The 51,875-nt window shown below is 60.4% G+C and carries 55 protein-coding genes and 5 pseudogenes; 29 read left to right on the forward strand and 31 right to left on the reverse strand.

The annotated features are described in order from the left end of the window. Nucleotides 1-1,288: 1,288 nt before the first annotated feature. The 3 genes from PU724_RS30735 to PU724_RS30745 form a co-directional block, all read right to left on the reverse strand. Entirely contained in the window at nt 1,289-1,471 is a 183-nt protein-coding gene (locus tag PU724_RS30735) for a hypothetical protein (protein ID WP_128271606.1), read from the reverse strand. 646 nt (nt 1,472-2,117) lie between these two features. After that, nucleotides 2,118-3,305, reverse strand: coding sequence for an acyltransferase family protein (locus PU724_RS30740; RefSeq protein WP_354422778.1), 1,188 nt, complete (start codon nt 3,303-3,305; stop codon nt 2,118-2,120). Between the two features lie 269 nt (nt 3,306-3,574). Beyond that, a complete protein-coding gene (locus PU724_RS30745; protein ID WP_426213744.1) occupies nt 3,575-3,799 on the reverse strand; it encodes a hypothetical protein in 225 nt (74 codons plus the stop codon). Between PU724_RS30745 and PU724_RS30750 the strand changes: the two genes are divergently transcribed. After that, nucleotides 3,789-4,241, forward strand: coding sequence for a nuclear transport factor 2 family protein (locus tag PU724_RS30750; RefSeq protein WP_245499868.1), 453 nt, complete (start codon nt 3,789-3,791; stop codon nt 4,239-4,241). The genes PU724_RS30745 and PU724_RS30750 overlap by 11 nt on opposite strands. Before the next feature lie 216 nt (nt 4,242-4,457). Here PU724_RS30750 and PU724_RS30755 read toward each other — a convergent pair whose 3' ends face one another. Next, the gene (locus tag PU724_RS30755) at nt 4,458-5,714 is read right to left on the reverse strand and encodes a GGDEF domain-containing protein (protein WP_354422776.1); all 1,257 of its coding nucleotides are present in this window, start codon (nt 5,712-5,714) and stop codon (nt 4,458-4,460) included. Nucleotides 5,715-6,255: 541 nt separating this feature from the next. Between PU724_RS30755 and PU724_RS30760 the strand changes: the two genes are divergently transcribed. The 4 genes from PU724_RS30760 to PU724_RS30775 all read left to right on the forward strand — a co-directional run bounded on the left by PU724_RS30760 (nt 6,256) and on the right by PU724_RS30775 (nt 11,651). Further along, nucleotides 6,256-6,504, forward strand: coding sequence for a hypothetical protein (locus PU724_RS30760; protein WP_189556366.1), 249 nt, complete (start codon nt 6,256-6,258; stop codon nt 6,502-6,504). 155 nt (nt 6,505-6,659) lie between these two features. Then, complete coding sequence (locus tag PU724_RS30765) at nt 6,660-7,706, forward strand: chemotaxis protein CheB (protein WP_245499869.1); 1,047 nt, start codon at nt 6,660-6,662, stop codon at nt 7,704-7,706. After that, entirely contained in the window at nt 7,660-11,268 is a 3,609-nt protein-coding gene (locus PU724_RS30770) for a CheR family methyltransferase (protein ID WP_292098776.1), read from the forward strand. The genes PU724_RS30765 and PU724_RS30770 overlap by 47 nt, the downstream gene beginning before the upstream one ends. After that, the gene (locus PU724_RS30775; protein ID WP_354422773.1) at nt 11,265-11,651 is read left to right on the forward strand and encodes a response regulator; all 387 of its coding nucleotides are present in this window, start codon (nt 11,265-11,267) and stop codon (nt 11,649-11,651) included. The genes PU724_RS30770 and PU724_RS30775 overlap by 4 nt, the downstream gene beginning before the upstream one ends. Nucleotides 11,652-12,249: 598 nt before the next feature. Here the strand turns inward: PU724_RS30775 and PU724_RS30780 are convergent. Then, complete coding sequence (locus tag PU724_RS30780) at nt 12,250-12,459, reverse strand: plasmid partitioning protein RepB C-terminal domain-containing protein (protein ID WP_127391137.1); 210 nt, start codon at nt 12,457-12,459, stop codon at nt 12,250-12,252. Between the two features lie 49 nt (nt 12,460-12,508). Continuing rightward, entirely contained in the window at nt 12,509-12,787 is a 279-nt protein-coding gene (locus PU724_RS30785) for a hypothetical protein (protein WP_354422771.1), read from the reverse strand. Nucleotides 12,788-12,837: 50 nt separating this feature from the next. On the opposite strand from PU724_RS30785, the gene PU724_RS30790 reads away from it, so the two are divergent. Then, nucleotides 12,838-13,107 carry a hypothetical protein gene (locus PU724_RS30790; RefSeq protein ID WP_426213745.1) on the forward strand — a complete coding sequence of 90 codons (270 nt, stop codon included), beginning with the start codon at nt 12,838-12,840 and terminating at the stop codon, nt 13,105-13,107. 2 nt (nt 13,108-13,109) lie between these two features. After that, a complete protein-coding gene (locus tag PU724_RS30795; protein ID WP_127282295.1) occupies nt 13,110-13,427 on the forward strand; it encodes a glycine zipper domain-containing protein in 318 nt (105 codons plus the stop codon). 673 nt (nt 13,428-14,100) lie between these two features. Here PU724_RS30795 and PU724_RS30800 read toward each other — a convergent pair. From PU724_RS30800 to katE, 5 genes are all read right to left on the reverse strand, one after another. Further along, nucleotides 14,101-14,298, reverse strand: coding sequence for a hypothetical protein (locus PU724_RS30800; protein WP_127282294.1), 198 nt, complete (start codon nt 14,296-14,298; stop codon nt 14,101-14,103). 351 nt (nt 14,299-14,649) lie between these two features. Further along, the gene (locus PU724_RS30805) at nt 14,650-15,534 is read right to left on the reverse strand and encodes a hypothetical protein (RefSeq protein ID WP_128272310.1); all 885 of its coding nucleotides are present in this window, start codon (nt 15,532-15,534) and stop codon (nt 14,650-14,652) included. Continuing rightward, complete coding sequence (locus PU724_RS30810) at nt 15,531-15,926, reverse strand: phage holin family protein (RefSeq protein WP_187331242.1); 396 nt, start codon at nt 15,924-15,926, stop codon at nt 15,531-15,533. The genes PU724_RS30805 and PU724_RS30810 overlap by 4 nt, the downstream gene beginning before the upstream one ends. Beyond that, nucleotides 15,923-16,498, reverse strand: coding sequence for a hypothetical protein (locus PU724_RS30815; protein ID WP_354422768.1), 576 nt, complete (start codon nt 16,496-16,498; stop codon nt 15,923-15,925). The genes PU724_RS30810 and PU724_RS30815 overlap by 4 nt, the downstream gene beginning before the upstream one ends. A gap of 326 nt (nt 16,499-16,824) precedes the next feature. Next, complete coding sequence (katE, locus tag PU724_RS30820; RefSeq protein ID WP_128272312.1) at nt 16,825-18,936, reverse strand: catalase; 2,112 nt, start codon at nt 18,934-18,936, stop codon at nt 16,825-16,827. 659 nt (nt 18,937-19,595) lie between these two features. On the opposite strand from katE, the gene PU724_RS30825 reads away from it, so the two are divergent. The 7 genes from PU724_RS30825 to PU724_RS30855 all read left to right on the forward strand — a co-directional run bounded on the left by PU724_RS30825 (nt 19,596) and on the right by PU724_RS30855 (nt 27,687). Next, the gene (locus PU724_RS30825) at nt 19,596-21,992 is read left to right on the forward strand and encodes an FdhF/YdeP family oxidoreductase (RefSeq protein WP_354422765.1); all 2,397 of its coding nucleotides are present in this window, start codon (nt 19,596-19,598) and stop codon (nt 21,990-21,992) included. Nucleotides 21,993-22,066: 74 nt separating this feature from the next. Next, on the forward strand, nt 22,067-22,615 hold the full coding sequence (locus tag PU724_RS30830; RefSeq protein ID WP_354422980.1) for a c-type cytochrome: 549 nt from the start codon (nt 22,067-22,069) through the stop codon (nt 22,613-22,615). A 29-nt stretch (nt 22,616-22,644) separates the two neighbouring features. Then, nucleotides 22,645-23,604 carry a cytochrome c oxidase subunit II gene (gene coxB, locus PU724_RS30835; protein WP_354422979.1) on the forward strand — a complete coding sequence of 320 codons (960 nt, stop codon included), beginning with the start codon at nt 22,645-22,647 and terminating at the stop codon, nt 23,602-23,604. Further along, nucleotides 23,601-25,511 carry a cytochrome c oxidase subunit I gene (ctaD, locus tag PU724_RS30840; protein WP_354422763.1) on the forward strand — a complete coding sequence of 637 codons (1,911 nt, stop codon included), beginning with the start codon at nt 23,601-23,603 and terminating at the stop codon, nt 25,509-25,511. Before coxB ends, ctaD begins: the two co-directional genes overlap by 4 nt. After that, entirely contained in the window at nt 25,508-26,110 is a 603-nt protein-coding gene (locus PU724_RS30845) for a cytochrome c oxidase subunit 3 (protein ID WP_127308761.1), read from the forward strand. Before ctaD ends, PU724_RS30845 begins: the two co-directional genes overlap by 4 nt. A gap of 289 nt (nt 26,111-26,399) precedes the next feature. Further along, entirely contained in the window at nt 26,400-27,278 is an 879-nt protein-coding gene (locus PU724_RS30850) for a cytochrome c oxidase assembly protein (RefSeq protein WP_426213746.1), read from the forward strand. Continuing rightward, nucleotides 27,271-27,687, forward strand: coding sequence for a c-type cytochrome (locus PU724_RS30855; RefSeq protein WP_292347434.1), 417 nt, complete (start codon nt 27,271-27,273; stop codon nt 27,685-27,687). Before PU724_RS30850 ends, PU724_RS30855 begins: the two co-directional genes overlap by 8 nt. A 40-nt stretch (nt 27,688-27,727) precedes the next feature. Here the strand turns inward: PU724_RS30855 and PU724_RS30860 are convergent, their stop codons facing one another. The 4 genes from PU724_RS30860 to PU724_RS30875 all read right to left on the reverse strand — a co-directional run bounded on the left by PU724_RS30860 (nt 27,728) and on the right by PU724_RS30875 (nt 31,045). After that, complete coding sequence (locus PU724_RS30860; RefSeq protein WP_426213751.1) at nt 27,728-28,648, reverse strand: c-type cytochrome; 921 nt, start codon at nt 28,646-28,648, stop codon at nt 27,728-27,730. Nucleotides 28,649-29,013: 365 nt separating this feature from the next. Continuing rightward, on the reverse strand, nt 29,014-29,373 hold the full coding sequence (locus PU724_RS30865) for a hypothetical protein (protein ID WP_354422761.1): 360 nt from the start codon (nt 29,371-29,373) through the stop codon (nt 29,014-29,016). Then, nucleotides 29,373-30,593: an Nramp family divalent metal transporter gene (locus tag PU724_RS30870; protein WP_354422759.1), complete on the reverse strand. Its 1,221-nt coding sequence runs from the start codon at nt 30,591-30,593 to the stop codon at nt 29,373-29,375. The genes PU724_RS30865 and PU724_RS30870 overlap by 1 nt, the downstream gene beginning before the upstream one ends. Continuing rightward, the gene (locus PU724_RS30875) at nt 30,590-31,045 is read right to left on the reverse strand and encodes a hypothetical protein (protein ID WP_354422757.1); all 456 of its coding nucleotides are present in this window, start codon (nt 31,043-31,045) and stop codon (nt 30,590-30,592) included. Before PU724_RS30875 ends, PU724_RS30870 begins: the two co-directional genes overlap by 4 nt. Nucleotides 31,046-31,830: 785 nt before the next feature. Between PU724_RS30875 and PU724_RS30880 the strand changes: the two genes are divergently transcribed. Together PU724_RS30880 and PU724_RS30885 are read left to right on the forward strand one after the other, a co-directional pair. Further along, the gene (locus tag PU724_RS30880) at nt 31,831-32,247 is read left to right on the forward strand and encodes a GFA family protein (protein WP_426213747.1); all 417 of its coding nucleotides are present in this window, start codon (nt 31,831-31,833) and stop codon (nt 32,245-32,247) included. Next, nucleotides 32,241-33,254 (forward strand): ATP-dependent DNA ligase, encoded by a 1,014-nt coding sequence (locus PU724_RS30885; protein WP_354422755.1) that lies wholly within the window; start codon nt 32,241-32,243, stop codon nt 33,252-33,254. Before PU724_RS30880 ends, PU724_RS30885 begins: the two co-directional genes overlap by 7 nt. 41 nt (nt 33,255-33,295) lie before the next feature. Here PU724_RS30885 and PU724_RS30890 read toward each other — a convergent pair whose 3' ends face one another. From PU724_RS30890 to PU724_RS30905, 4 genes are all read right to left on the reverse strand, one after another. Continuing rightward, nucleotides 33,296-33,901, reverse strand: coding sequence for an alpha-ketoglutarate-dependent dioxygenase AlkB (locus PU724_RS30890; RefSeq protein ID WP_354422971.1), 606 nt, complete (start codon nt 33,899-33,901; stop codon nt 33,296-33,298). 169 nt (nt 33,902-34,070) lie between these two features. After that, entirely contained in the window at nt 34,071-34,502 is a 432-nt protein-coding gene (locus PU724_RS30895) for a hypothetical protein (RefSeq protein WP_354422753.1), read from the reverse strand. Nucleotides 34,503-34,552: 50 nt separating this feature from the next. Next, nucleotides 34,553-35,467, reverse strand: a complete 915-nt coding sequence (locus PU724_RS30900; RefSeq protein ID WP_354422752.1) for a hypothetical protein — start codon at nt 35,465-35,467, stop codon at nt 34,553-34,555. A 164-nt stretch (nt 35,468-35,631) separates the two neighbouring features. Beyond that, entirely contained in the window at nt 35,632-36,162 is a 531-nt protein-coding gene (locus tag PU724_RS30905; protein ID WP_354422750.1) for an inorganic diphosphatase, read from the reverse strand. A 231-nt stretch (nt 36,163-36,393) separates the two neighbouring features. Between PU724_RS30905 and PU724_RS30910 the strand changes: the two genes are divergently transcribed. After that, nucleotides 36,394-37,557: a hypothetical protein gene (locus PU724_RS30910; protein ID WP_354422749.1), complete on the forward strand. Its 1,164-nt coding sequence runs from the start codon at nt 36,394-36,396 to the stop codon at nt 37,555-37,557. A gap of 64 nt (nt 37,558-37,621) precedes the next feature. Further along, on the forward strand, nt 37,622-38,167 hold the full coding sequence (locus PU724_RS30915) for a hypothetical protein (protein WP_354422747.1): 546 nt from the start codon (nt 37,622-37,624) through the stop codon (nt 38,165-38,167). Nucleotides 38,168-38,184: 17 nt separating this feature from the next. Here PU724_RS30915 and PU724_RS30920 read toward each other — a convergent pair whose 3' ends face one another. Genes PU724_RS30920 through PU724_RS30930 form a run of 3 tightly spaced genes read right to left on the reverse strand, consistent with a single transcriptional unit; the run spans nt 38,185 to nt 40,328 of the window. Further along, entirely contained in the window at nt 38,185-38,613 is a 429-nt protein-coding gene (locus PU724_RS30920; RefSeq protein ID WP_354422969.1) for a GtrA family protein, read from the reverse strand. Further along, a complete protein-coding gene (locus PU724_RS30925) occupies nt 38,606-39,298 on the reverse strand; it encodes a class I SAM-dependent methyltransferase (RefSeq protein ID WP_354422746.1) in 693 nt (230 codons plus the stop codon). The genes PU724_RS30920 and PU724_RS30925 overlap by 8 nt, the downstream gene beginning before the upstream one ends. After that, on the reverse strand, nt 39,273-40,328 hold the full coding sequence (locus PU724_RS30930; protein ID WP_354422744.1) for a glycosyltransferase family 2 protein: 1,056 nt from the start codon (nt 40,326-40,328) through the stop codon (nt 39,273-39,275). Before PU724_RS30930 ends, PU724_RS30925 begins: the two co-directional genes overlap by 26 nt. A 487-nt stretch (nt 40,329-40,815) precedes the next feature. On the opposite strand from PU724_RS30930, the gene PU724_RS30935 reads away from it, so the two are divergent. From PU724_RS30935 to PU724_RS30945, 3 genes are all read left to right on the forward strand, one after another. After that, complete coding sequence (locus tag PU724_RS30935; RefSeq protein ID WP_354422967.1) at nt 40,816-41,142, forward strand: low affinity iron permease family protein; 327 nt, start codon at nt 40,816-40,818, stop codon at nt 41,140-41,142. A gap of 73 nt (nt 41,143-41,215) precedes the next feature. Beyond that, a complete protein-coding gene (locus PU724_RS30940) occupies nt 41,216-42,487 on the forward strand; it encodes a phospholipase D-like domain-containing protein (RefSeq protein WP_354422742.1) in 1,272 nt (423 codons plus the stop codon). Nucleotides 42,488-42,696: 209 nt separating this feature from the next. Further along, on the forward strand, nt 42,697-42,990 hold the full coding sequence (locus tag PU724_RS30945) for a hypothetical protein (protein ID WP_354422740.1): 294 nt from the start codon (nt 42,697-42,699) through the stop codon (nt 42,988-42,990). Between the two features lie 23 nt (nt 42,991-43,013). Here the strand turns inward: PU724_RS30945 and PU724_RS30950 are convergent. Then, nucleotides 43,014-43,935 (reverse strand): annotated as a pseudogene (locus PU724_RS30950) (hypothetical protein). A gap of 225 nt (nt 43,936-44,160) precedes the next feature. On the opposite strand from PU724_RS30950, the gene PU724_RS30955 reads away from it, so the two are divergent. Continuing rightward, the gene (locus tag PU724_RS30955) at nt 44,161-44,283 is read left to right on the forward strand and encodes a hypothetical protein (RefSeq protein ID WP_281033857.1); all 123 of its coding nucleotides are present in this window, start codon (nt 44,161-44,163) and stop codon (nt 44,281-44,283) included. A gap of 44 nt (nt 44,284-44,327) precedes the next feature. Continuing rightward, a pseudogene (locus tag PU724_RS30960) lies at nt 44,328-44,507 on the forward strand (endonuclease/exonuclease/phosphatase family protein); the annotation flags it as partial. 39 nt (nt 44,508-44,546) lie between these two features. Here the strand turns inward: PU724_RS30960 and PU724_RS30965 are convergent. From PU724_RS30965 to PU724_RS30980, 4 genes are all read right to left on the reverse strand, one after another. After that, complete coding sequence (locus PU724_RS30965) at nt 44,547-44,858, reverse strand: hypothetical protein (protein ID WP_127393268.1); 312 nt, start codon at nt 44,856-44,858, stop codon at nt 44,547-44,549. 56 nt (nt 44,859-44,914) lie between these two features. Further along, nucleotides 44,915-45,739, reverse strand: a complete 825-nt coding sequence (ku, locus tag PU724_RS30970; RefSeq protein WP_354422738.1) for a non-homologous end joining protein Ku — start codon at nt 45,737-45,739, stop codon at nt 44,915-44,917. A gap of 150 nt (nt 45,740-45,889) precedes the next feature. After that, the gene (locus PU724_RS30975) at nt 45,890-46,357 is read right to left on the reverse strand and encodes a hypothetical protein (RefSeq protein ID WP_354422736.1); all 468 of its coding nucleotides are present in this window, start codon (nt 46,355-46,357) and stop codon (nt 45,890-45,892) included. A 20-nt stretch (nt 46,358-46,377) separates the two neighbouring features. After that, nucleotides 46,378-46,638: a hypothetical protein gene (locus PU724_RS30980; protein ID WP_426213748.1), complete on the reverse strand. Its 261-nt coding sequence runs from the start codon at nt 46,636-46,638 to the stop codon at nt 46,378-46,380. A gap of 488 nt (nt 46,639-47,126) precedes the next feature. Between PU724_RS30980 and PU724_RS30985 the strand changes: the two genes are divergently transcribed. The 4 genes and pseudogenes from PU724_RS30985 (at nt 47,127) to PU724_RS31000 (ending at nt 49,724) form a co-directional block, all read left to right on the forward strand. Then, entirely contained in the window at nt 47,127-47,333 is a 207-nt protein-coding gene (locus tag PU724_RS30985) for a KGG domain-containing protein (protein WP_354422734.1), read from the forward strand. Nucleotides 47,334-47,392: 59 nt separating this feature from the next. Next, nucleotides 47,393-47,899 (forward strand): YciE/YciF ferroxidase family protein, encoded by a 507-nt coding sequence (locus PU724_RS30990; protein ID WP_354422732.1) that lies wholly within the window; start codon nt 47,393-47,395, stop codon nt 47,897-47,899. Between the two features lie 942 nt (nt 47,900-48,841). Continuing rightward, nucleotides 48,842-49,132: a PepSY domain-containing protein gene (locus PU724_RS30995; protein WP_354422730.1), complete on the forward strand. Its 291-nt coding sequence runs from the start codon at nt 48,842-48,844 to the stop codon at nt 49,130-49,132. A gap of 58 nt (nt 49,133-49,190) precedes the next feature. Beyond that, a pseudogene (locus PU724_RS31000) lies at nt 49,191-49,724 on the forward strand (hypothetical protein). A gap of 128 nt (nt 49,725-49,852) precedes the next feature. On the opposite strand, the gene PU724_RS31005 reads toward PU724_RS31000, so the two are convergent. The 3 genes from PU724_RS31005 to PU724_RS31015 all read right to left on the reverse strand — a co-directional run bounded on the left by PU724_RS31005 (nt 49,853) and on the right by PU724_RS31015 (nt 50,732). Next, nucleotides 49,853-50,161 (reverse strand): hypothetical protein, encoded by a 309-nt coding sequence (locus PU724_RS31005; protein WP_127286522.1) that lies wholly within the window; start codon nt 50,159-50,161, stop codon nt 49,853-49,855. Nucleotides 50,162-50,241: 80 nt separating this feature from the next. Further along, nucleotides 50,242-50,556, reverse strand: coding sequence for a DUF982 domain-containing protein (locus PU724_RS31010; RefSeq protein WP_426213749.1), 315 nt, complete (start codon nt 50,554-50,556; stop codon nt 50,242-50,244). Then, nucleotides 50,553-50,732 carry a hypothetical protein gene (locus PU724_RS31015; protein WP_426213750.1) on the reverse strand — a complete coding sequence of 60 codons (180 nt, stop codon included), beginning with the start codon at nt 50,730-50,732 and terminating at the stop codon, nt 50,553-50,555. Before PU724_RS31015 ends, PU724_RS31010 begins: the two co-directional genes overlap by 4 nt. 140 nt (nt 50,733-50,872) lie before the next feature. Between PU724_RS31015 and PU724_RS31020 the strand changes: the two genes are divergently transcribed. Further along, nucleotides 50,873-51,235, forward strand: coding sequence for a low affinity iron permease family protein (locus PU724_RS31020; protein ID WP_354422728.1), 363 nt, complete (start codon nt 50,873-50,875; stop codon nt 51,233-51,235). Between the two features lie 32 nt (nt 51,236-51,267). Here PU724_RS31020 and PU724_RS31025 read toward each other — a convergent pair. Next, a pseudogene (locus PU724_RS31025) lies at nt 51,268-51,487 on the reverse strand (hypothetical protein); the annotation flags it as partial. A 273-nt stretch (nt 51,488-51,760) separates the two neighbouring features. Between PU724_RS31025 and PU724_RS31030 the strand changes: the two are divergent. Then, a pseudogene (locus PU724_RS31030) lies at nt 51,761-51,875 on the forward strand (IS481 family transposase); the annotation flags it as partial.

Raw genomic sequence — 51,875 nt, forward strand, 5'->3', positions numbered from 1 at the left:
CTTCAGCGCGAAGCCTCTTCAGCTGTGCAAGCGTGCCAACCTCGTCGGCTCCCATGAGGCGGCTGTAGCCGACGACGTCGGCAGCAAGAATTGCGGTGAGGCGTCGCTCCATGCCTGTGTCCTGCCTGCCCCATAGGTCGAAGCTTCGGCACAGCGAGCGTATGCTAGTCCTACCGCGAATGCGAGCGTGCAGTGCCGACGCCAGCAGCGATCAACTCGCCACGTCCTTTTGGCTTTCTCACATGGCGTGGTTTGTGGTCCGATCGCGGATGCTGCCGAAGGGCTACTTGGGGTCGGCTCACGACATCAGACCTTGGAGGTTGAACGTTCCGCTATCGTTTATTCTTGCACAAAAAGCGGATTTATGGAGCACTCCAGACTACGCTGACCCCTACTCCCACTCAATTGTTTTAAACCCATCTAAATCCTTGATTTAGATGGGTTTTTTATTCGCAATGGCCTGAATTTCCGACACGCAGGCCGCCAAAACTTACGATATTGATTTTAAAGAGAAAATTGTCACAAAAATTTTTTTGAGGTTTCAGCAACTATCGGTGCCAATCGGCCGATTTTCGTTCTCACGGTGTTCGGTCGACACTCGACTCGATCGCAAAAAGTACCGTCAGCACAATCTATCACGCCCCACTGGAGCGATCCATCCGTCGCGAACCATCGGCACTTGGTCGCGCCATCATTCATGCAAGCCCCAATTTCAGTTGCAACCACGGCCTCAGCGCCGAGTAGCCAGGGGGGAATGGACGAGCGGCATCGCCGTCTGCAGGACACGCGGCCGACCGATTTGCTTCAGCATGTCCTGAAGTGTTCGCTACCAGAAATAGGCGGACTCGCCCCCCAAGCTCTCGGGGAGCAGTTAAACTCGGCTGTCTTCGACGTCGACGGGATGCGTGACTACCAAAAATTGTCGGAACAAGAGTCGAGCTGATCGCTTTGATACGCGCTGTCCGCGAAGAGGCGATCTGCGACCTCTTTGCTAAAGGCGCCGGCAGAGACTTGCGCCGCGAGGTCCGCAAGCGCTCAAATTTGCCGAGCAAATGGTCCGCGATTTCACCGGTACTGACGCCGTCGATCCTGAAAAGAAGCGCCCGCTGTCAGTATGAAGCCTGAGGCTCCGCTTCGGGTGCTGGTGGGGGCACCAACGGGTCACGGTGAGCGCTTCACCCTTCGTTCACGATATTAGCGCAAGCTCATACGTGGACATGCAGGGTATTGCGTACATGCCCAAACAAGCCCTAGCGCAGAACACCCCTTCAGCGCTGGGGCTTTTCCTTTAATGCTGCGTCTTGCCGCTTGATTGATCCGCCTGCGCCATGAACTTGTTGAAGGCGCGCGCCTCATCGACAGTCTCAAACTGCCGAGACGTTGTCGTGCCGTCCGGCTTTAGAACCACGGCGAGGAATGGAAGCCCGAACACGGGCGGTTGATAGACGGCATAGATCGTGCTGCGCTTCATCGCGGCATTTTACAGGGATTTCTCGCCCGGAACTAGATACGCGTCGGTGTTCGGGTCGGCGATCTTTGGAGCCTTTAACTCTGAAGGGTGAGGTGCCGACTTAATCCGCGCCGGGGCTGTTGCGTCCACGTTCCCCAGTGGGCCCCACCCGCCAACTAATGACATTACACCGGCGCACTGATCGGCGTTGCCGGTGGCGCTCTGTCGGCCAGGCTTTTGGCGGCAACACCCAGAGCACCGTGATCGGGTGCCCTTCTCGGCGCGGTGGTCGGCAGTTCCACCCCGCCCCAGCGCCGCGGCGAATTAGCTATGCCGCTATCATTGAGGACCTTTGCCGGACCAGCGCCCACAGCGCTGGTCCCCGCACCGTCATGAGGAGGTCGAGAATGACAAGCCTTGCCGGGATCCTAAAGGTTCGCGGCAAACATGCAGTGAAACGGCTGATCAGCTACGATAGCCGCAGCTGGCTGCGCATCCGCCAGATCGAGGCGGTTTTCTCGAGGCGGGCAACCACAAGGCCTCCGACGTGATCGAGACATCGCCCGGCGGGACCGCTATTGGAAGGCAACCTGTCCGAGCTATCGCTCGTCGACTTCACCGACTTCGACATCTGCCGCGACCGCAACCGACGAGCAATTCTCGGTCGTCATCGCCGACCAGGCGCTGGAGCATGTGCAGCGGCCGACGTCCGCGTCGTTTCCAGCATCGTCTTGCGGCCAAACCGTTGGACGACGAAACGGCCAGCCTTCTGGCCCGGAATCTCGATCAGGTTGTAGGTGATCCAAGACAGCAGGCTCACCGTCGGCAGGACAATGAGAAGGACGATCGCGAAGCGAAGCGGCGCCACCAGATCGTGGCCATATTGCGTGATGACGAAAGCCGCGACCGGTTGGAGCACCAAAAGATGGATCAGGTAGATGCTGAAGGAAAGCTCTCCCATCAGATGAAAGAACCGGTTGCCGAGCGTCGTGGCTATCCTTGCTGCCACGACGCCCGCCATTCCCGGCAGCATCCGATAGAGAACAAGAGCAAAGAAGCCCATGACCAGCACTTCGCCTATCAGCAGCTTTCCCAGCCCATATTCGCCGCCATAGGGCAGCGCCGCCAACAGCATGGCCAACGCCAGATAGAGAATGGGCCGTGGCCGGCTCGGATGCAAAACGCCGGCCAAAAGCATCCCGCACAGGAACACCTGCATCTTCAGCGCCAGGAACGACGGCATCGGAAAATGCACCGACATTTGCTCCATCACAAACACGACGAGGCTGCCGAGCGCCGCGATCAGGACGGCGCTCTTTATCCAACCGAGCCTGCGGACAAGCAGCATGACGGCCGGAAAGGCCGCATAGAACTGCATCTCCAGCCCCAGGCTCCAGTCGGGAAGCGGCGTGCGGTAGGCGAAATTCGGCAACAGGCCAAACAGGAACAGAAGATGGGCGACGATGTTCTTCAGGCCGTTGTCGAGGTAACGCTCGGGCGCCTGATGCGATCTCAGCAGGAAGTCGTCGATGACCGTCCTGGATTCGTAGAGAGAGGGGCCGAGCGCCAGCGCCAGGAAAAGCATGACATAAAATAGCGGCGCTATCCTGAAATAGCGGCGCGTCCAGAATTTCAGCCAGGTCTCCGGCTTTTGCCAAGGCTCCTTGTCCTGGCGAAGCTGGTAGTGGAGCACCATCAGGAAACCGGACAGCATGATGAAGAGATCAACGCCGAGATCCGGTTCGCCCAGGATCGGAACACGCCAGCCGGTCAGAAGCAGACAGTGCCCGACAAGCACCCACATCGCGGCAAGCGCCCGAAGCCCGTCCAGGCATTCGACACGGGATCGGGTCATGCCGAACTCCCTGAGAGCGGGAGCGTCAGCAATGCAAATCGTTCATCGAGGCAGGCCGGTGGCCGGGGTGATACTGACACGCCAAAACCTTGGTGCAGAAAACCCCGCCGCAAGGAGAGTTTCGAGCCGGTGCGCTGATATCGCAATGCAACAAATTTAACGCAACGCAACATGAGCGGAGGTTTTAGGGGATCCGGGTGGAAAGGTGGAAGGCCGGAACTGCCGATCTCCCCTTGTGCGAGGGAGATCAGCGTATCACCGCCGCTTCGTCAGCCGCGCATGCCGGCGCCAATAACTCGGCGGCGCCGAAGCCAACTCCGAATCGACATCGAGCTCGGCGACATAGGCAAAGCCCTGCAGCGCTTGAGCCCCGGCAGCGCCGGTGTCCAATGGTCGAGCTGGCAGTCGGCGATATAGGAGAGATCCCGCACCGTGGCGGGGATGATGCGCTGGCCATGAGCGGGCATGCGTTTCTCGGAGGCCTTGACCGGCATCGCCGCCGGTGACCTACTTCGATCATCGAACGTGCACGTTACCAGTTATCCGACGGGAGGAGACGGGCGAATGGACATCCGATCGACGCTGACGGAGTTATGCGACGCCTTCAACGCCCATGATCTCGATCGCATCATGGCGTGCTTTGCCGACGACTGCGTCCTGGAGATGCCCAGGGGCAACAAACCATGGGGTTCCCGCGTCGAAGGCAAGGCAAATGTCCGAGACGCGCTGGCCACGCGTTTCGAAGGCTTGCCCGATGTTCACTATGGCAATGGCGAGCATTTCGTGGATGCGGCAAACAATACCGGCATCTCGAAATGGCTCCTCACCGGCACTGCCCGCGACGGGACGAGAAAGGAAGTCCGCGGTTGCGACTTCTACACGTTCCGCGACGGCAAGGTGATCCGCAAGGACTCGTACTGGAAGATGGTCGAGTAGAACGGCGCGTGCCTCAACTCTAGGCGGTCCACAAGCCGCTCCGCTGATCGTTCGCCACTAGGACTCCATATCCAAAACTTCAAAGGCCGCCAAGCCTGCAGCGGTTAAGATCGACGACTCCACGCATTCGGCAAATCGGCACCGATGAGCGCGAAGGCGACACGAGCGACGATGGATGCTCACCCGGCCGGACCCGAACCGGGGCCTTTGGCGGCATCACTGTGCCCAACGAACAGGTTTACACTCCTCAGAGTCCGGTCTTCGGAGCACAATTCGATTGCGCCCTCTTTCCTTCGCGAGATAGAGCGCTTCGTCGGCGTGGCGCTGTAGCTGTTCCGGTGAGATGGCCTCGTCCGCGGTCTGCATTGCAACTCCAACGCTGAGAGTAACGCGGCGCGCGCGAGTGCCCGGGTTGGGAATGGCTGCGGCCTCAACGCTCGTTCGAATGCGTTCGGCCACGGCGCTCGCCTCTTCCTCCGTCACCCCGGGCAAAAGCACGAGGAACTCTTCGCCGCCGTAGCGGGCCACGTGATCGTGATCGCGCCTGACGTTTTCCTGGATAATCCCGGCGACCTCGACAAGACAGCGGTCGCCTTCGGCATGGCCGAGGTGATCGTTCAGCTTCTTGAAGTGATCGATGTCGCACATGAGCAGTGCCGCACCGTCAAGGCAGCGTTTGTCGCTTCCCCAGATGCGGCTGAGCGTTTCCGTCATCCAGCGCCGGTTGGCGAGGCCGGTGAGCGGATCGGTCCTTGCCAACAGTTCCAACCGCTGGTTCGCCTTGGCCAGTTCGGCAACCCTGCGCCGATCGCGAAGCTCAAACAGGAAAGTCTTCTGCGCCAGAATTGTCATGATGCGTCGCGCGGCGACTGTTGCGAAGATACCGCTGGCGAAGAACAGCGTCCCAGCGGCCGCGCTCCCATGTTCGATGGCGGCGTTCTGAAGCTGAAACACGAGATACAGCCCGAGCGCCAGCCCGGCGATGGCCACCGTCCAGGCCAGCGGGATACCGAAAATGATGATCGCGGTAATGGCCACGAACAGCATGACATTCAATTGCCGTTCATAGAACTCGCCACCAGCGCTTACGCCGACCAATGCGACTGACAACAAGATCAGGAACATCCCTGTGATGAGCGAGGACGCTTCGACCCACGGTGCCTGCGGTTTTCGCCAGAGAAGGACCACGGCCGTCGCGACGGGAGGAATGATTGCGGCCGGCAGAAGCATGCTAGTGGCGACCGCGCCTGGAAGGATCACCATGTTGACCGTCAGGGTGAGCACATCCAACAAAGCCACCCAGATCATCCATGCACGTATGATCTTCGCGGTCTGTGACCAGACACGCGCCCTGAACAGGCGCATGATCTCGCCTTTGAGACGGATGTCGCGCGTGCGGCGAGCCAGAAGCTGGTCAACTTCTGCACCTATGGCGGGGTCATGCTGCTCGTCGGAGGGCACCAGATTTGTCACAACCTTAGGCCTTTTGGACGCTTTCCCCTAACGGTTTTCCAACCAAGCGCGGTGGCGGAATAGGCAAAACATGTCCGGTCTTTCTAAAGATTCGCTTTCCAGTTGAACGAAAATCCCATTCATCCGTGCCTGTCTCGTGAATAGGGTTCAACCGTTCGGGCTCGCGCATCGCCGCTAAGAACAAGCGCTTGGACGAATGCCTGACTGGCGATCGAGGGCGGCGGCTTGGCCCCGGCCCACGAGGGGTATCGAAGCCTGTGGGAACGCAGCAAAAGGACCGTCGCTTGGCGACGAGCCGTCTACCTGCCGGGCGGGAGAGTGTTGTACCGCCTCGCGACCGGTTAAGCCAAGATGGTTATGACCGCGGCTGACGCCAGCTCTGTCAGCTGATCGCCCGTCGCTAAGGCATACGCGCCGAAACTGTCGGCGACGACGCTGATCCTTCTCGGATTGCTCGGATTAGAGGAATTGGTCTGACCGGAAAGGCTGCTAGAAGGCTAGCGGTCCCCGCACCTGCCGTGACATCGCTTCCGATGCGGACATGCAAGCGGCAACAGCGATCCTGTCCAAAGCCATGCAGGACATCGAGGACCTACCGGTCATCCCCCGCGAGGTCGAGGGCATCCTGACGACCTCTCCAAAGGTCTCCATTGCTTCATCGCCGCGCCTTTCGCCAGCCCGCCGTGCGCGCTGCGGCTTCAGCGCAGAACCATCGCTCGCCCTTGCCTGGCGTGATCACCGTTTCGTCGTAATGCTCTTGCCTCCTACCCCATCCATTGCTTCCTTGTGAAGGCAGGTCAGGCGCGCCATGGAACATAAGTCCCCCCTCCCCCATTGTTGATCCGAGGCCGAGGGCGCATTCCGTGACCCTGGTATGGTGCAATGGCCGAAGATCAGAACCCTGTTTCAGCCATAAGCGAGGATGAGACACGCCTTGAGCGACAGGTGACGCCCGCGCCGCGCAACCGCTTCGTCATCGTCATCGGCGCGTCTGCCGGCGGGGTCGAGCCGCTGAAACAGATCGTCGGCGACCTGCCGTCCGATCTGGCGGCGGCGGTGTTCGTGGTGCTGCATGTCGGGCAGGTCAGCTATCTGGCGGAGATCCTCGATCGCGCCGGCCGGCTCAAGACGTTGGTCGCCGAGAACGGCGCCACGTTCAGGACCGGCAGGATCTACGTCGCGCCGCCCGGTTTCCACCTTCTGCTCCATGGCGACCACATGATGTTGCGGCGCGGACCGCGCGAAAACCTTGCCCGGCCGGCCATCGACCCGCTTTTCCGCTCTGCCGCGCTGAGCTACGGCGCTGCCGTCATCGGTGTCCTGTTGTCGGGTTCGCTTTCCGACGGCACGGCGGGCCTGAGGGCGATCAAGGCGGTCGGCGGGCTGGCCCTCGTCCAGCATCCGAAGGACACGCTGGTGCCGGCCATGGTGCAAAGCGCGCTGCACCATGTCGAGGTCGACCACTGCCTGCCCGCGGCTGAACTGGGCGTCTGCCTGGCAAAACTGGCGGCAGAGCCGGCCGGCAAAACCTTGCCCGCCCCGTCAAGCGTCAGGCTGGAAGCGGCGGTCGCCGCTCAGGAGCATTCGACCATGAAAGATGAAGATCGACTCGGCGAATTGTCGGTGTTTACATGTCCGGAATGCCACGGGCCGCTGTGGGAGATCGAAGATGGTGACATGGTTCGCTATCGGTGCCATACCGGCCATGCCTTCACCGCTGACGCGATGATGGAAGCGCAGGCGGTCGAGGCAGACGAGATATTGTGGAGCTTGCTGCGCTCACACCAGCAACGGGCGGCGTTTGCCCGGCGGATGTCCGAACGCGAAAAGAAAAAGTTCCGCTCCGAACTCGCCACACAGCTGGATGAGCGAGCCAGGGAATATGAAGCGGATGCCGCTGTCATCGAGCGCATCCTGGAAAGCAGGCGGGTGCAGGTAACGGACGATGGCGCAGTCACCCAGGAAGGCAACGGGAAGGAAAAGGCGAGGTAATCCAAGCGACGGCACGGGAGCGCCTGTCAATGGGTCCTTCCCAATCGTCGGTATAGGCGCATCGGCAGGTGGCATCGGGGCATTGCAAAAATTCTTTCCCGAGGTTCCGGCCGACAGTGGCTTTGCCTATGTGGTGATCCAGCATCTCGACGCCGAGCATGAAAGCGTGCTCGCTAGCATCATCCAGCGCTGCACCTCGATCGAAACGCAGACCGCAGCCGAGGGCATAGAGATCGAGCCGGACAAGATCTACGTGATCCCGCCAGGGGTTTCGGTGACTGTCGAGGACCATCGCTTTCACGTCGCCAAGATGGCGACCACGCGCGCCCGGCGAACGCCGATCGACGACTTCTTCACCTCGCTTGCCCACGAGCAGTCCGAAAACGCCGCCGGGGTCATTCTCTCGGGAACCGGCAGCGACGGCACGATTGGCCTGCGGGCGATCAAGGAACGCGGCGGGCTCACGCTGGCGCAGGAAAGCGCCGAATATGATGGCATGATGCGTAGCGCCGTCCAGAGCGGCCTCGTCGACATGGTGCTTCCGGCCGAGGACATGGCCGGCAAGCTGGTGAGTTATTTTCGCCATTCGAGCCGCTCTGACGGCGAGCGCGATCGCCACAATCGCGACGTCGCCGAACAGCTTTCGCGGATCGCCGCCTTGCTTCGCATGCGCACGGGCCATGATTTCAGCGGCTACAAGGACAACACCATCCTGAGGCGCATCCAGCGCCGCATGCAGGTGCTGCAGATCGACGATCCGGCCGCCTTCTACGAACGGTTGCGCGAGGAGCCGCAGCAGGTCGATCTCCTGTTCCAGGATCTCCTGATCGGTGTGACCAGCTTCTTCCGCGACGCGCATGCCTTCGATGCGCTGGAGCGGCTTGTCGTTCCAAAGCTCTTCGAGGGCCGCAAGCCCGACGAGACGATCAGGGTCTGGGTGCCGGGCTGCGCCACCGGCGAGGAAGCCTATTCGATCGCCATGCTGCTCAAGGAGAACGCGCCGCGCGGTGCCGCTTCGCCCAACCTGCAGATATTCGCCACCGACATCGACGAGCGTGCGTTGGAAGTGGCGCGCGCCGGTCGTTATCCCGCGACCATCGCAACCGACATCACGCCGAAGCGGCTGAAGGAATTCTTCTCGCGCGAGGACGGCACTTATCGTGTCGCGTCCGAGCTTCGCGAGGTATGCTTGTTTTCGTCGCATAATCTGCTGCGCGACCCGCCCTTTTCCAAGCTCGACTTGGTCGCCTGCCGCAACCTTCTAATCTACATGGGTCCGGAACTGCAGGAGAAGATCGTTCCAATCTTTCACTACGCCTTGCGCAACAACGGCTATCTCTTCCTCGGATCCTCCGAGAACGTCACTCGTCACGTGCGCCTGTTCTCGACAGTCGACAAGCCGAGCCGCCTGTTCCAGAAGCGTGCTGGCGTCACGGCGCAGCGGCTGCCCGAATTCCCGCTCGCCGCCGCGACCCGGCAGGCCCCTCATGTGCGCCAACGCGCGACCGGCGGAACCCTCCAGGAGAGCGCCGAACGGCTGCTGCTCGACCGCTATTCGCCCGCCTATGTAGTCATCAACGCGGCCGGCGAGCTGATCCACAGCTCGGGCGGCACCGGGAAATATCTGGAGCTCGCCGCCGGCGCTCCCGACTCCAACGTCTTTTCCATGGCCCGGCGCGGCCTGCGGATGGACCTGAGGGCCGCTCTGCATAAGGCGGTGAGCACGGGCCAGGTGGCGATCCAGAACAAGATCACAGTCGGCACCAACGGCGGCCGCCAAACAATCAGCCTTGTCGTGCAACCGCTGCCGACCGAGAGCGGTGCGGACCCACTCTATATGCTGGTGTTTCGTGATGTCGGCGGTATCAAGCCGGAGTCCGAAAGCGAGCCCGTCCATACCACCGACGATGTCGAAAGCGCCAATGTCAGCCAGCTCGAGAAGGAGCTAAGGGAGACCAGGGAGCGCCTGCAGATCACGACAGAGGAGCTCGAATCCTCCAATGAGGAGTTGAAATCCTCCAACGAGGAGCTGTCTTCGATCAACGAGGAGCTGCAGTCTTCCAACGAGGAGCTGGAGACCTCCAAGGAGGAGCTGCAGTCGATCAACGAGGAACTGCAGACCGTCAACGCCGAGCTCAACATCCGCGTCGACGAGCTCAGTCGCGCCAACAACGACATGGCGAACCTGCTCGAAAGCACGCAGATCGCGACCGTGTTCCTCGACCGCGACCTCTGCATCAAGAGCTTCACGCCGACGGCGCGGGACCTGTTCAGGCTGGTCGAAAGCGATGTCGGCCGGCCGCTCGCGCATGTCCGTCCGCGGTTTCTCGCCGACGGCCTGCAGTCCGACATTGAGCAGGTGCTGCAGAAGCTTGGCACTATCGAGCGGCAGGTGGAAGGCATCGACAATGGCAGACGCTACATCATGCGCGTGATGCCATACCGCACCGTCGACAATGTCATCGCCGGCGTGGTCGTCACCTTTGTCGACGTCACCCAGATCGCCCGGGCGGAAGAAAAGATCGGCGCGCTTTCGCACGACCTGCGCAACCGCGTCGAAAGCCTGGAAACCCTGCTCGATCTTGTGCCTGTCGGCATCTTCATTGCCGAGGACGGCAACGGCGAAGAGATCCGCGGCAACCGCCACGCGGTGGAGCTCGCCGGTCGGCCCGCCACGGACGGCAAGCTCAGTTCCATGCCCGCCATCCTGCCACTGATGATGCACGGCACCGTGGTCGACGCCGCTGATCAACCCTTGCTGAAGGCGATGCGGACAGGCAAGCCCATTCCCGGTTTCGAGGCGCGGATCGCGCGCACCAAGGGCGGCAGCGTCGACGTCATGATGTCGGCCAATCCGCTGTTCGACGAGCTTGGCAAGGTGCGCGGAGCGATTGCTGCCGTAATCGACATATCCAGCCACAAGGATGCCGAGCGCAACCAGGAGCGGCTGCTGCACGAATTGCAGCATCGCGTGAAGAACATCCTCGCCACTGTCACCGCGCTCACCTCTCGCATGGTGCGTTCATCGGGCACGCTCAACGATTTCGCGAGCGCCTTCCACGCTCGCCTGCAGGCGATGGCCCGCACGCACGAGTTGCTGGCTTCCTACCAATGGGGAGGCGCCGATCTCGAAAAGCTGGTGCGGGCGACCCTGTCTCCCTATGGCGGCAAGGAAGGCCAGAGCCTCGTCGTTCAGGGCGAGCCGTTCCAGCTCAATGCCAGCGCGGCTGCCACGCTCGGCCTGGTCTTCTTCGAGCTGGCCAGCAACGCCGCCAAATACGGCGCGCTTTCCACCGAAAAAGGCCGCGTGGAGGTTTCCTGGCGCGTCGATGGATCGCAAATGCTGTCGATCGCCTGGAAAGAGAGCGGCGGACCGAGGGTGAAGGAGCCGTCGAAGACAAGCTTTGGAACCACTTTCATCCAGCAGAGTTTGGAGTACGAGCTAGGTGGAAATGTGGATCTGCGTTTCAAAAGGGCCGGCCTGGAGTGCTTGTTGAGCATTCCGCTGCCCAAGTCGGCAATGATCGACTATTTATCCCTGCCTGCTCCAGGCAAGGTATGAATGAGCAAACGTCTCTTTCAGGGCTCAACGTTCTCGTCGTCGAGGATGCGTTCCTTGTCGCGCTGGACCTTTCCGATCAGTTGACGGATTCGGGATGCCAGGTGATCGGGCCCGCCGCCTCGGTGGAGCAGGCCCTGCGCGAGATCGATGGCGTCGAACTCGATGGCGCCGTCCTGGACGTCAATCTGAATGGCGAGCGGAGCTTTCCGATAGCCGAATTGCTGACCGCGCGCGGCATCCCCTTCCTGTTCCTGACCGGCTATGACAGCTCGACCGTCTTTCCCGATGCGTTCCGGCAATCGCCAAGATTGTCGAAGCCCGTTGACCCCAAGGCGTTGACCGAGGCGGTCGCACATTTCCGCAGGCACGACGGCTTCAGCTGACCCCTGTGCCGTTCCACCGAATGAACGCACTTCCTTCCCGGTGACGTCTCGCACCGTTTTCAACAGCGTCTCATGCGGGACTTGGAGCGACCGGTAGTGATCGCATTGCGGTCATATCAGCGGGCCGACGATGCTTAGATGCAGCCGCTCCGCTGCTGCCAGGAATTGTCTGAGTTGCTCGGCCCTGCCTAGTGGCAACCTTCTGCGAGGATCGCTCCACCTCATTATTCCTATGGAGTCGCCTTAGTAAGGGCAGCCTATGCTCACCGAATATCGTCAGGCGGCGTTCGATTCCGCATATCCCGCAGGCGTTTTCACCCCGCCCGTCCCATCGCACTCAGCGCATGTCACGGTAATTCCAGGACATCTGTGCTGATGCGTGCCCGCCGGGCAGCAATGACCGTTCGAGCTTCGCCATCTCGGACAATCAAACATCGTGCCGGTGCCACCGCAGCCTTGGCACTCGTCGATTTTAAGTAACGCCAACCCCATTTTGCCCAACCATGCATGCGCTGCCTGGGAACGCTGCTAGTCCACGTTCCACAGCGGGTCCCCACCCGCCAACTAATGACATTACCGTAGGGCAATTAAGGATTTTCTAAAACAGAGAATTTGGGGATTGTTTCCAATGCCTGTTGAAAGCCGCAAATTGTTCTGGGAAACGATGGGCGACACACCGCACCACCTTGGGACTGTCCATCAGGCGGTTGATATACCCTCGCGCCGCCACAAGTTCGAGGCTCCACGAGCCACAGCGCTCGGCGGCGTTTCGAAACCCTTGGCTTACTTCGGCAAACTCAATTTCCATAGCAGTCGAGCGTCATGCTGCACCTCCGATGGGTGCCCGTTTTGCCAATTCAACCACGGCGCCAGAGACGGGAATAGGAAGGCGTCAAGGCGCACGCCGTTGTTTGGGGTAGCATGGGCGGTGCCTGCTCTGCTTCCCAGGCCGGCGCAAGGTAATAATAGCGGACCGTTGCATTATCGGGCAGCACCCGGATCAGCACCGAAACGTCAGCCCCCAACAGCCGGCGCTTGCGGGATGGCCAGTGAGAGTATCCGTATCCGATCGGGACAATCCGGCGGGCGTCGCCATATTGGTTGCCTGAAGGCCGAATGAAGCCGGTGCGGGTCATCGTAAGCATTCCGGAGGATGTCCTCCACCAGATCAACCAAGCGGAACGTCATGGTTACAGCCCTCCGGCTTTCTGACTGCCGCTGCGAAAATGGCGATGCGGACCGAGGCGGCTTGGCGCTTTCGCAACCTGATTCAAGCCGAAGCGTTATCGTGCTGTTCGCGCAAGGCGTTTGCAGTTTGGCGACCACGATCCTCAAGAGCCGAGAAACCATGTCTTACTTCGTGAGGAACGCCGCCTACGTTCCGCCGCAATGCGCCAGCAACTGGCAACCATTCGCCCCCAATTTCAATCTCTGGGGCGCTTCAGAGGAGTTCTAGAGATGATCATCAAGAAGGCTATTCTGGCAGTGCTGATGACCGCGGCCCTTGCCGGCTGCGAGACGCAGACCGAAAGCCAGCAGCGGGCCACCACCGGCGCGCTGGTTGGCGGCGCCGGCGGCGCGTTGGTCGGCCAGGCGATCGGCGGCAACACCAAGAGCACGGTCATCGGCGCGGCGGGCGGCGCGCTGCTCGGCGCGGTCGTCGGCTCGGCCACGACGCCGCAGCGCCGCGGCGAGCAGCTCTGCCGCTATCAGGATCGCTATGGCCGCATCTACACCGCGCCCTGCGACGACCGGTACTACAACGGCGATTATTGAACCCAGACATTTGACTGGGGAGGCCAGCGTTTGGCGCTGGCCTCCTCGTAGCGTCATTCTTTGTACGGTTCTCGATGTAGAAGGAGTCTGGCGGCGCAATCTGCGGAGGATTGAACGACAAACCCTGCCGGCACCCTGAAAATCCGAAGCAAGCAAGCGGTGAAGCGGCTGATCGGCTACGAGAGCCGCAACTTGCTGACGCATCCGCCAGATCGAGGCGTTGCCTTTCTCGAGTCGGGCAACCGCAAGGCCTCCGACGAGATCGAGATCTCGCCGGGCTGGAATCGCTATTGGAAATCCCGAACTATCGCTCGGTCGACTTCCCGACTTCGATGTCTGCCAGCACCGCACCGACGAGCAATTCCCCCGTCGCCATCGCCGACCAGGTGCTAGAGCATTGTGCAGCGGCCGGGGGCGGCGGTTGGCGGCTGGGCGATGGTCGCCACCCTGTTCCTGTTCAGGGTCCATGCCAGGCCGCACGACTACAACCGCCGGACGCCGGGTCAAAAGGCGGCTTTGCTGAGGAGCCCATGGCGTATTTCGGCGCGCCCCGTTCGCGCTGCCCCTTTCCGAAAGCAAGGTTTGGCGGCGGCGCTCTTGCCGTCATCCGCGTGTTGTCGGCACCCAGTGGCAATGCGCATGACGCGGGCGGCGGGGCCGATCACGTCGGCATTCAGGCTATCTTAGCAGCAATGAGGGCTTGGGCCAGCGGACCAAGTTCTTCGATCATCTCTGATGCAGGGATGCGCGCCTCACTCGCTGCCATGTTCAGGTTGAACAAATGGGTTCCCATGCTCAATCCCTTCAGGTCTGGGTGGTTCAGACTGCTGGCAACGTATTTGTCGAACAGTTGGCGTGCGCGTTCCGACATCATACATCCCCGTGCTTTCCGCTAAGCATAGGCGGTTTCGCCTAGGGCTTCAAACGCCACATCAATTTTCTGAAATTCAAACTGAGACACTTTCCAGGACCTGCGCGGCTGGCTCACAGCCGATGTAGGTATAACTCGGCAGTTGAGCAAACGCGCAAAGGGCGACTAGGCGGAGGCTGTTCTCACGTGTGGCAAGGGCAACCTTTTGGCGGGCCAGCTATATGCCGCTACAATGGTCGGAGAGTATCTTGACGCGGTTCCACCTCATGACCGGGTTGGACGAGGCTGCTTTGCAGAGTCAGATTCTCTTCGCCAGAGTGACGGACAGCGTTAGACCAGGTTGCGGGGACGCTATGACGCACCTTGGGAAGACCCCTCCGACGACTCGGGCAACCGGTCGCGTATGGCTTCCTCGGTTTTTTCTACCGTCGATTTCACGACTTTGCCGACCTGGCCTGCTAGCGTGGCGGCATCTCCACCAGAGCCTTGCCGGTCGGCCTCTTCCTTGACAGTGTCGTAGGCTTCGGCGGCGACTTGCTTTACCTGCTCGAGGCCTGTTTCGAAAGCCTTCTCTGCGGTGTCGCGAAGTTTGTCGCTGTAGCCGCCAAGCTGTTCATCTTCCGTGGTCGTGCGGGGCAGCATCGTGCCCAGCGCAGTGCCAAGGACAAGGCCAACTGCTGCGACTGCCAGCGGTTCTCGTTCCAATATATCCTGTGCCGATTGACGTGCCCGGGCCTTCATCTCACTAGCGCCTGATCCAAGCTGCCCGGCCGAACCCGTGATCCCTTCCATTGCGCCCGTTGCGGCGTTGGCCGCAGTTGTGATCGCATCGCTTGCAGCTGATGCAACTGAGTCCGCAGTATCGGAGAGCATCGCCGCAATTCCGGAACCTTCGCTGTCCTCATTGAGCTCATCGACGGGTCGGTCGGACAGGGAGTCGCTTGGCCTCATGCCTGTATGGTTGCCAGCCGCTGAAGTGGTCGCTGACGCCCCGTTGCCAAGCATTAGCCAGGCCAGGCCGGCTCCAACCAACGTTAGCGGCAGCGGGTTGTCCCTGACCTGCGCCTTGAGATTGCCAAGCATGGCGGCTCCCTCACCGCCGGCAAACATTCCGGTAAATTCATCGATCAATTGACCGGGAGTCATCCTGCTGCGGATGGAATCAGCGGTGTCCACGACTTTCGCCCGGGCGATATCGGCATCTCGTTCCAGCTCGGCTGCGGATTTCTCGCTCATTTTATTTGTTCCTTGATCACGCGTGCGTCACGCTTGAGTTGGTCTTGTGTCCGATCCGGCGTCAGCTCAGAAGGGGCCATGCTTGCTGTGCCGCTGCGCAACAGAAAGATGCCCAGGATTGCGACAGCGATACCGACGAGAAGCGAGGACCACCCCGGTCCCAGACCGGCATTCGCCAATGCGATCACGAGAGCTTGCAAGAGCACGATCAAGGCGGCGAGAATGCAAATCGCGCCGCCCAAAAACTCGACCGCACCCGCGCCGACCTTGCTCAGGCTTTCCGACATCTCAGCCCGCAATAGCCGGCTTTCGGTTTGAAGCAGCGTCGTGACCTGCTGTGCCAGATCGCCGATGAGGGTGGTGAGACCGCGATTGTCCTGATTACCGATCATGGCTCTCCTCCGTGCTTGCGGCCCCGGTCATCGCCAGCCGGGCTGGAGCGGGGCTGCGTCGGTTCAGTTGTCCCCGACGGCCGCGATCCAAAACTTTCGACAGGGCGTGATGAGCTCTTGATGAACCTCCCCAGCGCCAAGCCTGCCAACACTGAACCGGCGATCAGCGCCCCGGAATTTTCGCGGCCGAACGATTGGATCTCGCCAAGAACCTCTTCGAATGGCTTGTCCCTTAGTGAAGATGAAAGCCGTTCGAGGCCGCCCGCGGCGTCGAGGATGAACTTCGATGCCGTTCGTTGATCGTTGTTGGCAAGGTGTTCGCTTGCCGCTCGCAGCGCTCCGCCAAAGACCCTCAGGTTGGCGCTGACATCGTGTTGTGTTCCCTCGGCCTTGTTGAACAACGCCTGCTTTGCTTCCGAGGCATAGTCGCTCGCCTTTCTGGTGAGTTCATCGCGAGCGCTATGCAGCGCTTCTGTCGCGGTCTGCGTTGCCTGCTGGAACGTTTCGGACAGTTCGCTTTTGGCTGTTTCGAAATCGGCCGGCTTACGGCCGTGATCGTCTTCGCGCTGCATGGGATCTCCTAATGGATTCCGAGGAAGGAGAGGATCGCAAGCACGACGACGACAAAGCCGATCAGGTAAATGACGCTGTTCATGGCAGCAATCTCCTCGATTGGATATCGAACTTACCGGCGACCATCAGGTTCCATCCGTTTTCACTAAATTAGCGAGATCGATTCCTGCGACTCATCCGCCGAGCCGCGCGCGGGGTCGCTAGCGCCCTGTGCCAAGGCGCTTACCGTGCCGCTTCGGTGGTGCCCAAGTGGATGCCGAGGGAACTGTTTCTGAGCTGAGATGCAGGGAAGTCTCACCGAGACAACAGTCGTCCCCACCCTCTTCTAGAGCTTGACGGCCGGTTCCCTCCCCCAGAGACGCAGTCTCCGGCAGGATTGCACGAACGTGTTTATCCCGCTCACTCCGTCGAGCGATATCAGCCCTTCGTCTGCGTCGGTTGCAACCCCGGCTTTGACAAAAAGCGGGGAGGAAGACTGGACAAACGCGATGAACTTGAGATGAGCAAAGGCGTCCGCCACGAAGTCCCGCGCTGCTGACTCTCTGGCTAGCCGATCTGCTCCCTCTTCCGACAACAGGACAGCTATGGCATCGAACAGGACGGAGGGTCCTCCGTCGATCATATGCCTGGCTTCGATCCAGCTTCCATCCCCGGCTTCGACACCGCCGACTTTCGGGGCAACCACCTCTATCGTCGCACCTTCCTTCTCAATCGCCGATTGCAGCTTCTTCAGCAACGCGGCATCGGTGCCGGAACTCACCAGCACGCCGACCTTGCGTCCCGCGAAACTGTCTGGCCCATTCTCGATTATGCTGAGCGCCGGTGAGGGTTCGAGATCGTCCCTTGGCACGACAGCGGCATCCGCCGGCTTGGGCATTTCTTGTATGCCGAGCTTGCCAGCGACGGTCACGCCCAATCCTTCGTCGATATTGAGGAGATGCGAGACCATCCGCTCGCGGATGACTGGGGTCTCCACCTTGCTCAGTTCGAAGGTCAAAGCCATTGCGATGTGACGTTGTTCGGGTGGCGTCTGGCTGTTGAAGAATTGCCGCGCCTGGCTGTAGTGATCGGCGAAACTTTCCGCCCGCAGGCGGACTTTCTGGCCTTCCTCCGCGTCCGCAAAAGACCGAAATCCGCGCTGTGGTGACTCCCTGGGTCCTTCTCCGAAAGAGTTCGGCTGGTAGTTCGCCCGGCCAACAGGGTTGCGCATTGCCATATGCCCATCTTGCTGGAAGTGGTGGAAAGGACATTTGGGCGCATTGATCGGAATATGGGTGAAGTTCGCACTGCCAAGGCGTTTCAGCTGCGTGTCCAGATACGAGAAGTTCCGCCCCTGAAGCAGCGGGTCGTTCGAGAAGTCGACGCCAGGTGGAACGTTTTGCGTCATGAATGCTACCTGCTCGGTCTCGGCAAAGAAATTGTCCGGCATGCGGTCGAGAACGAGGCGACCGACAGGAATTGGCTCGAGCTCTTCCTCCGGAATGATCTTCGTCGGATCCAGGACGTCAAAAGCGAAACTGTCGGCGAAGGCCTGGTCGAAGAGCTGAACCCGCAGCTCCCACTCAGGGAAATTGCCCGACTGGATTGCCTGCCACAGATCGCGGCGATGGAAATCCGGATCGGCGCCGTTGATCTTCACGGCCTCGTTCCAGACCACCGACTGCAGGCCAAGCTTCGGCTTCCAGTGAAACTTGACGAAGGTCGACTCATCCTTCGCGTTCAGGAAGCGAAAGGTGTGCACCCCGAACCCTTCCATGAATCGGAAGGAGCGCGGGATAGCGCGATCCGACATCACCCACATGATCATGTGCATGGATTCGGGCGTCAGCGAAATAAAATCCCAGAAATTGTCATGCGCGGACTGGGCTTGGGGAAAGGCCCGGTCCGGCTCCTCCTTGACGGCATGCACCATGTCCGGAAACTTGATGGCGTCCTGGATGAAGAAGACCGGGATGTTATTGCCGACGATGTCCCAGTTCCCTTCTTTGGTGTAGAGCTTGACCGCGAAGCCCCGGACGTCGCGCGCCAGATCGAACGAGCCCTTGGATCCGGCAACGGTGGAGAACCGGACGAAGGCCGGCGTCTTCTCGCCGGCGCGCTGAAAGATGTCGGCGCGGGTGTATTTGGCGAGCGAGTCATAGGTTTCGAAATAGCCGTGCGCGCCGTAGCCACGAGCATGCACGACACGCTCGGGAATCCGCTCGTGGTCGAAGTGGAAAATCTTCTCGCGGAAGTGGAAATCTTCCAGGACCGTCGGCCCCCGCTCGCCGATCCTCAGCGAGTTCTGGTCATCCGAGACCAAGCCGCCCTGCGCAGTGGTGAGCACTGCGTTGTCATCCCCTGCGATCTGGTGAAGCTCTCCCCCATTGCCCCGCACAAGCTTTTGGTCATGGATTATCGCGGACTTGCCTGAGGGCCGTTTTGCCGTCTTTACCATTGTGATTTTCCCAAGGATCGAGGAGCAGGTTGAACTCTCTCAATGCCGGGGTGCACACTAGGTTCCTGAAAACTCCAGACCTGCGGAAAGGTCTCGCATCTCGAGCACGTCGAGTTTTTCGTTGAATGGAGCGCAAGAGGCTTTGGGATCCGCGGGGGCAGCCGGTCTCGTCGGAAGCCGCCGCTTGCCCCTGCGTCGACGGCACTAGCCGTCCTGCGCCTAGCCGACTAGCCAATGCGACCGATGTCCACGAAATCTCCTCGGGGAACCTGCGTCGCAGTCGAAGGTTCTTGGTGATGGCAAATCACCCAATCTATGAGCGTGCTCACCTCGATCGGCACGTTGATCTCTCGTCCCGCCGCCTACCTGGCTCGCGGGAACGTGTGCGGCGCGCTTGCGTTATCTGGGACGCTTGGAACATAGGTTCGGAGACCTGAGAAGGCGGGTTATGAAAAACCCAGAGGCGTACGCCCCGCTGCACGCGAGCTTCCTCCTGAACGCTATACCAGGCCAGGGGCGCCGGGGAACTCGACGCAAGTCGGCGCAGGACATCAATCACCATGAGGTGGGAGCGTGGCCGTTCGCGCGCCTTGGAGCAAGACGATTACATGCTCCACTTGAGGAGAAGCCTGGCCTGCCTCAGGCAGATGGGGTTAAAAATGACATTGAAGACTAGCTCGGCCATTTCCAAGCCCTACAGCGGGCCGGCCGGCGGCTGGGGTTCAGCCAAATCCGTGGCTGCGATCATTTTGAGAGAACGCGTCCCCTTGAAAGGACCAAGATTGCTTTCGACCCAGAACCGGCCGGAAGGCTACATGTGTGTCAGTTGCGCCTGGGCAAAACCTTCACAACCGCATCCACTCGAATTCTGCGAAAACGGCGCGAAGGCGACCGCGTGGGAAATCACCTCCCGCAGGGCCGACCCCAAATTCTTCGCCGGAAAGCCGCTGAGCGAACTGGAGCTTTGGCCAGATCATGATCTGGAAGAACAGGGCCGGCTGACCCAGCCGCTGCGCTGGGACGCGGCCAGTGACAAATATGTCCCGGTGGCGTGGTCAGAGGCGTTCGAGGAGATCGGCAGGGAGCTTCGCGCGCTCGATCCGCATCAGGTCGACCTCTACACCTCCGGCCGAGCGTCGCTCGAAGCGAGCTACATGTACCAGTTGTTCGCGCGAATGTACGGCAGCAACAACCTGCCTGACAGCTCCAACATGTGCCACGAGAGCTCCTCGGTGGCGCTTCCAGAAAGCATCGGCGCCTCTGTCGGCACGGCTATTTTGTCGGACTTTGAAAACACCGACTGTATTTTCTATATCGCGCAAAACGTGGGTACGTCGTCACCTCGCCTGCTCCACGACCTTCAGGATGCCGTCAATCGTGGCGCGAAGATCATCACCTTCAATCTGCTGCGCGAACGCGGCTTGGAACGCTTCGTCAACCCGCAGTCGCCAGCCCAGATGCTGACCGGGAAAGAGACGCAGATTTCCTCGGAATATTATCAGGTCAACAATGGCGGCGACATCGCGGCGTTGTTCGGCGTCTGCAAGGCGCTCATCGAAGCCGACGACGCCCTGAAGGCATCTGGAGACAGGCGCGTGGCGGGAGAGGACGGCAAGCCGAAGGACCCGAACAATGCGGCGATGGTCGCTTTCGCCGCCTCGATGGCTTCAGCCGACAAAAAGCACGTGCTCGATCATGATTTCATCAAGCAGCATACTGCCGGATTCGAGGAATTTGCCCAAGCTGCCCGCGATCACAAATGGAGCGAACTGGAGCGTGTATCCGGGCTCAGCCGCGACCAGATGATGCAAGCAGCGGCGACCTATGCGAAATCCGATGCCGTCATGATGGTATACGGCATGGGGCTGACGCAGCACCTCATGGGTGTCCAGAACGTCCATATGGTTTGCAATCTCGCGCTGCTGCGCGGGAACATTGGCAAGCCTGGAGCGAATATCTGCGCCGTACGCGGCCATTCCAATGTTCAGGGACAACGCACCGTCGGGATCACCGAAAAGCCCGGGCTGGCGCCGCTGGACAAGCTTTCCGAACTTTATGGTTTCGAGCCGCCGCGCTGGACGGGCCGAACCACAGTCGAAACCTGCGAAGCCATCATGAACGGCCAGTCCCGCGCCTTCATCGGCCTTGGCGGGAACTTCTTGAAAGCGGTGCCTGATACCGCCGCCATGGAAGAGGGGTGGCGCAAACTGCGTCTGAGCGTGCAGATCGCGACCAAGCTTAACCGCAGCCACGTATTGCATGGCGAGATTGCATATCTCCTGCCCTGCCTCGGCCGCATCGAACTCGACCAGCAAGCGACGGGACCGCAGGCCGTGTCCATCGAAAGTTCCATTGCCCATTTCCACGGATCGCGCGGCAAAGCTAGGCCCGCCAGTACCGCGCTGCTATCGGAGCCTGCAATCATCGCCGGGATGGCCAAGGCCACGCTCGGCGAAACCAAGGTTCCGTGGGACGCCTGGGTCGGCAACTACGCCGAGATACGAAACGCCATCGAGCGGACGTACCCGGAAACCTTCAAGGACTTCAACGAGCGGTTGTTCAGGCCGGGTGGCTTTGCCAGGCCGCTGCCGGCACGCGAACGCAAGTGGGTGACCAAAAGCGGAAAGGCGAATTTCATCACGCCAGCCAAACTCTTTCCTGAATTCTCAACCTCTGGCAGGGCCGACGTTCTGCACCTTGCAACGCTGCGATCCAACGATCAGTTCAACACCACGATCTACGGCTACAGTGACCGCTTTCGCGGCGTTGAAGGCACGCGCCGAATTATATTCATGAACGGGGAAGACATCCTCCGACTAGGCTTCGCCGATGGCGAGATCGTCGATGTGACCACGGCGATCGATGACAACGTCGCCCGCACGGTCACCGGTCTGAAGATCGTTTCCTACAATATCCCGAAGGGCTGTTGCGGGGCGTATTATCCCGAAACCAACCCGCTCTTTCCCTTGGCGCATCACGACCCGAAGTCGAAGACGCCGTCCTACAAGCTTTTGCCAGTCCGTCTCAGCCGATCACACCTAACTCCCGTTGGTTGACCCCCAGGGCAGAGGAACGCTTGACAGAGAGGGTTTTCAGCATTGCGAAGTCGGTCCTGGCGGTTGCGGTTCTCCTGTCCCTCGCCAGCGCAGGTGGGGTGCTTGGCTATTTGCGGCAGCCAAGAGAGCTCCGTTTCGAACCGCCGGTTGCAGCTGATCTCGACCGGTTCCGCCTCATGTCCAACGGCATCGGGGGCACGCCGCCCGAGAGCTATTTCGCACTTGGCAAGCCATACGAGGCTGACGCCTACAATCTAAGCCAGGGCAAGCGGCTTTATGCCTGGTTCGGTTGCGGTACCTGTCATGGTGACGGTCGCGGCGGGGTCGGTCCGTCCTTCCTCGATGGCTGGTGGCTTTACGGGCCTGAGATGGTTTCCATCGTGGCTTCCATTCGTGACGGCCGCCCGCACGGTATGCCCGCGTTTCGCGACCGCCTGACCATCGAGCAAATTTGGCAGCTTGCGGGATATGTCCAGACGATCGGTTCCTACAGCCCGAAGGTGGCGGCACCCAGTCGCAACGACGACAAACAAACTCGCCCGGCCGAGAATCGCGGTCCGGCGACAATCCTTTTCGACGAGGGACCAGTAGGCGTCCCCCCGGATCAGGGACCCTCGCCTTGAGAAATGTTCGCCTTATTCTGCTTTCAATCATGGCTGTTGCATCTGCCTGCAGCGGCAAGCAGTCCGCGCTTGATCCGCACGGCGGTCCTGCAATTCATGTCGAACACCTGGTCATCGGTATAGTCGCCGTGTGCACGGTGATCTGGATCGTGGTGATCGTCGTGCTTGGCTTGGCGCTCCTGCGGAGCCGCCGCGCCGGAACGGAAGACGCAAACCCCGAGGGCCGGCTGACGACAGTGGTGTCCGCCGCGGTCGCGGCCAGCGTTGTCATCATCGCCGGTCTGACGATTGCAAGCTTCTACACCACCCGCAACATTGGTGTTCCGGGGAGCGCGGCCCTCACGATCACGGTGCGGGGACAGCAATGGTGGTGGCAGGTATTCTACGCCGGCTCCGATGCCTCGCCCGGCTTTCAGACGGCCAACGAAATCCACATCCCCGTGGGGACGGATGTCCAGGTCCGGCTTGAAGGCGCCGATGTCATCCATTCGTTCTGGGTGCCAAGCCTCGCCGGAAAGCAAGACGTTGTCCCGGGCCGGTCCAACAGTTTGCTGCTGCGTGCCGAAAAGCCGGGGGCGTATCGGGGCCAATGCGCGGAATTCTGCGGCTTGCAGCACAGCCACATGGCAGTCCTGGTGATCGCCGAGGCGCCGGCCGACTTTGAACGCTGGGCTGCGTCGCAACGTGGTGATGCATTGACGCCGGCCGATCCGGATGCGGCCGCTGGGCAAATGGCTTTTCTGGCCAAGCCCTGTTCGGCCTGCCACACGGTACGCGGTACGGCCGCCAAAGGCACGACCGGACCAGACCTCACTCACATCGGCGGACGTCAGACGATCGCGGCCGGGCTGCTGGAAACCACGCGTGGTTCGTTGGCGGCCTGGATTGCCGATCCCCAGACGCTCAAACCCGGGAACAACATGCCGATGGTGCCGCTGACCAGCGTCGAGCTGCAAAATATCTCCGCCTACATGGAGAGCCTGAAATGACGTCAAGAAATGCCGGCGCGCTTCGTGACACAGCATTCGACGCTGCTGAAATCGACCGTCGACTTGCGGCGATCTGGTCGACAACGCCGGGCGTGTGGGGCGCCCTTGCCACGGTCGATCACAAAGTCATCGGCCGACGCTACATCACCACTGCCTTTGTCTTCCTGGCGCTTGGTGGATTGCTGTCCCTGCTAATGCGATTGCAACTGGCGCAACCCGAAGCTCGCTTCATCGGGCCCGATCGCTACAACCAGATTTTCACCATGCACGGCACGAACATGATGTTCCTGTTCGCCGTGCCCGTCATGCAAGCGATGGCGGTCTACCTCGTGCCCTTGATGGTTGGGACCAGAAACATCGCCTTTCCGCGTCTCAATGCATTCTCTTATTGGATGTATCTCGCCGGCGGCTTGCTTCTATGGATCGCCTTTGTGCTCGATACCGGACCGGATGTCGGCTGGTTCGCCTATGTCCCGCTCTCCGGTCCCCAATACGCGGCGGGAAAGCGGGCCGACATCTGGGCGCAGATGATCACCTTCACCGAAGTCTCCGCGCTCGCTGTAGCCGTCGAGATCGTCGTGACTGTCTTCAAGCACCGCGCGCCAGGAATGTCTCTCGACCGTATCCCGTTGTTCGTCTGGTCGATGCTGGTCACCTCGTTTCTTGTCATCCTGGCGATGCCGGCGATCATGGTCGCAAGCACGGCCCTTATTCTCGACCGACTGGTCGAGACACATTTCTTCAATCCGGCCGAAGGCGGCGATGTACTGCTATGGCAACACCTGTTCTGGTTTTTCGGACACCCGGAGGTTTACATCATCTTCCTGCCGGCGGTGGGGATGGTATCGACAATCGTCGCGACGTTTACGCGTCGGCCGGTGTTCGGCTATCTGGCCATGGTGATGGCATTGATCGCCACAGGTATCCTGGCCTTTGGGCTTTGGGTCCATCATATGTTCGTGGCCGGCCTTCCCCGGTTGGGAGAGAGCTTTTTCACCGCCTCGAGCATGGCGATCGCGGTTCCGGCGGGACTGCAGATATTCTGTTGGCTCGCGACGATATGGGCAGGCAGACCGATCTTCACGACGCCATTCTTGTTCGCAATCGGGTTCATCGTCACCTTCGTCATCGGTGGTCTGACCGGAGTGATGGTGGCGTCTGTGCCGTTCGACACCCAAGTCCACGACACCTATTTCGTCGTCGCGCATTTTCACTACGTCCTGGTCGGCGGCGCGGTCTTTCCTTTGCTCGGCGCGCTCTACTACTGGTTCCCGAAGCTGACCGGGCGGTTGATGAGCGAGACACTCGGACGCTGGGTGTTCGGCCTGATCTTCGTGGGCTTCAACCTGACTTTTTTCCCCATGCATATCCTCGGCCTGCAGGGAATGCCGCGCCGGATCTACACCTACCAGCCAGAGATGCCATGGTCCGGCCTGAACATGTTCATCAGCCTCAGCGCGGTCGTCCTTGCTGCGGGCTTTGTTTTGTTTTTCATCGACGCCATACGCAGTGCGAGGTCGGGCGCCGTCGCGTCGTCCAACCCTTGGGGGGCCTCGACGCTCGAATGGGCCACCTCGTCCCCACCACCGCCGTACAACTTCGCCCGGCTACCGGTGGTCGGCGGCCTTGATCCCCTGTCGGACCGCCGAGATGTCCTTCCCGTTGCTGCGGGCCTGCGCGTCGACCGTCGTGAGCTGTTGGTCAGCAGCATCGTTGAAGCGACCCCGGAGGCGCGTGAAGCGTCATCCGGGGATTCGATCTGGCCGCTATTGGCGGCAATCGCCACCACCGCGACGCTGATCTGGTCGATATTCACACCCTGGGCGGTGGTCTGGGGATCGATACCAATCGCGATTGCACTCATTGGCTGGTTCTGGCCCAAGGGCGTGCCGGAGGACGAGTCATGAAGGAAGGCGTGGTGCTCGACCTGACGGAGCTTCCCCCGCATGGCCTCGGCACCGCGAGCTTGTCCTGGTGGGGGACGCTCGCCTTCATGCTTATTGAAGGCACTGGCTTTGCGCTTTCCATCGTCGTCTACCTCTATCTCATGAGCCTGGCACCACGCTGGCCTCCGGACGCCCCGCCACCCGATCTGCTGCCTGGGACGACGCTGACGGTGTTCCTGGTGGCAAGCTTGTTTCCGAACATCTTGTTGGCGCGCTGGGCGCGCGACCAGGACTTGCGGAAGGTGCGTATCGGGCTGATCATCATGTCCCTGATCGGAATAGCGCCGCTTGTCCTGCGTGCCTTCGAGTTTCCGGCGATGCATATCCAGTGGGATCAGAATGCCTACGGGTCGATCGTGTGGGTCATGCTCGGGCTGCACACCACCCATATCCTGACCGATCTGGTGGAGACGTTGGTACTGACTTGCCTGATGTTTTCGCGGCATGGCGACAATCCGCGGCGCTTTGGGGATGTCAGCGACAATGTGATGTACTGGAACTTCGTCGTGGCGACCTGGTTGCCAATGTATGCCTGCCTCTATTGGGCTCCACGGCTTTGACCAAAAGTTGGCTCCGAAACGCTGGACTCCTTGTGCCGCCCATAAGCTGGGCGCTCAGCACCCAGCTTGGGCAGATCACACCCTACATCGATTGCCGGCAAAGTTTTTCCTGGACCGCCGCCTTGTGCGGCATCCTTCTCGTTGCGTCGGTCGCCGGCGTCGCCGCATCTCGGGTGACGTCAAACGGATTGGTCAAATCGAAGCGATTTGTCGACGCAGGTTTCCTAGTCGCACTGGCGTTTGTCCTTGCGTTGTCGTTACAGGAGGCGGCCACGATGCTGCTCGACCCATGCCAGCGCTGATCCGCATACTGTTCTTCTTCATGATCGCTTCCCCGGCAATGGCGCACGGCGACGAGACCCATGGTTCTGGCTATCCCTGGACGTTTGACCCGTGGATCGTCGTGCCACTTGCGATGCTTGCACTACTCTACGGAGCGGGCGTGACAAGGCTGGCACGGCGCGCGCGGCAACCCGGCGGCATGCTCATGCGCGCTTTGCTCTACTGTAGCGGCTGGCTGACACTGGCGGCGGCGCTGCTGTCGCCGCTTCACTGGCTAGGTGAGCACCTTTATACATTCCATATGATCGAGCACGAGATGGTCATGGCCGTCTCGGCACCTTTGATCGTGCTTGCGCGCCCGGTTGGCATCCTGATGTGGGGGCTGCCAGGACGAGCGCGTCGCGTGGCTGCATCAGGGATGTGTTCGCCCCTGGTTCGCGGTCCGTGGGACTGGTGTACGGGCACCTTGAATGCGACCATCATTCATGGCTTCGCGATCTGGGCCTGGCACCTGCCGGTATTGTTCGACGCGGCCGTCACCAACACTGCCCTGCATCGCGTCCAGCATCTTTGCTTCTTTGTGACAGCGATATTGTTCTGGTGGGCGATGATCTGGCGGAGTGATTACGGCGCCTCGGCCTGGCATCTGTTCGCGACCATGGTTCACACGAGTATTCTGGGTGCCTTGATCGCTCTCGCTCCACGCGTGCTCTACATCGCGCAGACCCGGACCGCCCTGGCCTGGGGGCTGACGCCTCTGGAAGACCAGCAATTGGCGGGCATGATCATGTGGGTGCCCGCCGGCACGATCTATGCGGTGGCGGCAATGGCGATGCTTGCGCTCTGGATTCTGGGATCGAGTGAACGAAGGGCGCAAAATGCCTGACCTGCCGACACCTCTCTCAGGCCGCGCCGCCTTAATAGGCATTGCCCTCGTCGCGGCATCGGCCGCTTTTGCCACAATCAATATCGCGCGCGACAACCACAGCCGGGCGGCCGTAGCCAAAGCGATCACCGACGGCGATCCCGCACGCGCACCGGAAATCTTCCGACGATACGGCTGCTCCGGCTGCCACACTATTGCGGGGATACCGGGAGCCGACGGCCAGACAGGCGCGCCTCTCACTGGGCTGTCGAAGCGGCTGTACATCGCGGGCGTACTGGAAAACAATTCCGACAACCTTGTCGCATGGATCGTTTCGCCCCGGAGCTTCTCCCCGCGGACTGCGATGCCGGCGACCGGCATCTCGCAACAGGAAGCCAAAGACCTCGCAGCGTATCTCTACGCACAATGAAGCGGATGAAATGTCACTTCATGCTTTCCCTGGAATTGCTTCAAGGGCGCGGCGTGGCAATCGGTGGCAGACGTTTGATGTAACGTGCAATCGCCTGGCGATCGCTGTCAGGCAGCATTGCCGTATTCGTCACCACATCGGCCATCGAGGATCCGACGCGACCGTGGCTGGGCGTTTCCCCAGTTTTGAGCATCGTCGCGATGTCGTTCTCTGTCCATCCGCTCAATCTGTGCTGCGTGATGTTTGGCACGAATCCCGTTCCTTGAGGATCGATGCCACCGGCAAATCGAGTGTCCGACTTGATGGCGCCAAAAGCGTTGCGGGTCGAATGGCACTCAGCGCAATGCGAGACGGACTCGACGAGATACGCGCCGCGATCATGCACGGGATCTCCGTCGAGGCGCGCAGAGGTCGTGCCTTGGCGAAAGAACATCATTTTCCAAATGCCCATGGACCGCCGGATGCCGAACAGGATCGCGGGATCATGCGGTGGCGCACGCCCCGAAACCTTGGGAAGCGTCCTGAGATAGGCGCGCAGGTCCCTGACGTCCTCGGCCGTCATGCTGGTAAAGCTCGTGTAGGGAAAAGAAGGGTAGTAGTGTTGACGCTCTGGCGACACGCCGCCGAGGAGTGCATTTGCCAAGTCGGTGACGGTCCATGCGCCGATGCCATCCACCGGATCGGGAGATATGTTGGGAGGCCGAAAGGTGCCGAATGGTGAAGCGAGCGCCATCCCGCCGCCCAGCTTCAGGCGATCGGATTGCCCCGGTGTCGCATGACAGGAAGCGCAATCCCCTGCCGCGAAGACGAGCTCACCATGCGCGACATCGACCGGGCCTTCAAATTGCTGATCCTGGTTCGAGAAAGGGGGCTGCGCCGCGGTCATGTACCACAAGACCGTACCAACGCCGCTTGCACATAGGAAAACTGTGAGAGCAATTTTCCACACTGTGCTCGCCATGACGTGCCGCAAGGTGTTGGACGACGATGCCTCGCCCTTGCCGTCAATTCCCGCCTTCATATGAGAAAGTTGCTCGAGGGTGCATCGCAGCCGAGGTCTGGTTGGATCGGAGATATCAAGCTTCTCCCAGGGAATGCGGTACAGGCAGTCGCGGTGGCGCAAGCCAAACAAGTCCAGCATCGCGACGCCAATTGCCGAGGCAGAGAGGCGCTCGAAAGCAGCGAAAATGCCGACGTGGAATTCGGTTATGACGAGATCGTCACCATCACGCTCGGCGCGTATCTCCTCAATGTGACCGACGCTTTTGCCGCGCAGCGATAGCACCCGTCGACCGGCAAGATGTTCGAGGTTGACGGAGGCCATGGTCAAGCTCCTGGGATGCGGCCGATGATGTGATCGCGCAGCCAGTCCTGCCAATCGAAGATCGCCGTCCGCCGCACATCAACGTCGACTTCGATGTCGACACCGATATTTCGCACCTTCTTCCACGCTATGCGGTGCGGCTCGGCATGGCGTTCGCCGCCAAGCCTTGCCGCGAGCCAGGCCATCCAGCGTCCCGGTCGCGAACCAAGGCGGCACGCCAGCGTGATCGAGCCAAGCTCGACCGCGACGATCCTGGGCGGTTTGCCGTGCCTCAACTCGGCCACCAATCCGTCCACCTTTCCGATCTTGACCTGCCTGCGGTCGACGACCTGTTTGTCCAGTAGATCGCGCAGCAGATCCATCACGAGCCTCCGAATATCTGCAAGGGTATGGCCACCACGGCAAGGACGAAACCCAGCGCAATGACGAAGATCACCGCGGCATTCGAAATCATGCCGTTGCGATGGTCGCCGACATAACGTTCATCGTTGAGCAGGAAGAGGAATGGCACCACGGTCAGGGGCAGGCTGGCTGCCGTGACTGCCATGGAGAAGATCGTGAGTTTCAGCGGGTCGAGGCCAAGGCCTATTGGTATGGCGGCAAGAAGCAGCGAGATCGTATAGACGCTGCAGAAGCCGGGATCTTCGCGTGGTTTCCTGTCTTCTCCCCACGTCCAGCCGAAGCCTTGCGCGACGAGGTAGGCCTGCTGCAGGGCGATTTCGAGCGCCGCGCCGAAACAGGCTATGGCAAGCGAAGCGACAAAAAGGACAAAGCCCCAGAACCCGAATACCGGGATCAGGAGCAGTGGCAGTTGATGATAATCATCGACCTGGTTAACTCCGTGCTCGCCTAAGACCAGCGCGGCCACGACCAGCACACTGACCGAGATGGTGCCGCCAAAGCTCATGCCGAGGCCCGCAATTGCGCGATTGGTGCCGAGATAGGTCTTGTCCCAGTGGTCCTCGACGGCGCCCGAGGAATAGAACATGAAGAGATAAGGCGATATCGACGCGCCAAGAATGCTGACTGCCATGAACCAGTAGTTTGCAGCGTCATGATCCGGCAAGCTCGGCACGGCGCCAGCCGCAACCTGTTTCCAATCCGGCTTCAGCATCACCGCCGCGACCACGAAGCAGAGCGTGACAAGACCGAGGACCGCCACGCCCTTCTCGATGAACCCGAAGGTGCCTTTCCATAAGAACAGCCACGCCAGGAATGCCACTGGTATTGCCCACCATTGAAAGCCGATCCCTGTCGCAAGGTCGGCCGCGATGGCAACGCCGCCGATCTCTGCCGACATCACCATGAAATTGACCAGCAAGGTGGCCAGCAACGGCCATAGGAAGGTGTTGAAGCCGAACCTCTCGCGGATTCCGTCGGCGATCGTGTGGCCGCTGACGGCCGCGAACCGGCCCGCCATCTCGACCAGGAAGATGATGCAGATGGTGCCGAGGAGGATTGCCCAGATCAGCCGCAAGCCGAAAGTGGCGCCGGCTTGCGCGGCTGTCGCCATTGATCCGACTTCAAGAAAGCCGCCAACGCTGGTGACGATACCAAGCGAGATTTCGAGCAGCTTCTTCATGATTTCGGCGCAAAATATTTGGCATAGGCGGCGGCGAGGTTCGCCGCGGCCGCCCGAAGTTCCTGCCGCGCCTGACTCACTTGCCGCAGGTTGCCAGCCTCGACCCCCGCTTGAGCGTCCTTGGCTGCTTCCGACAGCTGAGCGACCGCCGTTACGACCTCGCGCCGCTTGGGGGATTCAGGAGGATTGTCAGATTCTATCTGACGACCGACCTCGACAAGCGCCTCGGCCGTCGATTGCAATGTGGCCGATGCATAGTTTGAAGGAGCCGCGCCGGCGGCCCAGGCGTCCATGACCATCACCGCTGTCTGCGAAGCCGACGCCGCGATTTTTGATTCCTGTTCGACGGGTCCGGACGACGAACAGGCAGCCAAGGCGAGCATGGTCGACAACAGGCATGAGCGGCAAACCCGATAGCAGTCCTGATCGACGATGCCTACAGTCAGCGGCATGGCAGCACATTATCCTCCGGTCAGCTCGGATGGTGTCTGCTTGAAGAGCATTCAAAGATGGGCAACGGGTGCATGGTACCGGCGTCTCCATCTGCCTGGATCGGATCTGAAGCTGGTTATCAGGGACATGGCGAATCCCGATCTAAGGATCTCGGCCTCCCGGGAAGCGTATGACTTCGCTGGGCAGGGTGCGTTTTGAAAGCCTATGTGGATTGGGCCCGGCCTGCTCGCTTTTACCTCGGCCAAGGGGTCGCAACGTCACAACGTCTGGCGCCGACAAAGCAGCTTGTTGTCTGAAAAGATGCACAAGTTCGGGGTGGAGTCCGTCCCCTCGACGAGAGGCCACGTCGTGAAGAAATACGAAGAACTGCATCATGTGCCTTTCCACGCTGGCGTCGCCCCTCGTACCAACGCCGGTGTCCTGCATGATCGCAATCGAGGTTGGAAATGCGGGACGATCTAGTCGCATCGCAGGCTTGCGTTTGGCCTCTCCTGGTTCATCATGGAGTGTAAAGCTGCCGGGGCGCGAAGGTTCCGCCTCGTCTCATAAATTCAGCTGACAGGAACGACCTCAGTGGAGAGATAGGTCGACGGCGGTTCCGCCCGGGCGGGGGCGGAAGACTGGCTTCCGCCAAAGCAGCGATCGATTTCTCTTCGCCCCCAGGACATTGACGCTCGGCTACTTCTTTAGCGATGCTTTCCGATTCCATCGCCAACATCACAATGGAATGCCTCGATGTGACCGTAGGACGGAAACCACATTTCCGTTCGAACGTTCAAGCCAGATGGACACAGTCGAGATTGCCTCCCGGACCGCCGCCGTCGAACGAACAGGTGGATGTCTTTGCGGCAGGATCCGTTATCGAGTGACCGGCGATCCGCGCGTTCACTACTGTCACTGTGACATGTGCCGCCGCGCGACCGGCAGCGCCTTCGCCGTGTTGGCCTGGACGTCCTCCTCCAGCCAAGAACCTGCCTATCGCATATCTTCACCCATCGCCCGGAGGGGATTCTGCGGAGCATGCGGTTCTCCGTTGACCCTTTCCTACGCCGCCGCCGAGGACGAAGTCGCTCTGCATGTCGGAACCTTTGACAATCCTGAAGGTCTGGAACCGCAATACAATTACGGGTCCTCGCAGCGGCTTGCCTGGGTTTGCTGTGGCGTTGACTTGCCGCATCACGACACGGAAGAGCGATGGTAGCGGAATCCGATCATGAGTTTCCGCTCACTGTGGACACGCCGCCGATGGAAGCCCGGACTGCCGACACGCTGCCAGAGGGCAACGGCATCTGGCAGTATGAGCCCAAGTGGGATGGCTTTCGCTGCCTTGCCTTCAAAGGAAGAAAGGCGGTCGAACTCAGGGCGAAATCCGGCAAGCCGCTTGGCCGCTATTTTCCCGAACTGACGGCGCTTCTGGGCGAGCTCGAAGCACAGGATTTCGTTGTAGACGGCGAGATCATAATCGAGATCGAAGGACGCGCATCCTTTGACGCGCTGCAGATGCGGCTTCACCCGGCAGAGAGCCGTATCCGGAAGCTGAGCAGACAAACGCCTGCGCGGATAGTCCTCTTCGATACCCTTGCCGCGCCCGGAGGCAAGATCGTTCTCGAACTGCCGTTGCGGGAACGACGCGGGGCAACCGAAGATTTTGTCGCCAAGGCGGAGAATGAGGCGCTGCGACTTTCGTCGGCAACCACAAGTATCGCCAACGCCAACAAGTGGCTGCAGGGTGCTGGCCACGGTTCGACCGACGGGGTCGTCGCCAAGATGCTCGACGAGCCCTATCGGCCCGGCGAGCGTGCGATGGTCAAGGTCAAGCGGCTGCGCACCGCAGACTGCGTGGTTGGCGGGTTCCGCTACCTGAACCGCAAGCGCCAGGTCGGGTCGCTGTTGCTGGGCCTCTATAACGACAATGGCTTGCTCGACCATGTCGGCTTCACCTCGACCATCAGCAATGAAGAGCGGCAGGCGATCACCGTGAAGCTGGAGGAATTGCGCGGCGGACCCGGCTTCACAGGCAAGGCGCCGGGCGGGCCAAGCCGCTGGAGCACGGAACGCAGCGGCGAATGGGAGCCGGTGCGGCCGGAACTGGTCGTCGAGGTGCGCTTCGACCATATCACCAGCGCCCGTTTCCGGCACGGAACCAGGCTCTTGCGCTGGCGGCCCGACAAGGCGCCGCGCCGGTGCACGTTCGAGCAGATGGAGTAGTGGCCTAGCAATCGCGACGAGTTTTGTCTGCCATCGCGCATTCACTTTTTGCGCAAGGTTCGCAAAGTAATCGAATAGCGGTGTTCGGTCAGGGGCGGGATGCTGTGCTCCCATTCATCGCGCGCCGGGCCTCTCAAGAGGTAAGCCGACCGCGGCTCGACAATGATTGTCTTGCGGTCCCATTTCGTGCCGTTCTTGCGCCGGAGTCGGAAGCTGCAGGGAGCAAGAAGAGATACGCCGGCCACCGTCTCGAAATGCGGCTTGTCGCGATGCCAGCCGATACCTGCGCCCGGTCGATACTCGTTGATCAGAACCTGTTCGAAAGCGCTTTCCGGCAACCCGACGAAAGTCGCTACCTTGCGCCTTAGCGTCATCAAGAAATCTGGTATCGGGGGCGCCTCGACCACCTGGCGCCGATCGTAGTCGTAACGCAGGCCGAAACCGATCACCTGTCGATTTGCCAGGTGGCCGTGGAAATCGAAAGGCTGGAAAGGGAGGCCCTCAAGATGCCGCAGCAGCTCCCATTCTTCCTCCGGCGTGATCAGCTCCGGCTTGTAGCGAAACCCTTCGGGCAGATCATCGGCCGCGGCGAACAGGTCGGGCTGGCCGCCATTCGCGCCGGTTGGTCCTTTGGATCTGAGAGACATGTACCATAGCTGGGGAAGCTGCTCCCTTTGCGCAAGCCAACGCAGCGGCGGTGCTCCCGGCAAGGATGCCGTCCTCGCTACGGGCAGCGGCGATGCTGGCGACGACTAGCCTATCGCGGTTGTCCCCCTTCGCATGGCCGGACGGAGGCAAAGATCTCACGCAGGTCGTTTAGTGCAAGAGGACGGTCCTCAACCAAGCCAGGAAGCGGCTGCCATTGACGGTCCTGCGCACCCTGGCGGCGGCCCATTTGCCTTGCATGGTGGCGCCGACATGACAGCTGCAGACGATTTCGTGCAACTGCCAATCGCTGAGCTCGAAGAAGCGTAGGGCCTCTCCATAGGTGTCGTTCCTAAGTCCCGCGGCTTTCAGCAGCGGATCTTCCAGGGCAACTGAAATTGGCGATCCATCGGCTCGTGCGGCCTGGCGGGCGTCCAGACGCAGGCGTTCGGTGCCAGCAAGCGCGCCCAGGCATCGGCCTGGGTGCCGCTCGAGCAGTTCCGCCCAACGCTCGATCCGTTGCCTCCGGGTCATAACGGGGCTCTGCGCCAGCGGCTTGACGTCCGCGATCGCCTGCAGTTGTTCGAGGGTCTGGTGTTTCATAATCAGCTCCTGTTGATCGAGCATTCACCCAAGGGGTTTTCGCGACAAGCCTATCGGTCGGCTAAATAAGTGGCCTCCTCATCGTCACGCTGGCGTCCGCCAAGCGCCGCTGCGACGCTGGCAATAAAGGCGCCTACCACCATGGACAGGGCGCCAAGAAGGGCGAAGGTGGCGCCGGCTTTCCTGGCTGTGTCGGCCGCCTGCTGGGCCTTGATCTTTGCGTCCTTCACCTTGGCCATCATTGCATCTACCCGAGCCTTGGCATCGGCCTGCGGAAGCCCGGTGCGGGCGGCCACGAGTTGCGTCAGATAGGCGCTGTCGTCAGCCGCAAGTTCGCCGCCGTTCGCAGCAGTCGCCAGCAGGATGCGCGACGCCTGCGCGGTCGCTGCAGCTTCGTTCTGCAGATCGGCGTCGACGGGCTTGGTCAGGTCGGCGGGGCGGAACAAGGCATCCACATAGTAGGACGTGCTGTCGAATGCTGAGCCGTCCTTGCTTGCGGCACCGGCCGAAGCCCCGGTCGCGGCGCCCGCGGCCACCGTCGAAACTGCCTGCACTCCAGAACCCAATGCCGCCGAAAGCGCTGAACCGAGAACTCCCGCAACAAGAAGCGTGGCGAGTGCCCAGGCAAGGAAACCGTGAGCTGTGTCGCGGAAGTAGGTTTCATCGGTATGAATCCCCACCCATTTGGTGCGCAACCGACCCGTGAGATATCCACCGACGCCAGATGAAAGCCATTGCACGACCACCAGCCAGACTGCGGTGGACACAGCAAATGTCGTGGCCGACGCGCCGGCACCGGACCACGGCGAAACCATGCTCAGCCCAAGGCCGGAGCCCAACAACAGGAGCATGACTGTCAGGGTCGAAGCGGCGAAGGCGCCGGCAATGATTGGCCCCCAGTTCACTGCTGAAGATGAGGATTCTGTCGGTGCAGAGGCCTCGGCAGTCGCAAGTGTTGCCTGCATCTGTGCCTCCTACCGCGCAAACAGCATGATGAGAATGATGATCGGAATGGGAATGCCGAGCAGCCAGAGCAAGATACCGCGACCCATGGAAGCCTCCTGTGGGTTAGTGTGTGATGATCTAACAATGTCGCTGCAGGTCTTCTGTTCCGTGGCAGTAAGCCGGGTCATTTACAGGCGGCAAAGGCCTTCATGCCCTTCTTGATCGCCCTGCGCGCCTCGTCGGCATTCTGCCATCCCTTGAACTTGATGGTCTTGCCCGTCCCCAGCACGGACGACAGGAAGAACTGCTCGATTTCGCGCCGCAGGTCATCTGGCACACGATCCACCGCAACCGGTTCGGCAGCATCTTCCCTATGTGGAGAGAAGACATAGCGGTCGTTGCGCAAGGCCTCGCCACCGGAGTCTTTCTGCTTGACACGCAATGCACCCAACAGGTCGCATTTGATGACAATGCCAGGAGCGGAAGCCGCCTGGTGGATGACCAGCCCGTCGAGGGGATCGCCATCATCGCCCAAGGTGGAAGGGATAAAGCCCCAGTCGTAGGGATAAGTCATCCCGACCGGTAAGGGGCGGACATAACCGAAGGTCCGGGTTGCGCGATCGTAGGCGATTTTCGCCTCCGCACCACGCGGTGTTTCAATCACTACTCTGACAAGCCCATTCGTCGTGGTTGGCAGCTTCAGATAATCGGGCATTGCGATGCTCTATCGCGGGGGGTTGCTCCGGTTGGAACTTCAAGACGCGACGAATGTTCCGAAGGGCAGCGCGAGCACAGCCGCAGTTCCGACTCGTTGGGGCGAATGGGCGCCCAGGCGCCGAGCGGGCTCATCGCCGAGCCGGCTGCGTGCTGCCGCGGAACCAAAATTCCCGCAGTCGCTTTTACCGAATACGCGGCTGCCGGGCCGAGGCGGACGGTGGAGACATACGTGGCGCTTGAAGGTGCGGCGCGTGCGAATATCGGCATTCGCATCATGATAGTCACTGTGGTGGCGGTGCCGCTGCTCTTCGCGCTGAGCGGCCTTGCCATTCGCTATGCGGCTTTTGCCTCGGTATCGTCGGACACGGGTTTTGCGGCCTATGCTCAGGCGCTCTGCAGGTGGGACTGCGCCTGGTATGTCGACATCTCCGAAAAGGGCTATGAGCGCTTCCCAATTCCGAACGCAAGCAATGTCGGGCGCTGGGGCTTCTTCCCGCTCTATCCGCTTCTAGTGGCGGCGATCCGATCCGTCCTGCCCTTCCCCACGATCCTGATCGCGACGATCACGTCGCTGGCGTTGAGCTACGCAGCCTGCCTCGTGGCATGGCCGCTCGTGGGGAAGAACATGCGCGCCTACGTGCTCTATTGCGCCTTCCTGCTCAGTGGCCCGTTCTCGTTCCATTTCACCACTTTCCTCAGCGAACCGCTCTTCGTGCTGCTTACCTCGTGCGTCTTCCTAGCGCTCAAGCGCTCCAACTATCTCGCCGCCGGGGTGGCCTCGGCGCTTCTGTCGGCAACGCGGCTCGTTGGCGTGCTAGCCGCGTTCGCAACCGTCATCCACATGTACGAGGAGTATCGCGCGAGGGGCGGTTCGATCGTCGCCTTTCCTCGCTGGCTGCTCGGCCGGCCGGACCTTCTGGTCGCCATCTTCATCTCGCCCGCCGGTTTGTTCGCCTACATGCTCTTTCTCTATCTCACGGTCGGGGACGGCTTTGCCTTCCTCCACATCCAGCGCGCTTTCGGGCGCGTGGCGGGCAGTCCACTGCTGTTCCTGTGGGACGGCCTGGCCTACCACCCGAATGCCGGCTGGCTGCCCACGGCACCGCAATGGAGCGCAATGACGGCAATTGCCGGCCTGGCGCTCTGCATCGTGCTCGGGGCTCGCAGGCAATATGGCGCGGGCCTTTTCTGCGCCGTCAGCATCATCTTGCCGTTGACCACGAACCTGGCCTCGATGGTCAGATACGTCGTCGGGCTCGCGCCGCTGGCGATGCTGGTAGCCGTCTTGCTGTCAGCGTCGAAGCTGACCTTCGTCGCGGCCTTGGCGCTGTTCCTCGCCGCCTGCTACTTCATGACGGTGGCGTGGATCGGAGGCTATCTTGCCTTGGTCTGAAGCGCTGCGATCCCCTAGGTCCGCTGTATCACTTGGCGGTTACGGTCTGGCGGCCGCCCTTGCCTTGTCCGAGCTCGCCATCCTCACGCTTGCCCTCAATCCCGACGTCAACGGCGACTACGGCGCCTATTACATCGACCGCACGACGACGTGCCTCAACCGCGACGCGATCGGCAGCTACACGCCAGGCAGGACAATATCGTTCCGGTCCGATGGCGCCAGACAGACCGCGGATATGAGGGTTTGCGGCTGGTCGGGTCCGGTGGCGGACGGCACCCATTCGCTGGGCGAGTCCTCGCGCCTTCGCCTGGCGCTGCCGCCCGTCCGTGGCGGCCTTCTGGCCACGCTGCAGGTGGCCGCCGTCATCCGCCCTCCCCAACTCACACAGAGGATCGTCATATCGGCAAATGGCATAAGGCTGCATCAGGCGACAGTTTCGGGCGCGGCACCGATGACGGTGGCTTTCGTCATTCCCCAGGCAGCCCTGGCCGACACCGGCAGGCTGGAATTGTTCTTCGACTATCCCGACGGCATCGCGCAGAGCCCGGCGGCAAGCAACATATACAACCGGTCCATCAAGCTGATCTCGTTTCGGCTGGATGCGCTCTAGGCGCAAGCGACATTCACCTAGGACGGTTCGCCTCTTCGGTCGGCTCCCCGCCCGGCAAAGACCCAGCGGTCGAGCACGATAAGATTGAGCGCCGGGATGATCAGGCAGGTCAGCAGTATGGGGACGAAAAGCGGCAGGCCGAGCATCACCGTGAAGAGCTTGGGCGCAGCATAGGCGACGCCGAGGCCGGTCGCCGTCAGCAGCAGGAAACGTGGGGCTTCCGAGCGATGCGATCCGGCCGACATGAAGCTGAAGGACTTGTGCGCCAGATAGGAAAACAGTGCCGCTGCTGCATAAGCGGCGAGCGAAGCCTGCACCGGCGTGAAGCCGAGGTCCGCCCGGGCGAAGACCGCAGCCAGGACAGCGTAGAGAATCGTCGCGGCGATGCCGACCGATCCGAAGCGCGCCAGGAATTTCACGCCAGCGGTGAAGCGGTGCTCAGGCATAAGCGACACACGCGTACTGTGCTCCGAGCGGCAGGGCGGCGAGCGCGCGCTCGACTTTCCTGGCAAAGGGTCTTGCTGAAGGCAGCAACAGGAAATGCTCGGACCGGATATTTCTGAATTCTGCTTCTCGAAACAGCGATGCCGCCTTGCGGGTGCCAAGCAGGACGGCGTCCTTGTCGAACGGGCAGCGGAGCACCGCCATGCGCGTCAGCGGATTGTAGGGATTGTGCTCGATGATGCAGGCAACGCCGCCCCGCCGCAGGACACGCTTCATCTCGCGGAAAAAATTGAGCCAGGATGTGGGCGGCACATGATGGACGACACAGCTGGCGAAGGCCAGGTCGAAGGCGCCGCTCTCATAAGGCAGGCTACCGTGGGTGCAGGCGCTGTAGCCGACATGCGGATTGTCGCGCGCGGCGCGCGCGAGTGAATCCCGGGAAACATCGCAACCCTCGAGGCGATCGAAGGCGCCTTCGAGATAGGGATGGAGCGCGCCGATGCCACAACCCACGTCGAGCGCACGCACCTCCGCCCTGCCCGCGCGAAGGAACCGCTCGACGACCAGGCGCCGCAAAAGGTCGGCCTTGGCTGCGAGGAAGAAATCATGCTGAAGCCCTGAGAACCGAATCGAGCCTTCGACCACATCGCGGTAACTGGTGTTATAGCTGTCGAAGTGTTCGGACATCGGCCGCAACCCCGTTCTCTGCCTTGCGAAACGAGGTGCGCCGGTCACCGGAAGCGACGCGCACCGAGCGGCCGAAGCCGTTCAGCCTGTCGACCACGTAGAGGGGACGGCGTTTGACCTCGGCGTGGATGCTGCCGACATAAAGCCCGACAACGCCGGTCATGAAAAGGTTGATGCCGCAGAGCAGCGACACGACGACCACGGTCGACGTCCAGCCGGCGAGGACGCCCGCTTCAAAGAGCCATGCAAAGATGGCGTAAGCGCCGAAAAGGACGGCAAGGGCGGAAACGACCAATCCCGCCCAAAGCGCCAGACGCAGCGGTTTTTCCGAGAAGCTGATGATGCCGTGGACCGCAAGATGCACCATCTTCCAGAACGGGTATTTGGTCTCGCCCAGCGTGCGCGCCGGTCGCTCGAACGACACAGCCGCCTGCTTGAATCCCATCCAACCGAACATGCCTCTGACGAAGCGGTCGTGCTCGGGCATGCGCTTGAAGGTCTCCAGCGCCTTGCGGCCGACCAGGCGGAAGTCGCCGACATCGCGGGGAATCTCGACCGGCGTCATCTTCTCCAAAACGCGGTAGAAGAGGCGCGCGGACATACGCTTGAACCAGGATTCGCCCTCGCGCCTGGTGCGCCTTGCATAGACGATCTCGAAGCCTTCCTTCCACTTCGCCACGAGGTCGAGCACGACCTCCGGCGGATCCTGCAGGTCGGCATCCATGACGATGATGGCCTCGCCCGCCGCCGCCTCCATGCCGGCCGTGATGGCGATCTGGTGTCCGAAGTTGCGGGAAAGCTCGATCAGCCGGAAGCTCGGCTCGGCAGCGATCATGCGCCGAAGGTATTTCACGCTTCCGTCGTGGCTTCCATCGTCGACGAAGATGACCTCGGCCCCTGCGTCCAGCTGGCCCACCAGCAGGCTTATTCGCTCGACCAGGCGGGGCAGCACCTCCTCCTCATTGTAGATCGGCAGCACCAATGAGTAGCGCGGGGACTGCGCGTTTGCGCGCGTCCGAATGCCGTGCATCACAGCGTCTCGCATGCGGTTGAAAATGGAACACCCGTCACAAAGTTCCCAAGGTCCATCAGAAATCGCTAATTTGCCAGCCTTCTGGGATCAGCCAATGATGCAACCGGCCAGCCCGCGCCTGCGGCGCTCTAATAATCGCCTCGTAACACTGCCTATTACTTCATCTATCTCGCGGATCGGAACCCTCGACCAAGGCGGCGCGCATGAGGTGCTACGCCATTTCGGTCACGAGTTGCGCAGGGTCGCGTCTCGCGCATGTCGAGCTTTGCGGTGAAGATCGAAGACCCGTGCTCGGCAGGCGCCACCATGAGGACGTGCGGTAGAGGGGTCTGGTCCGAGGCCGCTTCGTAGCGCATCCATTCGAAACCTTCGAGCAGAGCTGCCCGGATCGCCAGATCAACGCAAGGGGCATCCACCGGGGGTGGCTTGCCCCCCGACCTTCAGGTCGCGCGGGAACTTGCGTCACAGTCGAAAGTTCTTGGTGATGGCCAATCACCCAATCATGAGCGTGCTCACCTCGATCGGCACCTTAACCTCTCGTCCTGCCGCCTTCCTGGTGTTGTTGGTTTATTCCATTCTTTGGATGGTATTCGATCGGCAAAGTTTGAATTGGCATGGGGCGGCTACTCTCTTCACCTGGGCCATGACGCTGTTCATCCAGCGAGCAGAGCATCGCGACACTCAGGCAATCCACGCCAAGCTGGATGAGATGTTGCGATCAAATAGCTCGGCTTCAAACATCACCCGGATTGACGATCAGGAACCTGAGGAAATCGAAAAACATCGCGTTCGCAAACAGCAGGGAGATTGACGTGCGGCCTTCCGGTCTCGTGGCGTTTCTGGCAGGCGGGAAAGCGATCGGGTCCGACGGAAGGTTCGCACGCTTGCTCAAGTTTCTGAGCTATGTGGCCGTTGCGTTGATCGCTGTTTTGATCACGTTGCTTGTCATAAACCTGATCCCTGAACCTCGCGTCTTGCGAGCCATCGTGCCTCACCGTTTCGACGCCTCAGACCCCCAGTTTCCCACGAGCATGAGCGGGTATTCGCAAGGGCAGCTTTCCAATTCGAACGCAGTGCAAACCTTGGTCAACGGAGATGAGATCTTTCCTTCAATGTTGCAGGCGATCGGCGCGGCCAGGTCCACCATTGATATGGAGACCTATATCTACTGGTCGGGTGCCGTCGGCTACAAGTTCGCGACAGCTTTGGCCGCTAAAGCCAGAGATGGAGTTGAAGTCCGTGTGCTGGTTGACTGGGTCGGAAGCCTTCCATTCGATGAAGGCCTGATCCGAATCATGACAAGAGCCGGCGTTGCGTTCGAACGCTATCGGCCCGTCTATTGGTATACGTTGGACCGGGTAAACAATCGGACGCATCGCAAATTGCTCATTGTCGATGGGCGCGTCGCATTTACCGGCGGCGTCGGCATTGCAGATAACTGGCTTGGCAACGCCCGCAACCCCAATGAATGGCGTGATACGCACTACCGGGTAGAAGGATCAGTGGTCTCTGCTTTTCAGGCGGCGTTCGCGGAAAATTGGCTGGAGACAACCGGCGAGACCTTGCAGGGTGCGAAATTCTACCCGCCACCCGAACCCGCGGGTGCGCTTAGCGCTCAGCTGATACTCTCTTCGCAGCCGAACGGCTCGGAGAACATGCAACTGATGATGTTGGCGGCCGTTGCCGCCGCCAAGGATCATTTGCGTATCGGAATGGCCTATTTCGTGCCGGACGACATCGCCCTCCAGCAGATTTTGGATGCCAGGAGGCGCGGGGTATCGGTAGACGTCATTGTGCCCAGTTCGCTGACGGATGTGCCGCTGGCTCGAAAGAGCTCGCGCTATTTCTGGGGCGACTTGCTCCGAGCGGGTGTGCGGATCTTCGAGTTTCAGCCTACCATGTATCATCCCAAGCTCTTGATCGTTGACGACGTCTGGGCAAGCTTTGGTTCTGCCAATTTGGACGAGCGCTCTTTGCGGCTAAATGACGAAGCCACCCTGAACGTCTACGGAAAGGATTTCGCAAGGACGCAGATCGACTTGTTCAACCAGGATCTTCAGCGATCAAGGCAAGTCAGTTTGGACGAATGGGAAGCGCGTCCCCTGTCCGAAAAGATCACGGACTGGTTTGCCAGTCGGCTACGCTCTCAACTTTGAGGGACATTGTGATCCTGCCCCTGCGCATATAGAACATGGCCGGATGGGAAACTCGTCGGCGCCTTCTCGACCAACATCGGCACAGCGGCGCCCCCTTTGCAGGCGCGTGCGCGATTGTTCGCGCTCTACCCGCCGGTGCGGTGGAGGCGGATCGCCTTTGCTGGAACGCTACGCCGTCCTGAGCATTGCATGGGGACAGGAGATTTCCCATGCCCACTTTCCGCTTTGAGACGGTCCAATTCGGCAAGACCAAGATAGTCGAGGAAGAGCTCTCCAGCGCCGATTTGGCCAGCCCGAGAGCGCTGGAAATGGCTCACGCCGCACTCGTCGCCGAGGACCCCTCCGGCGCTGCCCAATCGGGCTCGATTATCAAGGTTTACGATGCGGCAGGCTATCTGGTGGCGACCGTCAATTTCTCCGATCTAGTGCGTGACACTTCCGGACCGCGCTCCTCCAGCAGCAAGGCACCTGTCGAAGAGCCCGGTGTCATGCGTTCTGGTTGAGCAATCTCGAAGCACCTCCCAAGTCAGCAAACCTTGCTGAGGTCGCGAGTCTGTTTTCTGCCTTCCATGCTGCGGGCGTTTCGGCGAGCAACTCTCAGTTCGGGAAGTCGGTTGCCACCAGCCCCTCGAACGTTTGTCCGCTTTTGGCGCACTGCGAGCTGGCCATGTGCCGATCAGTTCGGACAGCGTGGCCGAACGCCACCTGCCCCAAATGTAGTTCGCGTTTGCGCACGCCGCGTTTGGATAGGAGGCGGTCAAATCTTCCGCCTCGACGAGTTCACCGGACACTTCGCTGAAAACGACAATGCCATATTCTTCTGTCGCAACTGGCTTGCCAACGGGCGGTAGGTGTTCCGCTGGAAGTGGATAGCGATGACGGCGGCGTTCGGCATTCCGCAGTTGAGCGGCCTTGTAAGCGTCAGAGCTTTTGGCAGACTCTCGTCGTCGTTTCCTTTCTTCCGGTTCCGCCTGTTGGGCGGCCTTTTCGATTCTGGGCCAACGGCGTAGTAGCTCTTCAAAAGAACGGAACGGCACTCGCCAGGTCCGTAATTCCTCGTCCCAACTGGCCCAGGGAACTGTTCGCAGTTCCTCGATCACCGTCTTCGAATACGGCGTTCGAATACGGAGGTCGTCGGACACCTCCAGGTATGGGCTTGATATTGGATCAAAGGCGAAGGCGTCGCGTCCCTTGCTGTCGCCGTGAACCGCCAGCATTGCTGCCTCTTTTTCCAGCCAACGGTCGATCCGGCCGGCGGCCGTCTTTCCAGGAACGAACCAGCTCTTGCGCTCGTCGCTCCACCTCGCTCGCGGAAAAGCCTGTCGGAACCGTTCGACGGCCATCCTGTCGAAGGGAAAGCGCGCTTCGGCACCGGGAGTATGCGGCTTTTGTGGCATGGGACCAGCGTCCGATTTTTCCGCTCCCTGCGGGATCACGGTTCCATGCATTGAACGCCGGCCGAGCCAGCAGGTTCACAAACTTCAAGCGATCCTGCGGCAGGAGGACAAGTGTAGCCCTACGTATGCAAGCTCTGCGAAGCGCGGTGAAACCTTCCCCACATTCGGCGGTTAACTCAGAAAGGTGAGACCATGCCGAGACGCGATGAAACAGGGACAGCGCCCATGCGGCCGAGAAGACCTCGTTCTCGGCCGCTGAAAGGCGAGGAAGCAGAGGTGAAACATATTGTGGAAACCCAGAATGTGTCGCCAGCCCAGGCGCGAGAACTTGTGCGTCGGTATGGACACGATTGGCGCAAGATCGATGAAGCCGCCAAATCCTACAAGGACGAAAAATGAGCTCCCCGTTTGCGAGATGACACTCTCCAGATGGCTGAGTTCGAATGACCCGCATCGCAACCTTCAATCTGAATGGCGTCCACGGCCGGCTACCCGTTCTCAAGTGGCTCGGGCAAACCGAGTATGACGTCGTGTGCCTTCAGGAGTTGAAGACATCAGACGACAAATTTCCTGCCGATGCGATCAGAAGGGCAGGCTACGGCGCGATCTGGCACGGCCAAAAGTGTCAAGCATCCAAACGGATTTCGTCGCCTCGCCGAGGCTCACTCTTTGACGTAAGCGCCTGGTTGGCGACCTGTCTTGGGCGCCTTTGCGTCTTTCGAATGTTCCGAGATCGCAGGGCCGGCTCCAGATGTCTTTTCTGTTGCTGGGCTCGGAGTCGCCTGTTTCCCTGGATTCTGGCCGGCGGACCGATGGGAGCTGTCCCCTTGACCGGTTGGCCTCGTTAGGCCGATCCCGCCCGGCGGCTTTTTGTTGCCCGCCGCCTCTTGCTCGAAATCATCCGATGGATCGGCGTCTTTCGACGCCGGATATTTCCTGGCACCCGTCTCGCGACGGTTTTCATCGCCTGTCATAGCTCATTGCTCCTGAAGATCATGAGGATCAACCCACTGATCAGCGGCAAGTTCCCTCATGCCGACTTACGAGTTGCCTTTGCCTTGGAGCCTTCTTTGATGCCTTCCTTGGCAAGGCTCTTGCGCAGCACCGACGCGAGGTCGACGATGTTCTCTTTAGGCCTTGGTGCCGGTTTCGGCGGCTTCTTGCCCTTGCGCTTTGCGTCGATCATTGCAACGAGCGCATCCTCGTAGGTGTCCTCGAATTTCGATGGATCGAATCTGGTCACCTTCTTGTCGATCAGCAGGCCGGCGATCTCGAGCAGGTCCTGATCATACTTAGGACTCTTCAGATCCTCGAAGACGGTCTTTTCCGGGATCATTTCGTCATGGGTGCGCAGCTCGGTGAGCAGCATGCCTTTGCCGAAGGGTTGAATCACCACTTCCCGCCCGCGCTGGTAAAGCACCACACAGGATCTGGCCGCTACGCGCTTTTTTGCCATGGCCTCTCGCAGCACCGAAAACGCTTCGACAGCCGCGCCATCGGCAGGGATGACGTAGTAAGGTTTTTCCAAATAACGCGTGTCGATGTCGTCGAGAGCGACGAATTCCTCGACCTCCAGGGTGTGGGCGGACGTCAGCTTGAGCTTTTTGATGTCGTCGGGCGGAACTTCGATGAATTCCCCCTTTTCGACCTCGTATCCCTTCGTCTGGTCTTCTGCCTCGACGATGTCGCCGGTCTCCTCATCGACGTAGGCGCTCTTTACCGGAAGACCGTCCTTCCTGTTCAGAATCTTGAAATGGATTTTCGAGGCTTCACTGGTCGCCCCGACCAGCTTCACGCCACAGGAGACCGAACCAACTTTCAGGAAGCCTTTCCAAACTGCCCGCGGCGCCGTCATGGTCGTTGCCTCGCTTTTCTGGAGTTCTACCGAAATACTCAGGAGCCGGAGATGTTCCAAACGGCAGGTTCGACTTGGCAGTCTCGCGAGGACATCGAGCGAAACGCGGAAATGAAACCCGTGTCCCGACAATTCATCAGCGGACTCAGCTCAGCAGCCTTCTGCCTTCAGGGATCGCACCATGCGGACCACAACCGGATCGTAGGGGATTTTTTCGGATTTGCTGTAGTTGATGGTGAAGAGCGCGGCACGGTCATTGCAGACGGCAATGGCACGGACATATCGGATTTGGCCATTGTTGATGCCCGAGTAACTGGCCCATCGGGGCGTGACGCGTCGATACGTCAGCTTCCAGCCGGCCTTTTCGTCCTCGACCATGCGATGCTCGATCTCGGCCCGAAAACTGGCCTTGCCGAGTCTCGCACCCCACACGGCGAGGAAGGCTTCGTTTGCGCCCCGAAAAGCCGCGCCCTGGTCCGAACGTTGGGTCAAGACAAAGCCCGGCGGCACATCGAATGTGAAGCCAAATTGCCTGACGCCGAAAGGCTGCCACGCTTGCGCCTGAAGAAGCGTGCTGAAAAATAGGATCGATGCGAGGCTCAGCAGAAAACGTGTCATTGGCGTGATTTAGCGCTTCCTCAGATAGCGTCCAGACTGAGCAAGGCCGCCGACAAAGAAAAAGAACTGCCAATTTTGCGCGCCGCGGAGGGCTTGCACATAAGAGCATCGTCGATCCGCTGATATCGCCGCAATGCGATCATTGCCGATCGACGCACGCGCTTCATGAGACGCTGTTGAAGACGGTTCGGGATGTCACAGGGAAGGAAGTCACATTCACCCGTTGGAACGGAACCGGGCCGGTCAATCAGGGTTGAGCGATAGCCCGGTCTGCTTTTCATTTTGTGGCACAGGATTCGGACAAGGTATGCCTTTGAGGAGGGTGGCCCCGCGCTCGCCTCGGACGCGGAAAGCACGGGCCTAGCCACCGGGGTTTTTCATCACCAAAGGCTCACGAGCGCGCCGAGACAACCATTACCGTTGCCCTTGTGTAGGCTGGATATGACTCGTCGAGTAGGAGCGATAGCCGCGCAGGTGCCTCAGTGGCCCGGCTCGTGTTGGGTCAATCATTTCACACCAAAGCTCGTTTTCGCCGATGCTAAAGACGTTCGTTTTCAGTCACGCGGGCGAGTTGCCGCTGCCAGATTGCGGTGAACATAAATTCGAGCACAAGCGTTCGACGACCTCGGAGTGGGCGTGCAGGAATTGTGGCGGGCGGCCGCAGGGGCGGCCAAGGCTGATCCAAATCACGAAATATTTCCGCCGGAACAGAGCGCGATGACCGCAGTTGAGTAGGGTTAGGAAAATCTTACCAAGACAGGAGAATAACATGGCCAATCAAGGCGGAAGTCGCGAACAGCATGTGAAGACCGGACAGAGCCGGAAAGCCGCCGACGATCAGGATCAGCGCCGCGGCAGCGGCCAGCAGCAGGCCGACGACAAGCAACGCGGCGGCCAACAGCGCGGCGGCAGCGGCAACTTTGCTGACGACCGCGAGAAGGCTTCGGAAGCCGGTCGCAAAGGTGGTCAGTCCTGATAGAGGAAGCGGCGCTCTCAGGCGCCGCTTTCCTTATTCATTCAGAAGGAGAAAGCGCAATGCCGACGAAATCGGAAAACGGTTTGGAGACCCTGTTTGTGGATGGTCTGAAGGACCTCTATTACGCGGAAAAGAAGATCCTGAAGACATTGCCGAAGCTGGCGAAGGCCGCGCAATCCGAACAGGTAGGCGCTGCATTCGACAAACATCGGATGGAAACAGAACGCCAGGTAGAACGGCTCGAACAGGTTTTCGAGCAACTTGGCAAACCTGCCAGGGGCAAGACGTGCCCCGCCATCGACGGTATTCTCGAAGAGGGCTCGGAGGTGCTCGAAGAGTATAAGGGGGCGCCCGCCCTCGATGCGGGCCTTGTAGGCGCCGCACAGGCGGTTGAGCATTATGAGATTGCCCGCTATGGGACGCTCATCGCCTGGGCGGAGCAACTCGGCATGAAGGATGCCCTCCCGCTGTTGCGCGAAACCCTCAAGGAAGAGACGGCGACCGACGAAGCTCTCAGCGCGTTGGGCCAGAGCGACGCCAACAAGCGCGCGCTGCAAGCGGCCTGATCAGCTCTCAACAAGCGGCTCCGGTGCTTGTCCGGAGCCGCATGGTGCTACGATGACTATACCGATGCCATCCAACTTCCATGTAGAACAACCAGCCGATGCGATGGTACCAGTCGCATCGGTGACCGAGGCCGTAGCTGAACGTCGACGATGTATAATGATCCTGCAGCAACGAGCGCGCGCCTTTGAACGGCTAAACCTGTTCAATGTTTCACGGGCTCTGTCGTCAGTTGCTGAAGAGATCCGGGGGAGCGACGATGATGGAAGCGTTCGCGAATGGGACGAACGACGGCAGACCCCCGACTTCGTAAAATGACCAAGCTTTCCGATCTTGAGCGTCGGTTGCCGGCGCGCGACTTGAGCGACGGCGATCATTTCCACAAATGTCCCGTCTGGGGTCAAGCAGTGGACTGGCGCGACTTGCGACAGGTTGTCTGGCATGAGCAGCCCAGACACCGGCGGATGGATCTCGATTCCTAAGTGCTATCGGCCGTCTTTGGGTTTCATCACAGGCTGCCGCTCATCTTCGGAACAAGACCTCGGCCCCACTTGGGATGCGGTGCAGCGGCCGGGAACCAGCCCTTGGGAAGGCACGTTGCTGAGAGAGGATTTTACTGAAGGTTCGCATCCAATGGCAAAACACCTGTCTCGCGCCCCGGAGCCACGCGGCACCGGAAATATCCTGATGTGGGGTGCCATGGTAGCCGCGATGCTTTTTGTCGCCCTCTTGATTATTCTCACTTTCGGACCGTCCGCGGCGGGGTCGTAGTGCACGCGGGACATCTGAGCGTGAACAGCACGTGGCCCTGTTGGAGCCTTACTCCATTCACAGGCTCATTCGATGCTGTCGGCCTGTTTGAAAGTTACGCGGCAGACGCCGGCAACGCTGCACTCAAGACATTCGCCCAAGAAACGCGCCCACGCTGAAAATGCACAAAGGAGATGATCGACAAGATCGCTTCCTCGGCTGGGGCGGGACAACCCCGGGCGGTAAAGACATCGAGCACCCCGTCGACAGCGTCTCCACTGCCTGGCGCCAACAGCTTCACCGAGGACCAGGCCAAAGCCCGGATCGAAAGCGCCGGGTATTCGAACGTGGCCGACGTCGCAAAAGACAACCAAGGTATCTGGCGCGGTCAGGCCACCGCCAAGAACGGGCAATCCACAAGCGTCGCCCTGGGTTATCAGGCAATGTGTTTGCCGGCACCAATGAACGCGATGGAGAGAAAATGAAATCCTTACCGGACTACTGTTTGACGACTAGGCCGACGCCTCTGACGCGGTTGGCGAATTGGATGCGATCGGAGTCTCCTCGGCCGATATCAGTCTCGTGGCTAACAACTCTGCCGATTGGTACTATGGCGAACCCTCCGACGTTGCAGACGATGCCGCAGGCGGTGCTGGCATAGGCGCGGCTATCGGGGGAGCCGGGGGTCTTTTGACGGGTCTTGGCATAATGACCATCCCAGGCGCGGGACCTTAGTTGCAGCTGGATGGCTCGTCGCCACATCAGCCGGCGCGGTAGCCGGCGCCGTAGTTGGGAAGCGGCCGGCGGGATATTGGCGCGCTCACCGAATCCGGAGTGCCAGAGCGGGATGCTCACGTCTACGCAAGACATCAGACGCGGCGGAACACTTGTGACTGCCAAAGTCCAGGATGAACTCGTTCCGGAAGCCGAGCGCATCGGGCAGGACGGTTCGGTTGACGTGTCTGAACGCCGTCGGGAGTATGAGGCAGCGGATGGAGCGAATTCAACCCAGATGCGCCTGCATACGGGCCGGATGAAGTCGAAAGCGAAAGCGTGCGCTACGCTGCGTGGCCTTAGGCCGCTTGCCGGGAGCTCCTCGGTGACGAAAGGGGCAAGTCATAGAGAAGCCAAGCGCCGGCGGGCGATGCTATGTGGAATCAGAAGGCGCTTGCCCCGAACGGCACGAACGGGGCGGCGTCGTGGAGCTAGCCTTTTTCGTTATAGGGCTGCTTGAGCTCGGCCACCATTCTGGCAAGTTCGGAGAATGGCGGAATCTCTGTTTCCGACTGAGCCAAGTTAGCCAACTGAAGCAATCTCAGCGGAAAACACACAGCATCGCGATTTGACGGGGACATATCCTCGTAAAGCCGTGCGTCGTCCAACAGCGAATCCTCGGCATGTTGTAAGGCCCGGTCAATTTCGTCGATCGAAAGAACCCCCTTGTGAACCAGCAGATTGTTGATTGACGCTACGGACATAAGAAGGCCTTCAAGTTGCAAGTTGGCGACGTTCATCAGCTTATCCTCCCTAGATCGCCGAAGGACCTGTAAGGAGAAAACAGGGTTCATGGATGAGATGTTCCGGGGAAAGCGAATTAATCTCGGCTGGCATTACGTGGGTCGGAAGTAAGCAACATCCCAGCCTCCTTTGCCGCAGCTTCGAAGGCTTGGCGTATGACCTGCGGATCAATCGGATCGCCCTCCAGAGCTGACAGGCAAAGGATCATTGCCTTGTGCCATCCGGGCCCCCGCTTCGGCCATTTGACGAGTTGCTCGGCCGCTTCCTGGACGTGGCCGACTTCACAAGGCCTGTCCGCCGGGGCGGCTCTCACATAGACCGGAGAATAGAAGCGCCGCCTTGCCAGCCGGTCATCGCACTTATCGGCCCTGCCGGGGAGCAGCGGGCTCACATCGGGGGCGGAGATTGAACCCCGCGAATTTCTTGCGCGACCGCCTTCAGCGCCCTGGCTACCGGGAAGATTTTCTTTCGCTCAAAATGTAAGGCCTGCAGGTCGACTATGTCGGCGCAGCGCTTGCGTTCCACCCCGGCTCCTACCACGGCTGGCTGAGTTTGTGTCGCTTCCATGGTGACACTCTTCCTTTTAGAAACCCTCAGGAAACAAACTCGGCAAGCGGGCAAAAGTTGCCGGCGATCGCGATTCTGATCGGTGGGAACTGGTGCCCTAAACCAACGTTGGTTGCGCATCATCATCCAGGGTTTGTGTCATGGAAAAGACGTTCAATCGAATGGCGGAAGCAGTCGCTCACGCAACAGGTAGGCCATGGGCCTTCACTCTTTGCTTGGGATCGGTTTTGACCTGGGCGGCAACTGGCCCTGTGTTTCAATACTCCGAGACCTGGCAATTAGTCATCAACACCGGAACCACCATCGTCACTTTTCTGATGGTCTTCTTGATTCAGAATACACAGAACCGCGATGGCGCCGCCATCCAGGCAAAGCTCGATGAGTTGATCCGCTCCGGCCAGGGCAAGAACGCCTTTATCGGCATCGAGCATCTGACGGAGCAAGAGGTCGAAGAGTTCCGCGCAGCGTGCGCCCGGGCGAAGGAAAGGTCCCGAGATGTGTAGACTGCGCCTTTCAAAGACGCACGCGTCGACCATCACGGGCCGGGTGCAGCCCGGGAATTCGCCATGGCGTCAGCCTCGACGATGATGTTCACGAGTTCGGTGGCGCCGGATGCCGATGATCGAGAACTCGCCCCTTCTGAGATCCATGTAGCCGAACATCCAGGCAATGCAGATCACGATCATCGCGATGGCGGCCAGCAGCTCGGCGATGTTGTGCAGTGCCGTTTCGATGCCGGCGGCTTGCGCGAATGCGCATCGGTAGGACGACGCGGATGCCGCCTGATCGACGCGTGGGTCGTCTCTCTGCTCGTCGACAGCGGCAGACTCACCGTCCCCTCCCCTGCCTCGCGATCGTCCGCCAAGCGCTGACGGCCTCCTCGGGCTAAGTGCTCGTATTCGGTTGATGGCGGTTCAGAGCCCGAACGTGCAACTGTCGACTAGTTGTGAGCTTTCAGGAGGTTGTCCATTCGGACCGGACCGAGGAGACTAGAGTTACCAGGCTTCAGCACTCATCGGAGGGTCCGAATGAACATTCACAAGAATGCCCGTCTCACGCCGCTGCGTCGAGAGGAGATGGCGCTGTCGGTGATAGAGGGCGGTTTTTCCAAAGCCCATGCGGCGCGCGTCTATGGCGTGTCAG

Origin of the sequence: Mesorhizobium abyssinicae, from assembly GCF_049887195.1 — a bacterium.
Lineage (GTDB): Bacteria > Pseudomonadota > Alphaproteobacteria > Rhizobiales > Rhizobiaceae > Mesorhizobium > Mesorhizobium abyssinicae.

Excerpts from the sequence above, each read along its gene's own strand:
- PU724_RS30760 (WP_189556366.1), top strand. The coding sequence starts at position 6,256 with ATGCAAGCGGCAACAGCGATCCTGTCCAAAGCCATGCAGGACATCGAG.
- coxB (WP_354422979.1), top strand. The coding sequence starts at position 22,645 with ATGGCTGTTGCATCTGCCTGCAGCGGCAAGCAGTCCGCGCTTGATCCG.
- PU724_RS30850 (WP_426213746.1), top strand. The coding sequence starts at position 26,400 with ATGCCAGCGCTGATCCGCATACTGTTCTTCTTCATGATCGCTTCCCCG.
- PU724_RS30885 (WP_354422755.1), top strand. The coding sequence starts at position 32,241 with ATGGTAGCGGAATCCGATCATGAGTTTCCGCTCACTGTGGACACGCCG.
- katE (WP_128272312.1), bottom strand. The coding sequence starts at position 18,936 with ATGGTAAAGACGGCAAAACGGCCCTCAGGCAAGTCCGCGATAATCCAT.
- PU724_RS31005 (WP_127286522.1), bottom strand. The coding sequence starts at position 50,161 with ATGAACGTCGCCAACTTGCAACTTGAAGGCCTTCTTATGTCCGTAGCG.
- PU724_RS30790 (WP_426213745.1), top strand. The coding sequence starts at position 12,838 with ATGGTTACAGCCCTCCGGCTTTCTGACTGCCGCTGCGAAAATGGCGAT.
- PU724_RS30905 (WP_354422750.1), bottom strand. The coding sequence starts at position 36,162 with ATGCCCGATTATCTGAAGCTGCCAACCACGACGAATGGGCTTGTCAGA.
- PU724_RS30925 (WP_354422746.1), bottom strand. The coding sequence starts at position 39,298 with ATGTCCGAACACTTCGACAGCTATAACACCAGTTACCGCGATGTGGTC.
- PU724_RS30935 (WP_354422967.1), top strand. The coding sequence starts at position 40,816 with ATGGCCAATCACCCAATCATGAGCGTGCTCACCTCGATCGGCACCTTA.
- PU724_RS30745 (WP_426213744.1), bottom strand. The coding sequence starts at position 3,799 with ATGCCGGTCAAGGCCTCCGAGAAACGCATGCCCGCTCATGGCCAGCGC.
- PU724_RS30995 (WP_354422730.1), top strand. The coding sequence starts at position 48,842 with ATGATCGACAAGATCGCTTCCTCGGCTGGGGCGGGACAACCCCGGGCG.
- PU724_RS30860 (WP_426213751.1), bottom strand. The coding sequence starts at position 28,648 with ATGGCGAGCACAGTGTGGAAAATTGCTCTCACAGTTTTCCTATGTGCA.
- PU724_RS30945 (WP_354422740.1), top strand. The coding sequence starts at position 42,697 with ATGCCCACTTTCCGCTTTGAGACGGTCCAATTCGGCAAGACCAAGATA.
- PU724_RS30975 (WP_354422736.1), bottom strand. The coding sequence starts at position 46,357 with ATGACACGTTTTCTGCTGAGCCTCGCATCGATCCTATTTTTCAGCACG.
- ku (WP_354422738.1), bottom strand. The coding sequence starts at position 45,739 with ATGACGGCGCCGCGGGCAGTTTGGAAAGGCTTCCTGAAAGTTGGTTCG.
- PU724_RS30880 (WP_426213747.1), top strand. The coding sequence starts at position 31,831 with ATGGACACAGTCGAGATTGCCTCCCGGACCGCCGCCGTCGAACGAACA.
- PU724_RS30900 (WP_354422752.1), bottom strand. The coding sequence starts at position 35,467 with ATGCAGGCAACACTTGCGACTGCCGAGGCCTCTGCACCGACAGAATCC.
- PU724_RS30785 (WP_354422771.1), bottom strand. The coding sequence starts at position 12,787 with ATGACCCGCACCGGCTTCATTCGGCCTTCAGGCAACCAATATGGCGAC.
- PU724_RS30770 (WP_292098776.1), top strand. The coding sequence starts at position 7,660 with ATGGCGCAGTCACCCAGGAAGGCAACGGGAAGGAAAAGGCGAGGTAAT.
- PU724_RS30895 (WP_354422753.1), bottom strand. The coding sequence starts at position 34,502 with ATGAAACACCAGACCCTCGAACAACTGCAGGCGATCGCGGACGTCAAG.
- ctaD (WP_354422763.1), top strand. The coding sequence starts at position 23,601 with ATGACGTCAAGAAATGCCGGCGCGCTTCGTGACACAGCATTCGACGCT.
- PU724_RS30800 (WP_127282294.1), bottom strand. The coding sequence starts at position 14,298 with ATGTCGGAACGCGCACGCCAACTGTTCGACAAATACGTTGCCAGCAGT.
- PU724_RS30990 (WP_354422732.1), top strand. The coding sequence starts at position 47,393 with ATGCCGACGAAATCGGAAAACGGTTTGGAGACCCTGTTTGTGGATGGT.
- PU724_RS30875 (WP_354422757.1), bottom strand. The coding sequence starts at position 31,045 with ATGCCGCTGACTGTAGGCATCGTCGATCAGGACTGCTATCGGGTTTGC.
- PU724_RS30965 (WP_127393268.1), bottom strand. The coding sequence starts at position 44,858 with ATGACAGGCGATGAAAACCGTCGCGAGACGGGTGCCAGGAAATATCCG.
- PU724_RS30775 (WP_354422773.1), top strand. The coding sequence starts at position 11,265 with ATGAATGAGCAAACGTCTCTTTCAGGGCTCAACGTTCTCGTCGTCGAG.
- PU724_RS31015 (WP_426213750.1), bottom strand. The coding sequence starts at position 50,732 with ATGGAAGCGACACAAACTCAGCCAGCCGTGGTAGGAGCCGGGGTGGAA.
- PU724_RS30810 (WP_187331242.1), bottom strand. The coding sequence starts at position 15,926 with ATGATCGGTAATCAGGACAATCGCGGTCTCACCACCCTCATCGGCGAT.
- PU724_RS30845 (WP_127308761.1), top strand. The coding sequence starts at position 25,508 with ATGAAGGAAGGCGTGGTGCTCGACCTGACGGAGCTTCCCCCGCATGGC.
- PU724_RS31020 (WP_354422728.1), top strand. The coding sequence starts at position 50,873 with ATGGAAAAGACGTTCAATCGAATGGCGGAAGCAGTCGCTCACGCAACA.
- PU724_RS30985 (WP_354422734.1), top strand. The coding sequence starts at position 47,127 with ATGGCCAATCAAGGCGGAAGTCGCGAACAGCATGTGAAGACCGGACAG.
- PU724_RS30740 (WP_354422778.1), bottom strand. The coding sequence starts at position 3,305 with ATGACCCGATCCCGTGTCGAATGCCTGGACGGGCTTCGGGCGCTTGCC.
- PU724_RS30825 (WP_354422765.1), top strand. The coding sequence starts at position 19,596 with ATGACATTGAAGACTAGCTCGGCCATTTCCAAGCCCTACAGCGGGCCG.
- PU724_RS30920 (WP_354422969.1), bottom strand. The coding sequence starts at position 38,613 with ATGCCTGAGCACCGCTTCACCGCTGGCGTGAAATTCCTGGCGCGCTTC.
- PU724_RS30980 (WP_426213748.1), bottom strand. The coding sequence starts at position 46,638 with ATGAAAAGCAGACCGGGCTATCGCTCAACCCTGATTGACCGGCCCGGT.
- PU724_RS30870 (WP_354422759.1), bottom strand. The coding sequence starts at position 30,593 with ATGAAGAAGCTGCTCGAAATCTCGCTTGGTATCGTCACCAGCGTTGGC.
- PU724_RS30865 (WP_354422761.1), bottom strand. The coding sequence starts at position 29,373 with ATGGATCTGCTGCGCGATCTACTGGACAAACAGGTCGTCGACCGCAGG.
- PU724_RS30805 (WP_128272310.1), bottom strand. The coding sequence starts at position 15,534 with ATGAGCGAGAAATCCGCAGCCGAGCTGGAACGAGATGCCGATATCGCC.
- PU724_RS30735 (WP_128271606.1), bottom strand. The coding sequence starts at position 1,471 with ATGAAGCGCAGCACGATCTATGCCGTCTATCAACCGCCCGTGTTCGGG.
- PU724_RS30795 (WP_127282295.1), top strand. The coding sequence starts at position 13,110 with ATGATCATCAAGAAGGCTATTCTGGCAGTGCTGATGACCGCGGCCCTT.
- PU724_RS30890 (WP_354422971.1), bottom strand. The coding sequence starts at position 33,901 with ATGTCTCTCAGATCCAAAGGACCAACCGGCGCGAATGGCGGCCAGCCC.
- PU724_RS30930 (WP_354422744.1), bottom strand. The coding sequence starts at position 40,328 with ATGCACGGCATTCGGACGCGCGCAAACGCGCAGTCCCCGCGCTACTCA.
- PU724_RS30815 (WP_354422768.1), bottom strand. The coding sequence starts at position 16,498 with ATGCAGCGCGAAGACGATCACGGCCGTAAGCCGGCCGATTTCGAAACA.
- PU724_RS30855 (WP_292347434.1), top strand. The coding sequence starts at position 27,271 with ATGCCTGACCTGCCGACACCTCTCTCAGGCCGCGCCGCCTTAATAGGC.
- PU724_RS30780 (WP_127391137.1), bottom strand. The coding sequence starts at position 12,459 with ATGGAAATTGAGTTTGCCGAAGTAAGCCAAGGGTTTCGAAACGCCGCC.